The sequence below is a fragment of the bacterium genome (assembly GCA_030649055.1).
Lineage (GTDB): Bacteria > Patescibacteriota > Minisyncoccia > UBA6257 > JAUSGH01 > JAUSGH01.
The window spans coordinates 1-55906 of sequence record JAUSGH010000013.1 but is presented as its reverse complement, the minus strand read 5'-3'; the positions used below and the strand labels follow the sequence as shown (position 1 = coordinate 55906).

Annotated in this window: 60 protein-coding genes and 2 tRNA genes (1 of these 62 cut by a window edge); 44 read left to right on the top strand and 18 right to left on the bottom strand. The window is 53.4% G+C overall.

Annotation, left to right across the window (positions count from 1 at the left end; translation table 11 throughout):
* The 14 genes from Q7R85_03235 to Q7R85_03170 form a co-directional block, all read left to right on the top strand.
* Positions 1–319 carry the 3' portion of a site-2 protease family protein gene (locus tag Q7R85_03235; protein ID MDO8585107.1) on the top strand. Its footprint begins 308 nt before the window's first position, so 319 of the gene's 627 nt are visible here — the last part of the coding sequence; the start codon falls outside the window, past its left edge; it ends in the stop codon at positions 317–319.
* 74 nt (positions 320–393) lie between these two features.
* On the top strand, positions 394–816 hold the full coding sequence (rpsL, locus tag Q7R85_03230) for a 30S ribosomal protein S12 (GenBank protein ID MDO8585106.1): 423 nt from the start codon (positions 394–396) through the stop codon (positions 814–816).
* 44 nt (positions 817–860) lie between these two features.
* Positions 861–1328, top strand: a complete 468-nt coding sequence (rpsG, locus tag Q7R85_03225; protein MDO8585105.1) for a 30S ribosomal protein S7 — start codon at positions 861–863, stop codon at positions 1326–1328.
* Between the two features lie 89 nt (positions 1329–1417).
* Positions 1418–3526 carry an elongation factor G gene (fusA, locus tag Q7R85_03220; GenBank protein MDO8585104.1) on the top strand — a complete coding sequence of 703 codons (2109 nt, stop codon included), beginning with the start codon at positions 1418–1420 and terminating at the stop codon, positions 3524–3526.
* Positions 3527–4019: 493 nt separating this feature from the next.
* Entirely contained in the window at positions 4020–5309 is a 1290-nt protein-coding gene (locus Q7R85_03215) for an aminotransferase class III-fold pyridoxal phosphate-dependent enzyme (protein MDO8585103.1), read from the top strand.
* Between the two features lie 569 nt (positions 5310–5878).
* Positions 5879–6598, top strand: coding sequence for an FAD-dependent oxidoreductase (locus tag Q7R85_03210; GenBank protein ID MDO8585102.1), 720 nt, complete (start codon positions 5879–5881; stop codon positions 6596–6598).
* A 110-nt stretch (positions 6599–6708) separates the two neighbouring features.
* Positions 6709–7020: a hypothetical protein gene (locus Q7R85_03205; protein ID MDO8585101.1), complete on the top strand. Its 312-nt coding sequence runs from the start codon at positions 6709–6711 to the stop codon at positions 7018–7020.
* Positions 7021–7097: 77 nt separating this feature from the next.
* Entirely contained in the window at positions 7098–7376 is a 279-nt protein-coding gene (locus Q7R85_03200; protein MDO8585100.1) for a DUF5654 family protein, read from the top strand.
* Between the two features lie 159 nt (positions 7377–7535).
* Entirely contained in the window at positions 7536–8318 is a 783-nt protein-coding gene (locus tag Q7R85_03195) for a class I SAM-dependent methyltransferase (protein MDO8585099.1), read from the top strand.
* 239 nt (positions 8319–8557) lie between these two features.
* A complete protein-coding gene (locus Q7R85_03190; GenBank protein MDO8585098.1) occupies positions 8558–9163 on the top strand; it encodes a PD-(D/E)XK nuclease family protein in 606 nt (201 codons plus the stop codon).
* A 51-nt stretch (positions 9164–9214) separates the two neighbouring features.
* Positions 9215–9817, top strand: a complete 603-nt coding sequence (locus Q7R85_03185) for an HAD-IA family hydrolase (GenBank protein ID MDO8585097.1) — start codon at positions 9215–9217, stop codon at positions 9815–9817.
* A 73-nt stretch (positions 9818–9890) separates the two neighbouring features.
* Positions 9891–10997, top strand: a complete 1107-nt coding sequence (gene dinB / locus Q7R85_03180) for a DNA polymerase IV (protein ID MDO8585096.1) — start codon at positions 9891–9893, stop codon at positions 10995–10997.
* Between the two features lie 28 nt (positions 10998–11025).
* Positions 11026–11265, top strand: coding sequence for a hypothetical protein (locus Q7R85_03175; protein ID MDO8585095.1), 240 nt, complete (start codon positions 11026–11028; stop codon positions 11263–11265).
* 103 nt (positions 11266–11368) lie between these two features.
* A complete protein-coding gene (locus Q7R85_03170; protein MDO8585094.1) occupies positions 11369–12193 on the top strand; it encodes a hypothetical protein in 825 nt (274 codons plus the stop codon).
* Between the two features lie 78 nt (positions 12194–12271).
* On the opposite strand, the gene Q7R85_03165 is transcribed toward Q7R85_03170, so the two are convergent.
* Both Q7R85_03165 and Q7R85_03160 read right to left on the bottom strand, forming a co-directional pair.
* Complete coding sequence (locus Q7R85_03165; protein ID MDO8585093.1) at positions 12272–13087, bottom strand: DUF5701 family protein; 816 nt, start codon at positions 13085–13087, stop codon at positions 12272–12274.
* 4 nt (positions 13088–13091) lie between these two features.
* Complete coding sequence (locus Q7R85_03160; GenBank protein MDO8585092.1) at positions 13092–13814, bottom strand: DUF5701 family protein; 723 nt, start codon at positions 13812–13814, stop codon at positions 13092–13094.
* A gap of 140 nt (positions 13815–13954) precedes the next feature.
* On the opposite strand from Q7R85_03160, the gene Q7R85_03155 reads away from it, so the two are divergent.
* Positions 13955–14314, top strand: a complete 360-nt coding sequence (locus Q7R85_03155) for a DoxX family membrane protein (GenBank protein MDO8585091.1) — start codon at positions 13955–13957, stop codon at positions 14312–14314.
* A gap of 127 nt (positions 14315–14441) precedes the next feature.
* Here Q7R85_03155 and Q7R85_03150 read toward each other — a convergent pair whose 3' ends face one another.
* Positions 14442–15008, bottom strand: coding sequence for a hypothetical protein (locus Q7R85_03150; GenBank protein ID MDO8585090.1), 567 nt, complete (start codon positions 15006–15008; stop codon positions 14442–14444).
* 45 nt (positions 15009–15053) lie between these two features.
* On the opposite strand from Q7R85_03150, the gene Q7R85_03145 reads away from it, so the two are divergent.
* The 4 genes from Q7R85_03145 (at position 15054) to Q7R85_03130 (ending at position 17878) form a co-directional block, all read left to right on the top strand.
* Positions 15054–16100, top strand: coding sequence for a DNA recombination protein RmuC (locus Q7R85_03145; GenBank protein MDO8585089.1), 1047 nt, complete (start codon positions 15054–15056; stop codon positions 16098–16100).
* 2 nt (positions 16101–16102) lie between these two features.
* Positions 16103–16789 (top strand): hypothetical protein, encoded by a 687-nt coding sequence (locus Q7R85_03140; GenBank protein ID MDO8585088.1) that lies wholly within the window; start codon positions 16103–16105, stop codon positions 16787–16789.
* A 41-nt stretch (positions 16790–16830) separates the two neighbouring features.
* Positions 16831–17583, top strand: coding sequence for a hypothetical protein (locus Q7R85_03135; GenBank protein MDO8585087.1), 753 nt, complete (start codon positions 16831–16833; stop codon positions 17581–17583).
* Between the two features lie 88 nt (positions 17584–17671).
* On the top strand, positions 17672–17878 hold the full coding sequence (locus Q7R85_03130) for a hypothetical protein (protein MDO8585086.1): 207 nt from the start codon (positions 17672–17674) through the stop codon (positions 17876–17878).
* A 111-nt stretch (positions 17879–17989) separates the two neighbouring features.
* On the opposite strand, the gene thrS is transcribed toward Q7R85_03130, so the two are convergent.
* Positions 17990–19771, bottom strand: coding sequence for a threonine--tRNA ligase (gene thrS / locus Q7R85_03125; protein ID MDO8585085.1), 1782 nt, complete (start codon positions 19769–19771; stop codon positions 17990–17992).
* A 96-nt stretch (positions 19772–19867) separates the two neighbouring features.
* The gene (locus Q7R85_03120) at positions 19868–20260 is read right to left on the bottom strand and encodes a hypothetical protein (protein MDO8585084.1); all 393 of its coding nucleotides are present in this window, start codon (positions 20258–20260) and stop codon (positions 19868–19870) included.
* Between the two features lie 130 nt (positions 20261–20390).
* On the opposite strand from Q7R85_03120, the gene Q7R85_03115 reads away from it, so the two are divergent.
* Positions 20391–20630: a hypothetical protein gene (locus Q7R85_03115; GenBank protein MDO8585083.1), complete on the top strand. Its 240-nt coding sequence runs from the start codon at positions 20391–20393 to the stop codon at positions 20628–20630.
* A 206-nt stretch (positions 20631–20836) separates the two neighbouring features.
* On the opposite strand, the gene dnaE is transcribed toward Q7R85_03115, so the two are convergent.
* On the bottom strand, positions 20837–25300 hold the full coding sequence (gene dnaE, locus Q7R85_03110) for a DNA polymerase III subunit alpha (protein ID MDO8585082.1): 4464 nt from the start codon (positions 25298–25300) through the stop codon (positions 20837–20839).
* Between the two features lie 118 nt (positions 25301–25418).
* Between dnaE and Q7R85_03105 the strand changes: the two genes are divergently transcribed.
* Positions 25419–26216 carry a serine protease gene (locus Q7R85_03105; GenBank protein ID MDO8585081.1) on the top strand — a complete coding sequence of 266 codons (798 nt, stop codon included), beginning with the start codon at positions 25419–25421 and terminating at the stop codon, positions 26214–26216.
* Positions 26217–26344: 128 nt separating this feature from the next.
* Here the strand turns inward: Q7R85_03105 and Q7R85_03100 are convergent, their stop codons facing one another.
* Positions 26345–27862, bottom strand: coding sequence for a trypsin-like peptidase domain-containing protein (locus Q7R85_03100; protein MDO8585080.1), 1518 nt, complete (start codon positions 27860–27862; stop codon positions 26345–26347).
* Positions 27863–28042: 180 nt separating this feature from the next.
* On the opposite strand from Q7R85_03100, the gene Q7R85_03095 reads away from it, so the two are divergent.
* The 3 genes from Q7R85_03095 (at position 28043) to trmD (ending at position 30121) form a co-directional block, all read left to right on the top strand.
* The gene (locus tag Q7R85_03095) at positions 28043–28723 is read left to right on the top strand and encodes a ribonuclease HII (protein ID MDO8585079.1); all 681 of its coding nucleotides are present in this window, start codon (positions 28043–28045) and stop codon (positions 28721–28723) included.
* Positions 28724–28873: 150 nt separating this feature from the next.
* Complete coding sequence (locus Q7R85_03090; GenBank protein ID MDO8585078.1) at positions 28874–29371, top strand: hypothetical protein; 498 nt, start codon at positions 28874–28876, stop codon at positions 29369–29371.
* Between the two features lie 84 nt (positions 29372–29455).
* A complete protein-coding gene (gene trmD, locus Q7R85_03085; GenBank protein MDO8585077.1) occupies positions 29456–30121 on the top strand; it encodes a tRNA (guanosine(37)-N1)-methyltransferase TrmD in 666 nt (221 codons plus the stop codon).
* Between the two features lie 166 nt (positions 30122–30287).
* Here trmD and Q7R85_03080 read toward each other — a convergent pair whose 3' ends face one another.
* Positions 30288–30773 (bottom strand): hypothetical protein, encoded by a 486-nt coding sequence (locus Q7R85_03080; GenBank protein ID MDO8585076.1) that lies wholly within the window; start codon positions 30771–30773, stop codon positions 30288–30290.
* 285 nt (positions 30774–31058) lie between these two features.
* Here Q7R85_03080 and rplJ point away from each other — a divergent pair, with 285 nt between their 5' ends.
* Together rplJ and rplL are read left to right on the top strand one after the other, a co-directional pair.
* Positions 31059–31577 carry a 50S ribosomal protein L10 gene (gene rplJ / locus Q7R85_03075; GenBank protein MDO8585075.1) on the top strand — a complete coding sequence of 173 codons (519 nt, stop codon included), beginning with the start codon at positions 31059–31061 and terminating at the stop codon, positions 31575–31577.
* A 4-nt stretch (positions 31578–31581) separates the two neighbouring features.
* On the top strand, positions 31582–31950 hold the full coding sequence (gene rplL, locus Q7R85_03070) for a 50S ribosomal protein L7/L12 (protein MDO8585074.1): 369 nt from the start codon (positions 31582–31584) through the stop codon (positions 31948–31950).
* A 229-nt stretch (positions 31951–32179) separates the two neighbouring features.
* Here the strand turns inward: rplL and Q7R85_03065 are convergent.
* A tRNA-Val gene (locus Q7R85_03065) sits at positions 32180–32251 on the bottom strand.
* A 161-nt stretch (positions 32252–32412) separates the two neighbouring features.
* Between Q7R85_03065 and Q7R85_03060 the strand changes: the two genes are divergently transcribed.
* The 7 genes from Q7R85_03060 (at position 32413) to Q7R85_03030 (ending at position 38087) form a co-directional block, all read left to right on the top strand.
* Positions 32413–32916, top strand: coding sequence for a hypothetical protein (locus Q7R85_03060; protein ID MDO8585073.1), 504 nt, complete (start codon positions 32413–32415; stop codon positions 32914–32916).
* A 218-nt stretch (positions 32917–33134) separates the two neighbouring features.
* Positions 33135–33566, top strand: a complete 432-nt coding sequence (mraZ, locus tag Q7R85_03055) for a division/cell wall cluster transcriptional repressor MraZ (protein MDO8585072.1) — start codon at positions 33135–33137, stop codon at positions 33564–33566.
* Between the two features lie 14 nt (positions 33567–33580).
* Entirely contained in the window at positions 33581–34531 is a 951-nt protein-coding gene (gene rsmH / locus Q7R85_03050) for a 16S rRNA (cytosine(1402)-N(4))-methyltransferase RsmH (GenBank protein MDO8585071.1), read from the top strand.
* Positions 34532–34564: 33 nt separating this feature from the next.
* Entirely contained in the window at positions 34565–34879 is a 315-nt protein-coding gene (locus Q7R85_03045; GenBank protein MDO8585070.1) for a hypothetical protein, read from the top strand.
* Positions 34880–35004: 125 nt separating this feature from the next.
* Complete coding sequence (locus Q7R85_03040) at positions 35005–36663, top strand: penicillin-binding protein 2 (protein MDO8585069.1); 1659 nt, start codon at positions 35005–35007, stop codon at positions 36661–36663.
* A 63-nt stretch (positions 36664–36726) separates the two neighbouring features.
* Complete coding sequence (gene murF, locus Q7R85_03035) at positions 36727–37965, top strand: UDP-N-acetylmuramoyl-tripeptide--D-alanyl-D-alanine ligase (GenBank protein MDO8585068.1); 1239 nt, start codon at positions 36727–36729, stop codon at positions 37963–37965.
* A 47-nt stretch (positions 37966–38012) separates the two neighbouring features.
* A tRNA-Glu gene (locus tag Q7R85_03030) sits at positions 38013–38087 on the top strand.
* 117 nt (positions 38088–38204) lie between these two features.
* Here Q7R85_03030 and Q7R85_03025 read toward each other — a convergent pair.
* From Q7R85_03025 to Q7R85_03015, 3 genes are all read right to left on the bottom strand, one after another.
* The gene (locus tag Q7R85_03025; protein ID MDO8585067.1) at positions 38205–39173 is read right to left on the bottom strand and encodes a hypothetical protein; all 969 of its coding nucleotides are present in this window, start codon (positions 39171–39173) and stop codon (positions 38205–38207) included.
* A 127-nt stretch (positions 39174–39300) separates the two neighbouring features.
* On the bottom strand, positions 39301–39663 hold the full coding sequence (locus tag Q7R85_03020; protein ID MDO8585066.1) for a hypothetical protein: 363 nt from the start codon (positions 39661–39663) through the stop codon (positions 39301–39303).
* A 46-nt stretch (positions 39664–39709) separates the two neighbouring features.
* Positions 39710–39916: a hypothetical protein gene (locus Q7R85_03015; GenBank protein ID MDO8585065.1), complete on the bottom strand. Its 207-nt coding sequence runs from the start codon at positions 39914–39916 to the stop codon at positions 39710–39712.
* A 143-nt stretch (positions 39917–40059) separates the two neighbouring features.
* Here Q7R85_03015 and tgt point away from each other — a divergent pair, with 143 nt between their 5' ends.
* The 4 genes from tgt (at position 40060) to rplU (ending at position 43078) form a co-directional block, all read left to right on the top strand.
* A complete protein-coding gene (gene tgt, locus Q7R85_03010) occupies positions 40060–41196 on the top strand; it encodes a tRNA guanosine(34) transglycosylase Tgt (protein MDO8585064.1) in 1137 nt (378 codons plus the stop codon).
* A gap of 139 nt (positions 41197–41335) precedes the next feature.
* The gene (gene queA / locus Q7R85_03005; protein MDO8585063.1) at positions 41336–42391 is read left to right on the top strand and encodes a tRNA preQ1(34) S-adenosylmethionine ribosyltransferase-isomerase QueA; all 1056 of its coding nucleotides are present in this window, start codon (positions 41336–41338) and stop codon (positions 42389–42391) included.
* A 1-nt stretch (position 42392) separates the two neighbouring features.
* Positions 42393–42731: a hypothetical protein gene (locus Q7R85_03000; protein MDO8585062.1), complete on the top strand. Its 339-nt coding sequence runs from the start codon at positions 42393–42395 to the stop codon at positions 42729–42731.
* A 38-nt stretch (positions 42732–42769) separates the two neighbouring features.
* Positions 42770–43078: a 50S ribosomal protein L21 gene (gene rplU, locus Q7R85_02995; protein MDO8585061.1), complete on the top strand. Its 309-nt coding sequence runs from the start codon at positions 42770–42772 to the stop codon at positions 43076–43078.
* Between the two features lie 87 nt (positions 43079–43165).
* Here the strand turns inward: rplU and Q7R85_02990 are convergent, their stop codons facing one another.
* From Q7R85_02990 to cysS, 4 genes are all read right to left on the bottom strand, one after another.
* The gene (locus Q7R85_02990; protein ID MDO8585060.1) at positions 43166–43501 is read right to left on the bottom strand and encodes a hypothetical protein; all 336 of its coding nucleotides are present in this window, start codon (positions 43499–43501) and stop codon (positions 43166–43168) included.
* 130 nt (positions 43502–43631) lie between these two features.
* Positions 43632–44231, bottom strand: a complete 600-nt coding sequence (locus Q7R85_02985; protein MDO8585059.1) for a toprim domain-containing protein — start codon at positions 44229–44231, stop codon at positions 43632–43634.
* Between the two features lie 99 nt (positions 44232–44330).
* Positions 44331–45683, bottom strand: coding sequence for a replicative DNA helicase (gene dnaB, locus Q7R85_02980; GenBank protein ID MDO8585058.1), 1353 nt, complete (start codon positions 45681–45683; stop codon positions 44331–44333).
* A 119-nt stretch (positions 45684–45802) separates the two neighbouring features.
* Positions 45803–47287: a cysteine--tRNA ligase gene (gene cysS, locus Q7R85_02975; protein MDO8585057.1), complete on the bottom strand. Its 1485-nt coding sequence runs from the start codon at positions 47285–47287 to the stop codon at positions 45803–45805.
* Between the two features lie 225 nt (positions 47288–47512).
* On the opposite strand from cysS, the gene Q7R85_02970 reads away from it, so the two are divergent.
* From Q7R85_02970 to Q7R85_02955, 4 genes are all read left to right on the top strand, one after another.
* A complete protein-coding gene (locus Q7R85_02970; GenBank protein ID MDO8585056.1) occupies positions 47513–47968 on the top strand; it encodes a hypothetical protein in 456 nt (151 codons plus the stop codon).
* Positions 47969–48111: 143 nt separating this feature from the next.
* Complete coding sequence (locus Q7R85_02965) at positions 48112–48576, top strand: hypothetical protein (GenBank protein MDO8585055.1); 465 nt, start codon at positions 48112–48114, stop codon at positions 48574–48576.
* 185 nt (positions 48577–48761) lie between these two features.
* On the top strand, positions 48762–49343 hold the full coding sequence (locus tag Q7R85_02960; GenBank protein MDO8585054.1) for a hypothetical protein: 582 nt from the start codon (positions 48762–48764) through the stop codon (positions 49341–49343).
* A gap of 257 nt (positions 49344–49600) precedes the next feature.
* Positions 49601–50086: a hypothetical protein gene (locus Q7R85_02955; GenBank protein ID MDO8585053.1), complete on the top strand. Its 486-nt coding sequence runs from the start codon at positions 49601–49603 to the stop codon at positions 50084–50086.
* A gap of 141 nt (positions 50087–50227) precedes the next feature.
* Here the strand turns inward: Q7R85_02955 and Q7R85_02950 are convergent, their stop codons facing one another.
* Both Q7R85_02950 and Q7R85_02945 read right to left on the bottom strand, forming a co-directional pair.
* The gene (locus Q7R85_02950) at positions 50228–50665 is read right to left on the bottom strand and encodes a hypothetical protein (protein MDO8585052.1); all 438 of its coding nucleotides are present in this window, start codon (positions 50663–50665) and stop codon (positions 50228–50230) included.
* A gap of 217 nt (positions 50666–50882) precedes the next feature.
* Positions 50883–51794: a CorA family divalent cation transporter gene (locus Q7R85_02945; GenBank protein MDO8585051.1), complete on the bottom strand. Its 912-nt coding sequence runs from the start codon at positions 51792–51794 to the stop codon at positions 50883–50885.
* A gap of 38 nt (positions 51795–51832) precedes the next feature.
* Between Q7R85_02945 and Q7R85_02940 the strand changes: the two genes are divergently transcribed.
* The 3 genes from Q7R85_02940 to Q7R85_02930 form a co-directional block, all read left to right on the top strand.
* Positions 51833–52744, top strand: a complete 912-nt coding sequence (locus tag Q7R85_02940; protein ID MDO8585050.1) for a prepilin-type N-terminal cleavage/methylation domain-containing protein — start codon at positions 51833–51835, stop codon at positions 52742–52744.
* A gap of 169 nt (positions 52745–52913) precedes the next feature.
* Positions 52914–54752: a VCBS repeat-containing protein gene (locus Q7R85_02935; GenBank protein ID MDO8585049.1), complete on the top strand. Its 1839-nt coding sequence runs from the start codon at positions 52914–52916 to the stop codon at positions 54750–54752.
* 11 nt (positions 54753–54763) lie between these two features.
* The coding region (locus Q7R85_02930; protein ID MDO8585048.1) for a VCBS repeat-containing protein at positions 54764–55906 on the top strand (1143 nt) is incomplete at its 3' end.

The window sequence follows — 55906 nt, the reverse complement described above, 5'->3', positions numbered from 1 at the left end:
GGCGGTCATCTTCGGCGTTTTTATCCGGCTTGCGTCATTTTCTGGCGTGCTTGCCTCAACGCCGTTGCCGCTCTTTTTCCACACCATCGTATTGATTAATATCCTGCTTGCGATTTTTAATCTTGTGCCATTGCCGCCGCTCGACGGTTCAAAAGTGCTGTTTGCGTTCCTTCCGCCACGATATAACAACATTCGCGATTTTTTGGAGCGCTACGGTTTCACGATATTGCTGCTGCTTATTTTCTTCGGCTTCCAACTTATTGAGCCGCTGATCTACGGCTTGTATCAGCTGATTGTGGGCGGCCAGGCATTATTATAGAACCCACCGAATCAGCCCTTGACTTACTTCAAGGTTTTCCTATAAGCTATAAGCTATCAGCTAAAAGCTAACTCATGCCTACAATTTCTCAATTATTGAAGCGCGGTCGTGCACCGTTGTCTAAAAAATCAAAATCGCCGGCTTTGCAGAAATATTTTAACTACGTGAAAAACCGTCCGCTTTTTACGCCCTCGCCGTTTAAGCGTGGCGTGTGTTTAAAGGTGTTTACCACGACTCCAAAAAAGCCAAACTCCGCCTTGCGCAAAGTCGCGCGCGTGCGTTTGACGAACGGTATGGAGGTCACTGCCTATATTCCGGGCGAAGGGCATAACTTGCAGGAACACTCGGTGGTGGTCATTCGTGGAGGCCGCGTGAAAGACCTTCCGGGTGTGCGCTACCACATTGTGCGCGGAAAATTGGACACTGTTGGCGTTGAAGCGCGCAAACAGCAACGGAGTAAATATGGCGCAAAGCGGAAGAAGGCAGGGGAGAAGTAAAAAGCAAGACGTAAGAAATAAGAAGTAAGAGATAAGAAGAAATTATGAGACGCAAAAGAAATTATCAGCGCGAACATGAGCCGGATGTGAAATACCAGAGCGCCGTCGTCGGACGCTTCGTTAACTATTTAATGAAGAAGGGAAAAAAGACGACCGCGGAGAAGGTGATGTACGATGCATTTGCCGAAATTCAGAAAGTAACCAAGCTGGAGCCGTTGCCGGTGTTTGAAAAAGCGCTGGAGAACGTCACGCCACTCGTGGAGGTTTCAACTCGCCGCGTTGGCGGCGCGAACTACCAGGTGCCGCGCGAGGTCAGGCCCACGCGCAAATTTATGCTTGCGGCAAAGTGGCTGATTGAGGCGGCGAAATCAAAGAAAGGAAAACCGATGGCGGCGCGATTGGCGGAGGAATTCATCCTCGCGGCAAAGAACGAAGGCAGCGCAATGAAGAAGAAGCTTGATACGCATCGTATGGCGGAAGCGAACAGGGCCTTCGCCCACTTCTCCTGGTAGAACTGCTAGCTGCGTTAGCTTATTAGCTTCCTTAGAGCGACGCGCTAAAAAGCTAATGAAGCTGATAAGCTAAAGAAGCTTTTATCGTTATGTCCCGACAATATCCCATCGACAAAGTTAGAGATATCGGCATCATCGCGCATATCGACGCAGGAAAAACAACCGTCTCTGAGCGTATTCTTTTTTATACCGGCGTGTCGCACAAAATCGGCGAAGTGCACGAGGGCGACACGGTCATGGACTGGATGGATCAGGAGCGGGAGCGCGGCATCACCATCACCTCCGCCGCGACGACCTGTTTTTGGACTGCGACGTATCGTAACGGCGACAAGGCGTTTGAACACCGCATCAACCTCATTGACACTCCCGGTCACATTGACTTCACCGTGGAGGTGAAGCGCAGCTTGCGCGTCTTGGACGGCGCCGTCGTCGTGTTTGACGGCGTTTCCGGCGTTGAACCGCAATCCGAAACTAACTGGCGCTATGCGGACGAATATGCCGTGCCGCGCATTTGCTTTATCAACAAACTGGACCGCATGGGCGCCTCATTTGAAGGAAGCTTGGCGTCTATTCGTGAACGGTTGAATCCGCACGCGATGCCGATTCAGCTGCCGATCGGTCTTGAGGGCGCGTTTGAGGGGCTTATTGATCTGATGAAGATGAAGGCCTATCACTTTGAGGGTGAGCGCGGTGAGAATATTATTGAATCTGAAATTCCGGAGCATTCTCTAGCCGAGGCGAAGAAACGCCACGGCGAATTAGTGGAGAAAATCGTGGAGCAGGAAGACGCGATGATGGCGGCATATTTGGAAGGAAAAGTTCCGCCGCTGGAAGAATTGAAGCGCATGTTGCGCATCGCGACCATCAAAGGAACCATTATTCCGGTTGTGACCGGCTCTGCCTTAAAAAACAAGGGAGTCCAGCTGATGCTTGACGCAGTCATTGACTACCTTCCGGCGCCGAGCGATGTGCCGCCGACAAGAGCGACCGATTTGAAAACCAACCTGCCCATTGAGCGTCATCCGAAAGATGAAGAGCCGTTCACGGCGTTGGCGTTTAAAATCGCCGCGGATCCGTTTGTCGGCTCGCTGACATATTTCCGCGTGTATTCCGGCGTGCTCAAAAAAGGCAGCTACATTTTGAATTCAACGAAAGACGCCCAAGAGCGCGTCGGCCGTATGGTGCGCATGCACGCCAATCATCGCGAAGACATTGACGACATTCATGCCGGAGAATTGGGCGCGTTTGTGGGTTTGAAAAATACGACAACCGGTGATACGTTGTGCGACCCAGAGCATCCGGTACTTTTGGAAAAAATAATTTTCCCTGAGCCGGTCATCGGCATCCGCATTGAACCGAACACGAAAGCCGACCAGGAAAAAATGGGACTTGCCTTGCACCGCTTGGCGGAAGAAGACCCGACGTTCCGCGTGGCGGGCGATCCGGAAACCGGTGAGACGATTATCTCCGGTATGGGTGAACTGCATCTTGAGGTGCTCGTGGAGCGCATGAAGCGCGAATTTGGCGTGGGCGCCAACGTCGGCCGGCCGCAGGTGGCGTATAAAGAAACCATCAAAGCCGAAGCCGAAGCTGAAGGAAAATATATCAAGCAGTCCGGAGGCCGCGGTCAGTACGGCCACGTGCGCATCCGAATCAAGCCATTGGAGCGCGGCAAGGGATTTGAATTTGTAAACGCCATCAAGGGAGGTTCCATTCCGCAGGAGTTTATTCCGGCAGTGGAAAAAGGCATCTCGGAAGCCATTGATCGCGGTGTCATCGCCGGCTACAAGTTTGTGGATGTGGAAGTTGAGCTTTATGACGGTTCCTACCACGAAGTGGACTCAGGCGAGGCCGCGTTTAAAATTGCCGGTTCCATGGCGTTCCAGTCGGCTGTGAGGCGTGCGAGCCCGATTTTGCTTGAGCCGATCATGAAAGTGCAGGTGCTTGTCCCCGCGAATTACATGGGTGACGTCACCGGCGACATCAGCTCGAAGCGTGGCAAAATTGAAAACATGAGCGACCGCATCAACATCAAAGTGATTGACTCCATGGTGCCGCTCGCCGAAATGTTCGGTTACGCCACGAAACTTCGCTCCATGACGCAAGGCAGAGGCAACTTTACGATGGAGTTTGATCATTATGAGGAAGTCCCTGGGAATATAGCACTTGGCATTATTGAGGGCAGAGCAAAAAAGTAATTGTGGCCCTTCGATAGACTCAGGGACTATGATTTGAGTTCCTGAACTTGTTGAAGGACAACCTTATGTTAAAATGCTGCGACCCAGTCGCCTAAGGCGACTGGGTCGTTGCGGTCTACGGGAACTTGAGCAGCTTCTTGCAGCTCGGGTTGGGGCAGAAGAATGTACTGCCGTCGCCGTCGTAGTTGGGCTTGAAGCAGGCGTTGCAACATTTCTTCATGCACCCAGGGCAGCGCCAGTTTTCTACGTTCGTATGCGTGCTGCTGCTAAGATCAGCTGGAGTGCCGCAATTTCCGCACTGTTCCGGCGGACAAAGCAGTGTCGGCTCCTCGATTGCGTCGTTCATGAGTTATCCTCCAACAGGAAACCATTCTATCATAAACATATCTCTACCGCGCGAATTTGTATATACTGTTGCATTTTAGCCGTTATTTTTATATGATATAGGCAGTTCACGCCGCTAATTGTGGCGGCGCCATTAAGGAGACGCGCAATGCTGCGTCAGCTCAGTCCCGCCGAGATCTATCGCCTCGGCAAGAAGCACGTCGTGAACACGACGATCGACAGCGACCTCGTTCCGCTTTATGGGGAAGGGTCGCGCATCTGGGGCGTGCTCGCGGAAAGCGGGCAGCAGGTGGAGCTCATTGACTTCTGCTCCGGCATCGGTGTGACGCCGCTTGGGCACGACGGGAAGCTCCTCATGATTCCCGGCAACGAGTGGTTCAACAACGCCGAGGTGCAGCTGGCAGAGAAGCTCTGCGCTATCACGCCCGGCAAGCACCCGAAAAAGGTGTTCTTCGGCAACTCGGGCGCCGAGAGCGTGGAAGCGGCGGTGAAGATGTGCCTGGCACGCCGCTACCATGAGTACATGGCGGTGTACGGCGACGAAGCGGAAGAGCGTCTCCGGGGGAAGCGGGTGTTCTGCGCGTTCGGAGGAGCGTTCCACGGACGCACGGGCTTCGCGCTGTCGCTCAACTGCAGCAAGAAGAAGCACACCGAGGCGTTCTTCCTGGACCGCGGCGACCTCTCGGTGGGTATGAAGGTGAAAGAGGATCGGGCAATTCCTGTTCGGCACCTCCCGTTCCCCGAGCGTAACAATCCGGAGAGCATCGCCGCATTCAAGGAGATGCTGAAATTGCAGCCCTTCGCGGATGCGACGGCGATGTTTGTGGAGCTCATTCAGGGCGAGGGCGGCATCCGCGTTATGGACGAGGACTGCCTGCAACTGCTCGTCGCGGAGTGCCGGAAGCACGATGTTTACCTCGTGGTGGACGAAGTGCAGACCGGCATGATGAGGACCGGCAGGATGTTCGCCTGCGAGTACTTCAGGGTCGGAGACGGCTTCCTGGAACCGGACATCATCTGCCTCAGCAAGGCGTTGGGGGGAGGGCGTGCTCCCATCGGCGCAACGATTGCGCGGGCGGAGTTTGACTTCCCGATTCCCGGGGAGCACTCCAATACCTTTGGTGGGAATGCCTTTGCCACGGAAGCGGCATTCAACATCATTGAGCAGTTGGAAGCGCTCAACAGGGAAGACCTCACGAGGCGCATCGTACTGCTTGCGGAGTTCGCTCCGGAAGGACTCGGGCTCATGCGGCGCATCGTGTTCCGGACGGTAGAAGAGCGCAATGCTGTGGCGGAACGGGCGCGGAAGCACCCGGAGCTCGGAGTGTCCATCATTTCCGCGGGGGAACTAGCGCTTCGGTGTATGGTGCCGGTGAACATCAGTACGAAGGACCTTGCGAAAGGCATCAAGATTCTTCGTCGCTGCATGGCGAAGTAGCATACACGTTCGTATCAAAGGCCGTACCACAAGTGTGGTACGGCCTTTCCTCGTTGACTTCAGGGGGGTATTGACAACCTCGCCCGCCTCTGCTATACTGGCTGTTAGTAAGAGTGAAAGGGAAAAACGAGTGCTTATGGGAGGCAGGCGATTGTGGCGGGTATTGCCAGGCACATTTGGTGGTGTAGCCACCGGCGAAAGCATGGTGGTTCAATATCGCTGATGTGCTGAGAGCAGCCAACGCGCACGTCTGCCTCCCCAAGCTTCGGGCGCACACGCTGTTGTTTAAGCGGAACGGCAAACTTCTTGCGGGATTCATCAGATCTCGTGAGAGGAATGTCAGACTTCTTAGACGATAGAGTGCCAGCCCAAGGGTAGGCCGGGAAGAGCATTGATCGCGCCGCGCTTTACCGCAGAGCGCAGATCTGCCACCCGACCTACCCTCGCTTTCAACTCATTCTTTGGTTCTCAATTAGGAGGCGGCAGAGATGCCACCCTAGCATGAAAGCGGCCCGTTGTCCTTGTGATGACGGGCCCTTTTCTTTTTGTAAAGAGGATATAATCAATGTATGGAAGCCGGAGATACAAAAATCGTTTTACGGGAACGCAAAGAAGTTGCCGACGGCACGACGGTGTTTTGGTTTGAGGTGCCGGCAGAGTTTTCATTTCACGCCGGACAATGGGTAGACATCACGTTGATGAACCCCAAATATCGGGACGATGGAGGAGTGACGCGCACGCTTTCTATTGCCAGCTCGCCACATGATAAAGAGAAATTTATGATCGTGATACGCAATGGCAAGAGTGCCTTTAAGCGCAACTTGCGCGATCTTGCCATTGGCGCGGAAGTGCGGCTCACCGGCATCGGCGGTTCATTTGTGCTTCCGGAAAAATCAGACCGTCCTATTATCATGATTGCGGGCGGCATCGGCATCGCGCCAATGCGGGGCATGATTGAATGGGCGACGCATGAAAAGTTGTCCCATCGCATCGCGCTTTTTTATTCCAACCGCACCGCCGGCGAGTCCGCGTTTTTAAATGAACTGCGCGCATGGGAAAATGAAAATTTCAAACTCATTGCGACGTTGACGGAGGGATTTGATCCGACATGGAAGGGGGAGCGCGGCCGCATTGATGAAAAAATGGTTGCAAAGTATGCGCCGGATTTTTCAACCGCGCGTTTTTACATCGCCGGTCCGCCGGCAATGGTCGCTGCAACGTGGCAGATGCTGGTAGCGATGGGCGTTGATGATGGCGCGATAAAAACCGAAGAGTTTTCGGGTTATTAACACCCCCACTATCCTCGGACTGTAGGTCTGTTATATTAAAGAAAGTTCGCAAAGCGCAGGTGGTCTGATGTTTTGCAAGTCGTAACCGCTATTCAGAAGGAGGTACTTCAATGAATAGCACCATGGTTTTCCTCGCCGCCGTAACGCTGGGTACGGGCGAGTGGGCCGTCGCAGTCGTTCTGGTCCTCGTGGCGGTGCTTCTCGGCTTCCTCATCGCGAAGGGCGTGAAGGTCTTCAAGGCGTCGGTGGGCACGTGGGACACGATGCTCACGAGTGCCATGCTTGTGCTCGCGCTCGTCGGGACCTTGAGTGCGGGTGCGTGGCTGCTCTGCCGCACGAAGCCCGAACTCACGAAGCTCCTGGAGGCGGTTTCCTCCGCAACGGCTCCGGCGCCGGCCGAGTCCGTTCCCGCGGGCAAGTAACTATGTGCCCGCACATCTTCATCGCCCCCTCATGACTTCGGTCGTGTGTGGGGCGATGCTATTGAAAGGAGTTTATTGTGAATGAAAAGAAGGACGATCTCGTGGATGGCGTGAAGCGTCTGGGCGGAGAAGTGCGTAAGGTAAGTAATAGCACGGCGCTTGCTATTGCGGCGGCGATTGGCGTTGTGGCGGCGCTGGGGTGGAACGAGGCGATGAAAGCCATCTTTGCCCTGTTCCTCAGTGCTGAGGCGACGCCTGCAGTGCTTGTCGGGTACGCGATCTTTGCGACGGTTGTCGCTATGCTTGTCGGAAAGTGGGCAAAGAAGGAGGATGCGCAGGCGGCAAGCGCCAGCTGAGGATGAAGCTGAAAGATGAAGTAATCCGCGCGTCGCGCGGGTAAAAAGAAGAACGTCGCGGTTGCCTTCGGGCATCCGCGACGTTTTGCCTTTAAAACCAAAACGGTCGCCTCCGGAGACTGTTTTGCGTTTTGGGGTGTATTTCGGTATTGTAGAAGTATGTTTCGTAAACAGATAGGAAAACCCGCCGCAAAAACCTCCTGGGAACGCCACGGCAAGTGGTACTCTAAAGTGGTTGAAGAGTCTGGTAGTTACCAAAAGGAAGTCATTCTTCCCGGTGTGTTGACGCTGTTAGATTTGCATAAAGGTGAAGACATTTTGGATATCGGCTGTGGCGAAGGATTTTTTGCGCGCGAATTTCATAGATTAGGCGCGAACGTGCTGGGTGTTGATGCCTCGCCCGAGCTTATTGCCATCGCGAAAAAGAAATCTCCTCCGGAAGCGCTCTATAAAGTTGCCGACGCGGCAAATTTGAGTTTCTTAAACGTCGGCGCGTTTGACGCGGCGGTGATGATTCTTGCGTTGCAGAACATGGAGCGCATGGACGCAGTGCTGAAAGAAGCCCGCCGCGTGTTGGCGCCTAAGGGTCGGCTTGTTATCGTGCTCAATCATCCCACGTTTCGCATCCCGAAGCTTTCCGCTTGGGGATGGGATGAGGCGCAAAAATTGCAGTACCGCCGAATGAACGCGTACATGACAGAGTTGAAAGTGCCGATTGAAATGCACCCGGGCGAGCGTACAAAAGAAGTCACATGGTCATTCCACCGTCCGCTGCAGTCATACGTGAAGGCATTGCGTAACGCCGGCTTCGCGGTGACCGATTGCCAGGAATGGATTTCGCATAAAGTGAGTGAACGTGGGCCTCGCGCAAAAGCCGAAGACCGCGCCCGGAAAGAAATCCCACTTTTCCTCGCGCTTAAGGCAGAACCGCGAAATGTCTAATTTCCAATTTCTAATTAAGGTATCGCTTCGACGAGCTCAGCGAGTAAAAAATATTTTATTTCCTGAGCGAAGCGAAGCGGAGTCGAAGGAATACAATAATTAGATATTAGATATTAGATATTTGAAATTAGAAATTGGAGGCAGCTATTCCTCGCAAAATATCACATAACTTCATGACTAAATTATCTAGATCAAAGATAGAATTATCCCTAGAGTGTCCGCGCTGTTTTTGGCTGGATATGACAAAAGGCGTGAAACGCCCGCCGGGATTTCCGTTTACGTTAAATCTCGCCGTTGACACGATGCTGAAGCGCGAGTTTGATGAACACCGCGAGGCGGGCACCGCGCACCGCATCATCAAAGAAAATAACATTGACGCGATTCCGTACAATTGTCCGGAGATTAACACATGGCGACACAATTTTACCGGCGTGCAGGTGGAGCACAAAGCCACGGATTTTTTGGTCTACGGCGCGGTGGACGACATCTGGATTAATTCCAAGAAAGAGTTGATGGTGGTGGACTACAAGGCCACTGGTGCAAAAGAGCATTCTATTTATGACAGTTATCGCCGCCAAATGGAGATTTATCAGTGGCTTTTGCGGACGCGCGGCGAGAAAGTTTCTGACACCGGCTATTTTCTTTTTTGCAAAGTGAATAAAGAAAAAGGTTTTGCCGATACAAAAATGTCGTTTGATGTATACCTGGAACCGATGAAAGGGGATAGCTCGTGGGTGGAGGGCGCGATTTTAAACGCGCGGAAGTTGTATGATGGAGGTATGCCCCCAGCCGGAGCGGAATGCGACTATTGCCCGTACGTGGAAGCGCGAGAGAAGGTGACTTAGCCCATTCGCGTTATTTCTATTTGCGATTCGCGATATTCGTGAATACTATACATGATTAAAGCAGTCATCCTTGACTTAAACGGGGTCTTCGTCACGAGTCAGAAACTTTCAGAGCGGTTTCGGGATTATTTGGGCGTACCGGAGGCACAATTTTTGCCGGTGCTTGAGGAGTCGCTTGGGAAGATGCGGTTGCCGGGCGCGGGCGACGGGTACGCGTATTTTGAGCCGCACCTCAAGGCATGGGGCACGGTACTTCCGCCGAAATTGTTTTGGAATTTTTGGTTTGACCCCGAGGAGGCGGTGCCGGAAATTGTGGGGCTTGTCGAGGCGGTGCGCGAACACGGCGCGAAAGTTGTCATACTTTCCAATAACTTTAAGGAACGCACGGATTACTACGATCATCAATTCCCGTTTTTACGGTCATTGACTGATGCCGTCTATTACTCATGGCAAACGGGGTTCGTGAAGTCCGATGCGCGCGCGTATCAAAAGGTTCTTGCGGATTTCAACCTGCAACCTTCAGAAGTTCTCTTTTTTGATGACGGTAAAGAAAACATCGCGGTCGCGAAGAGTTTGGGCATCAACGCGTTCTTTTTCGAGGGTATTGCCGCCACGCGGGAGGTGCTGAAGAAGTTTTTAGGATTGTCATTCTGAGACCGCAGCGGCTGGCGAAGAATCTCTTGTTGCCTGATGAGAGATGCTTCGCTATGCTCAGCATGACATGAGCATGAGAATTATTTTACACCTTGATATGGACGCGTTTTTCGCGTCGGTGGAAGAACGCGATAAGCCGTGGCTCAAAGGGAAACCCATCGTCGTTGGCGCGGATCCGAAAGATGGAGGCGGACGCGGTGTTGTTTCAACCGCAAACTACGCGGCGCGCAAATACGGCATTCATTCCGCGTTGCCGATTTCCACGGCGTGGCGACTTTCCGAACAGGCAAGGAGCGAAGGTAAGTCGCCGGCGGTTTTTTTGGCGGGTACATATCATAAATACAGCGAAACATCCGCGCGGATTATGGATATCATGCGCCGCTACGTAGATAAGCTGGAGCCCGCGAGCATAGATGAAGCGTATGCCGACGTTTCAAGCGCCGGAAGTTACGCGAAGGCAAAAACTATCGCGGGAAAAATAAAAAAAGAAATTGCCGCGAAAGAAAAGCTGACGTGTTCCGTCGGTATCGCGCCGAATAAACTTATCTCAAAAATCGCGGCGGGAAGCCATAAGCCCAACGGCCTTACGGTCATAACAGAAGTAGAGGCGCAAAAGTTTTTAGACCCATTGCCCGCAAAAGAAATCCCGGGTATCGGGCCGAAGAGCGCGGCAATGTTGGAGCAACGTGGCATCCGAACCATCGCTGAACTCCGCGGTGTCGGCGCGGAGAAACTGACGGACTGGTTCGGTAAGTGGGGGAGTGAGATGAATGAAAAAGCAAACGGCCGCGATGATAGTCCGGTGGTAGAGGGATATGAAACAAAATCCATCGGCGAACAGGAAACATTTGAGGTTGATACGCGCGACGCGACGTTATTGCTCGGCCGGTTGAGGGCGATGTGTCTTGCGGTCGCGACGCGCGCGACGCGCGAGGGATTTCAATGGAAAACGGTTTCAATCACGGTGCGATTCGGGGATTTTAAGACTGTCAGCCGTGCATATACTATGAAGCGGTATGCATCTAACGCAAAGACGCTGGAACTTGAAGCGGTGCGATTATTTTTGCCGTTTTTGGACGCGCGTGAGAACCCGAAGAAAAAACTAATTCGGCTTTTAGGCGTGCGCGTGGAGCATCTGGTTGTTTCACCGCAAGACCTTTTCCACAGAAATAGTTTGTGAAAAAAAATATTGGCGCTATGATGAAGACATGGAACGGCGTCAGCGCATCACATTTATGACCGCGTTGCTTCTTCTGGGGGCGAGTTTTTTATACACATACGTGCCGGCGCATTATCTTGCCGAAGACGTTCAACCGTACGCGGAACTTGACGAGATTGACTTGGGCTCCGGATTACAGGATGAAGCGGCGTTGCTCGGCTCTGATGAGAAAAGTAACTCCGCGGATTACACGGCGTCGGCGCTTGACGTGTTGACCGGAGAAGAATAGCGCGACGGCATTCTGCCGCTGTTGGCGCGTTGATTTTTTGTTGTTTCTGTGCGATAGTTGAGGCAGTTTAGCGTGGCATCAAAATTGCAAAGGAGTGCGAGTTATGGTGGATGTCGATAAGACGTATCTCATCCTCGGCGCGATTAGCATATTTCTCATCGCGTCGTTTTGGGGAAGGGTAGCGCTCTGGAACATCTACCTCTACGCGCGTTATTCGTGGTGGAGGGTGAAGGGCGGCGTGCAACAGTTGCTCGACATGACAGGGAAGAAGTCGTTGCATGAGCTCTTTAACATCGCCGAGAATGTCCTCCGTACCTATAGCGATGAATGCCATTACTGGACGCACTTTCCGGACTTGGCGTATGATGATGCGCCAAAGAGGTGCGTCGCGGTTGGTGACGTCATCCCGGTCGGTGACTTACGGCATCGCGATCTCTTTGCTTCTGCGCTGGATTTGCAGAGCGAAAAGGACGCGACGCTGCTCGCGGTGTGTTTCCGTTATGCGGCAACCGCCAGGGGAGCTGACGCGCGGTTCTTCTGTCACCGGCGTATGTCGCTCGCATTCACCGCGTTCCTGGTGTGGGAGCTTGGATTCAACCAGTGTCCTATCTGTCGGACGCCGCATAACAACATGTCACAGCGTTGGTCGCGGTCCATGGACGCTGCGGCAGTGCGGGAAGTTGCGCGGATGGAGCGCCGTTTCACCAAGAAAGCCGGTGAAGTTGGCGCAGAGCTCTTCGCGCCGGAAAGTCGTGGCGATTCGGGGTCGGGGGTGTTTTGTCCCGTGAAGAGAAACGTCGCGCACCTTGATGTGTACTTCGGAGAGCCGCATGCGTTGCAGTTGTGCTCCGAAGCAGACGAACAGAGTCTTCACCCCGTGCATTTTGAGGTCATCGTGCTGGCGCTTGGTGACGAAAAGAAGAAATAGCTACCGCGCCGGAAAGCAAAATTCCCCGGGTCGCCTCAGGCGACTCGGGGAATTTTCGTTTTACGCGCGACTCTAGTTTCATTCCGCTTCGCACGAGGGGAACAAGAATCGCGAGTAGTTTGGTGTCATGTCCCGTCGGATGACGGGGGTGAAGTAGCCGCGGGCGAATCCGTCTCCCTGGTGCTTGCGCACCTTGAACGTGATAAATTCCTCCGCGGTGTTGTCACAGGGACACGCACCGCCGTAGCTCGCCCCGAGGAAGACGACGCGACCGAAAGCGAAACGTTCGCGGTAGTCCTCGTTTATGCCACGATTGCATTTCATGACATCGGGGTACTGGGCGAGAAGCGCGATACCTTCGGCGAAGGTGAGTCCGCGCCGATGCATGTTTTTCAAGTCATTTTCCGCGCCATGCACCGATGTGGTGTATGTATCCGCTCCCGGATTCACGTTGAAGAGGATGTACGGACGTTGCAGCGCTGGGCTATCGGCGATGTCTTGGACGCGGGAGAGTTCAAATTGCGGCGCATCCGATTTCACGCCGTCAATCATCACGCGTGTCGCTTGCCAGCGGAGCGGCGCGCAGTTCCGCGGAACGACGATGAGCATCGGAATGTTCCCGTCGTCTACCCACACCGGCGTTGTTTTGAAGAGTTCCTCGTAGACGGATTTGTAGGGACTCCATGGTTGCCGATCCGCCTTGAACCGCTCTTCGAAGAGGGAGTCGCCGCCGAACATTGCGGGGTATCCCAACGCGCGCAGTCGCGCAACTTGCGCGATATAGCGCGTTTTAAGATCCTCGGCCTCCCACATACGGCCACTGGGTCTTTCGTCGGCGTTTACGCCTATCATCGCGATGAAGAGCATAAACGCGCATCGCATGTTGTAATGCATGGTTCTACTCCCGGCATGTAGGGAACTGGATGTGCCTGTACCAATCGCCGCTTCTGGGATTGTTGAGTAGTGTCCAATCCGTCATGCTCACATACGGGTGGTACGGACGAGCATTTTCCAAGTTCCAATACGCGCACATAGTGCCGCGCTTGGGGTCGTCGATCATGGTGCCGAACGCGGCAACCTTCGTTTTTGAGAGGAGTTCGGGATGCTGGACAAGGAACGACACGCACTCGAGGAGTGTGAGTCCTCTGCGATGCGCCGTAGCGAGTCCGACGGCAACGTCGCAAATCCATTGGTTCGCGGTGGCATCGCCCGCATCAATGTCATAGCAGAGATACGGCTCACGTGGCGTCGTGAATGTTCCGTTGTTTTTCATTTCTACATTCTCGCGGAATGCGAACTCCAGCGGAATGTTGCACGCCTCGCCCGATGGCGTGATAATTTGGCGTACTTGCCATGCAAGCGGAGCGTCGTTCTCGGGGATGACGATGAGGAATGTGTATTCCGGTTTTGCCGGCACATACTGCACCGCCTCCGCCCGGAGTTTTGCCATCGTCTCGTCAAAGATCTTTGACTCCCCGAACATCTTCGGATAGCCGCGTTCCGTGAGCCGCGCCACCTGCGCGTCGAATGCCTTGCCGAGCGCCTCCGGCGTCGGTCCGCCTTCCGCGAACACATATGTCGTAGAAAGCCCCAATAGCACAAGAGCAAATCGGTGCAACATGATGCAATCTCCTTCGTGTTGAGGTTAGGAACAAGGGGCGGCATGATCCGCCTATTACTGCGCTCAGTATAAAACTTTTACACGGATCCTGTCCAGACCGGTAATTGACTCACGCGGAAGGCGGGGATATGTTGAATATAATGTCAAAGATCACTCAAGCGAGATGGTTGTTGCGTGTCGCGCTGGCATTTGTATTTTTTTACGCGGCGATACAGAGTATCCGCGTGCCGGAGGCGTGGGTAGATTGGATTCCGCGATTTGTGGTGGCGTTGAGCCCCGTCTCTCCGACGCTGCTTTTGGATGGCGCATCAATCGCGCAGATCGGATTGGGATTGTGGCTGCTCTCCGGCCGTAACCTGCGTTGGGCCGCGGGGTTTGCGGCGCTGTTCCTCTTTTCGGTGACGGTGTTTAATCTGCGGTTTATGGACGTGGTGTTCCGCGATTTTTCGCTTGGCCTTGCCGCGCTTGCGCTTGTAGTCCTTGCACCGGACGAATCGTAGATACGCTTATGGGACCTACGCAATTAGCGTCATTCCCGTGAAAACGGGAATCCAGAGCATTAAAAACGGCTTATTACTGGATTCCCGCCTCCGCGGGAATGACAAAAAAGCGCGAAATGCGTAAGTTCTAGCTTAGTAGTTTTTTTCGGAAGCGGAGCAATAACGCTCCGACAATAAAGCCGCCGAGGACATCCAGTGCCAAGTCTGCCATGGAGTCATTTAAACTTGGTTGCGCTTTTTGGGCCGTGTACCAAACGCCCACGGTGTTATCCAGCGCCCATTCAAAAAGTTCCCAGCCAATGCCCAGCAATGCCGCGGCGCCGATAATAAAAAGGAGCGCTCGCGCGGGGTCAAGCGCGAGGGTGCGGTTGTTGGTGAGCGCGAGGAGTGCCCACCATCCGACGGCCGCGCCTCCGGCAAAATGCATCAACGTATCAAAGAAAGCAAGCGAGGGCTGATAAAAAAGTTCGAGCGCGACAAATATAATGTTAGTGGTAAAAAGAAGCGTAAGCGCGAACTCCCACCGGTCCGCTTCGCGCGACTCTTCAATTAAAATATGGCGGCGCAGCTTAAAGCCAAGCGTGCCAAGGGTAATCGCGAGGACGATAAGCGCGTCTCCGGTGTGGCCGATATAAAACGTATAGAGGGCGGTAATCGCCGCTGCAAGACGCATGATGTCAGCGAGAAGTCTCATGAATCTTAGTTTACACCAAATCGGAAAATCTCGTATACTGGAGATATGAACATCACGACGCTCGCCATTGTTCTTGCGGTTGTTATTGCTGGTTTCGCGGCGCTGTATTTTGCTTTGCGGAAAACGCTTGAGGCACTTAAGCCAAAAGACGATACGCAGTCCATGCTGATGCTGCAGCAGCAGATTAGCCAGATCGCGCAGACGCTGGATGTGAAGCTCGGCGAATCCGCGCGCGCGATGCAGCATCAGTTTAGTCAGAGCGCCGGCATCATCCGTGACGTAACGGAAAAACTGACGCGTCTGGACGAAACAAACAAGCAGGTCGTGAGTTTTGCCGATCAGTTGAAAAACCTGCAGGATATTTTGAAAAACCCGAAACAGCGTGGCATTTTGGGCGAATATTATTTGGAGACGGTATTGAAGAATGTGTTGCCGCCGGGTTCGTATCAGATGCAGTACGCGTTTACGGACGGCGTCATTGTGGACGCCGCCGTGTTTGTGGATAAGCGCGTCATCCCCATTGACTCAAAGTTTAGCCTGGAAAACTACAACCGCATCTTGGAAGCGCGCGATCCGGTAGAAAAAAAGCGCTACGAAGCAGCGCTGGTCGCGGACTTGAAGGTCCGCATTGATGAAACGTCAAAATATGTGAAGCCGCAGGAGAACACAATGGATTTTGCGTTTATGTTTATTCCGTCAGAGGCGATTTATTACGACTTGCTCATTAACAAAATCGGCGCCGTTGCCGAAGAAACACGGAATCTGATTAACTACGCGGGAACAAAGCACGTCATTATTGTTTCGCCGACGTCATTCCTCGCGTATCTCCAGACCGTGCTGCAGGGTTTGCGCAATCAAAAAATATCGGAACAGGCAAAAGAAATTACCAAGCAAGTGGAAAACTTGGGACGTCATCTCCTGACGTTTGATGAATATATGCAGAAGGTGGGGAAAAATCTCGGAACGACGGTTTCCATGTATAACCACGCGTATAAAGAATTCGGAAAGATTGATAAAGATGTGTTGAAGATTACCGGAGAAGCGGTAGGGGTTAAGCCGGAACTTATCGAGGGACCGGATAGCGAGGAATAGTTATGGAAGCCGCCCTCGGAGCAAAACGTCAGCAGCAAGTGCTTTACGATATAAAGTGGAAGAAGTTTTTGCGCCGCGCGTGGCTCGTGCGCTATATTCCGTTTGTGGAGTTTGCGCTTGCCTCCGGTTCCATGGCGACGGGGAATGTTAACCAAACGTCGGATTTTGATGTGCTGATAGGAAGCCGTGAAGGACGGATCTTCACCGCGCGGTTTTTTGCCGCATTGGTGTTCGGGATTTTTGGCTGGCGCAGATCGCGCCTTGACCGCCACGAAACGGCGGCGGATAAAGTGTGTCTGAATCATTTTGTCACCCGAAGCGCGTATTGTTTAAAGCCGCCATACAGCGATGCGTGGCGGGCAATGTACTCCTCGCTTGTGCCTGTGTTTGGGAGACCCGAAGCGGTCAATGCGTTTTGGGCGGCGAACGCGGGTTGGATGGGGGATGAAACACAATACGCGGAAGACGCGCGGCATATCGGGGATCGGGCAAACATTGTCGGTCGCATGCTTTCCGCGATGCTTTCGGGCAAGATGGGCAACGCAATGGAACGAATGTTGCGTTTTTTGCAGATGAAAAAAATTGAGCGTAGCATGCGCGCGATTCCGAAGGAATTCAGGCCACGAATTATTGTTTCCGATGTTGAACTTGAGTTTCATCCCGACCAGCGGAAGTTTGAGATGGTATAATAAAAGAAGCAAATGGTTGCTCTTGATTTGGAGGGCAAAGCGTGTCGGAAGAGAATAATCTTGGTCATTGGGTGGAGGAGGTGACAAATGACGCGGTGGAGCTCCTTAAGGCGCGAGGAAAGATTCCCGGCTTTATTCGCGGGGCAGATGGGCAGGGAGTCGATTTCTTAACGGGAATTGATTTCATCATCGGGCTGCGCAACGGTCTTTCCATGAAGGTGCAAGTGAAATACTCCGAGCGCAAGAAGCCGTTCCGGACGCTCTCCAAGCATCTGCGGCGGTACGGTTCAGTGCGTTACATTCTGCTCTTCAGTAACGCGTTGGAAGACGACCTTGTGAAGTGGAAGCTGGAGCAGAAGGAGCCGGACATCAAAGATCGGTTCGGGCGCTGCATTCCCGACGGTATCCATATCGCGCTCGTGCGTACGGACGCGGAGATCCACGCGATGGCGGCCACGGAGCGCAGGCGGCTCATGGCTAATCGGTACTACCGTGAGCTTGCCGCGGAACTCCGGAGCTATCAGTGGTGTCGTGGGCATGTCAGCCGGCGACTTCCGAAAGAGCTTTGGAAGATACTCGCGGACAAGGAGGAGGAAGCCCGGCGCATCGTGAAGACGGAGCGGGAGCCGCTCAAGGCAAACCCACGCTATCAGCGCTTTGTGGAAAAGGTCGCGGCGAAAATCATGGAATTCGTTGATGTCGCCTGCGTCACCGCTTTGCGCTACGAGCAACAGGAGGAAGAAATCCGGCGCAAGAAGGCGCAGGATGATGCGTCAAAAAACGTAGGGGAATAGCCCTCCGACGTGCATCCGAGGGCTATTGACTTTTTGGCGCGGATGCGCTATACTGTATTAAGTCACGAATCAAGGAAAGAGGTGAGTGATGGTAGCGAACTTTCGGCGGCTTCCGAACTTTCTTCGTTTCCCGAAGCCATCCTCCTCTCCTTCGGACAAGGTGAGGGTGATGGAGGAGGATGAGCCGGATGTGGGGCTTACGGGCGCGATGATCGCGCTCGCCCTCACGTGCGTGGGGCTGAAACTCCTCGTGTTTCTCTGTGCCGAGTCTCTCCCGCACGTCTTCGGTTCGTAGTCGGGGTGTACCCGATTACTGTTGCGAAGCAGGTCTACCCCCGGCTTCGCAACTCGCGCAAGGGTCCCGGTGCATCGCATCGGGACCCTTTCATTTTTATGCAACAGGAAACTATGCCCGTGTCTGAATCTCACCTTTCAATTTCACAACAAGTTCAGCAAGCGGCAACGCTCCCAAGTCGCCTTTGACGCTGTGCCGTACGCTCACGCTGCGCGCCTCAACTTCTTTTCCTCCGATAACCAGAATGTAGGGGATATGTTCCACTTCCGCTTCGCGGATGCGTTTGCCGAGCCGCTCGGTGCAGTCAACAAGTTCTACGCGGATGCCGGCAGCAGCAAGGGCTTCCCGAACCTCTTTCCCATACTCCTGGAACTTATCCGATACCGCGATGACCCGTGCTTGGACGGGTGACAGCCATAGCGGGAAGTTGCCGGCATAGTGTTCAATCAAAAATCCGATGAATCGCTCATGCGTGCCGAGGGGTGCCCGGTGGATGACGAGTGGCGTTTGTGGTTTGCCATCGGTATCGGTGTAGGTAAGGCCAAAGCGCCCCGGAACCGCGAAGTCCACTTGGTTGGTGGCGATGGTAAACTCCCGGCCGATGGAACTCCATACCTGCACGTCAATTTTCGGTCCGTAAAACGCGGCTTCGTCCGCCACCTCAACGTAATTGATGCCGCTCTTATCCAACACCTCGCGCACCATGTCCTCCGTCTTCTTCCACAGCTCCGGCTCGTTCACGTATTTTTTGCCGAGCCCGCTTGCCGCGTGCGTTGAAAATCGCATCACATATTTTGTGAGACCGAAGAGTTTGAAGTAATTGAGGTAGAGGTCGTTCACCGCGCGGAATTCGCTTTCAAATTGGTCTTCTGTACAGTAAATGTGCGCGTCGTTCATGGAGAGCATTCGCACGCGCATCAATCCGAAAAGTTCGCCGGATTTTTCGTAGCGATACACGGTGCCGTATTCGGCGAGGCGTAACGGAAGGTCGCGGTAGCTCCGCGGTTCCGCGGCATAAATCTGGTGATGATGCGGGCAGTTCATCGCCTTGAGGTAATACGTCGTCGTCTCGTCGTTTTCCTCTTTGAGTTGCATCGGCGGGAACATGGTCTCCGCATAATAGGGGAGGTGCCCCGATGTTTTATACATTGTCTCTTTCGCGATGTGCGGTGTGCGCACTTGTTTGTAGCCGGCCGCGCGCTCGGTGTCCTTCGCAAGCCGCTCTAATTCTTCAACGATGATGGTGCCGTTCGGAAGCCACAGCGGAAGTCCGGGGCCGACGTAATCCGAGAAGGCAAACAGTTTTAGTGCCGCGCCGAGCTTGCGATGGTCGCGCTTTTTTGCTTCTTCTAACATTGCGAGGTGCGTATCCAATTGCGCCTTATCCGGAAACGCAACGCCATAAATGCGCGTGAGCTGCGGATTTTTTTCGCTACCACGCCAATAGGCACCCGCGATGTGCGAGAGGGTAAATCCGGACGGATCAATTTCCGAGGTGTTTGTGACATGCGGACCGGCACAAAGATCCGTAAACACATCTCCGGTCGTGTAAAACGAAATCGGTTCGTTGGTTTTTTTGAGCTCCTCCACGAGCTCCAACTTAAACGGCTGGTCTTTGAGAAGTTCAATCGCTTCGGTCGGTGTTCTTGTAAAACTTGTGAACGGCAGTTTTTGCGCGATGAGTTTGCGCATGTCTTCCTCTAGTCCTTTCAGGTCATCCGGCGTAATTGCGGATGGAAGCTTGAAGTCATAATAGAATCCGTCCTCAATCGTGGGGCCGATGCCGAGTGCTGTGCCCGGAAACTTTTTCATCACCGCCGCCGCCATGAGGTGGGCGAGTGAATGACGAACCTTATGGAGCTGCTCGTCCTTCGGGTCGGAAGTTTTTTCCATATTTCCTTATTGTATGAGAAAAAGAGGTGAAATGCAAAACCCGCGGGCAGTAGCCTTTGGCTACCGCCCGCGGGTCCTGTTGCGTGCAGGGATGCGCTAGTCGTGCGCCCGCATGCCCGATTCGTGTATGCCGGCCTTCGGGTCCTGGTGGTAGACGCACTTTCCGTGTCTGAAGATATAGACGGGGCAGTAGGGATTGAGCTTCTTGATGAAGTCCTTGGCGGCACGTTCACCGCAGAGTTTCACGACTGCGATGTCTCCGGCGTGGTTGCAGTAGCGGCGATTGCGTTCGCCGAAGGAGACGCCGATGTGGTCCCGATCGTGGAGTCGCCCACGGAGTTCCAAGTCCAAATCCGTCGTGACGCCGGCGTAGTCAATCACGACGACGGTCTGTTTGGGCCAACCGAGGCGCACGAAGGCCTGGATGAGTCCGAATTTGCCGATGAGGTAGCACCTCGGCACATTCGCCGGCTTCTTGGCTGTGCTCATGTTCTATCTCCAAAACGAACCACTGCTGAAAATACTAGAGTATAATGGTCCTTGCGTCAATTTTAAAAACTGGACAAATCATTTCTGATGGTGTATAATGTAGTACAGTGTTCCGTTGGAGGAAAGAACAATGCAAGTGCTTTGGCTTTACGTGCCGCTCTTCATCTACGTTGCGCTGGGGTTTCTGCGCACCGTGGATCAGTATTGCGAGGCGAAGGCGGTCGGAAACGCGTGGATGACGGAGTATCATGCCGCGGGCTTGCGACTGGGCGTGTGGGTGCTGCTCTGTATGAGCGGCATCATCTCCGTGATTGCGTACGTCATGCGCCGCGAACTGTTTGACCACCTGCAGTTCCTGTACTGGCTATGAGAGGGTCTAACGTGGCGCAAACATCGCATCGAGCTCCTTCACGGATTCCGTGGAGGAGCTTTTCGAATTTAAGCTCCGGCGCTGTAAGCGCTACCTTGTCATCACCCTCCACCTTCAGCGAGCAGGCACCGTGAAGCAAGACATGGAGTGTGCCACAATCGGGCTAGAGATCCTTCGGCTGCTGCCTCAGGATGACAACCGAATAGCTACAACTCCTGTGCCTGCTCGCACACAAACTTCGCTTCACCATTCTTCCAATTCATCCTCCCCATCAAAAGCACCGCGTTGTTTTCTTTCCAGATGTTCATGGTGCGGCCGAAGGCCTCGGGAAACACAATCACTTCAATCGCGTCGGTCAAATCTTCAATCGTCGCGAAGAGCATCGGCGCGCCTTTCTTCGTCACGATTTTTTGTATGCGTGTCACCACACCCCCCATCGGGAAATATAATTGTTCGGATTGCTCCTTGAGCGCTGCGCCGACTGGCTTTGCCTTAAAACCGGCAAGTTTTTCCTTATGGATGTTCATCGGATGTTCAGACACATACAGTCCGAGCAGTTCCTTTTCCCAAAGCAGTTTGTCTTTCATCTCTGCCGGAGGAAACGCCTTGATGCGAAGTGCAGAAGAGGAGACGGTTTGTGTAAAGAGCCCGTTGCCGCTTTCCTTGCCGTAGCGTTTGATGGCGCCGGCGAATTTCACAATCTCTTCAATGTTGCCGAGGATAGTGTTCCGCTCAATTCCGAACGCGTCTACCGCTCCGCACTTCACCAAACTTTCCAGCGATTTTTTGTTGAGGTCTTTGTGCTGGACGCGTTGCAAGAGGTCGGCGAGCGTTTTGAAGTCGCCCTTCATGTTGCGTTCTTCAATGATGGCGTCCACGATATGCGTCCCCACGTTTTTAATTGCCGCGAGTCCGAAGCGGATGTGCTGACCATCGGGGGTAAATGTCGCCGAGCTTTTGTTGATGTCGGGCGGAAGAATCTCATGCCCGGCATGTTTGGACTCCGCGATCAAAAATGCCATCCGTTCAATATCGCCGGAGTCGGAGTTCAGCAAGCTCGTGAAGAACTCAACAGGGTAGTGCGCGCGGAGATACGCAGTTTGGTATCCCACCATGGCGTAGCACACGGCGTGCGAATTGTGCACAAACATATCGTTGGCAATAAAGTTGTGAGTCTTTGGGACGGTAAGGTCAAAAGTGTCTTCAACTCCTGCATAGACGATATCCGCTATTTCGTCCCAGTATATATCGGAGCCCGCGTGCGCGATGAGGCGCCCATCTTCCAAAAGCGATCCGAGCGATGCAACGGTTTCTCTTAAATATCCGATTTTCCTCGCGTCGTCATAAAAAAGCCGCTCGGCGAAGCCGTTGGTTTTTGCGAAACCGACGATTGTGAAGTCGCGCGCGCGAATCGCGGACTTGATTACTTGGTCAACGAGTGAAACGGGAATGGTGTCGTAGCTTCCCCGCGCCGCCATTGGCGTAAGTGAGCCGTTGATAATTGGGTGCGTCGCTGAGATAGAACGAAGCGTATGCTGTTTTTCGCCGACTAAATGGTTTCCGAACGCAGAGATGAATTTTTGGATGTTGTCATAGCGCGAGAGGGTTACGGTGTAGCCGGGTTTAATCCCGCCGCGATACTTGAATCGTTTCGCGTGGATCGTTGATAATATCCCGAATCGGAGAAGAAGGTGCTGCAGGTCGCGGGCAATAAACGGCGATGAGGTTGCGTAAAAGATTTGCGGGTCGCGCTTGGTGTTGATGCAGCCGTCCCCTTGAAACATTTTAGCGATGAGCACCGCGAGGTCGTCGTTTGAAAGGTGAAATACAAATTCGGGGAAAAACTTTTGCGTCGCCTTTTTATATTTCAGTCCAAGCGATTCAATCCACGATACGGCCTCGGAAGGCGCCTTGAGATTTTTTCGTTTTGAATAGACGGAGATTGCGGACTTGCTACGGTTTAATACGCCGACGGTATTATGAAAGGCGTGAAGATGGCGAAGATAGTCGTTGATTTCCTCTTCTCGCGTTGAATAAAAGTACACGCCGTGCGGATGGCAGAGATTGCCTTCAGCGAGGAGATAGCCTAAAACGGCGAGTTTGTGGCGTTCAAACGGCAAAGGTTTGGTCGGTTCCGGTATGCGGCGGGGCACGGCTATTTTTTCGCCCTTTGAGATTTGCTCAAGCATGGTCCATCCCGAAGGCGTGAGTAACGGATGATTCATCGTGGCCTTGATGCGCCGCCCGCTTCTCGTCATGACCTCCCACACTTTTTTCTTGCCGTTGTGGAAGACGATGGGCGCGACGCGCTCTTCTATGTTCAGGTGTTTGTTGAGTGTGAAAACATTTGGACGGCAACGTGAGTGATAAATCTCCGCGAGCGTCGTGCGCGCTCCGCTTTGAGGATCGGTGATGCGCGTATCGCCCGTTAAGCAACGATTAAAACCGTATCTAGCGAACGGCGGGAACAATTCCCAGATGGCGTTCGCGGTTGCCTCGGGTATGCCGCGTTTGATCATGCCGCCGATGAGCTTGGTCTGCTGCTCATCCAAAAGTTTCTTGATTTTTTTACCGATGGCTTTACGCAGGGTGTCCGCTTCCGCGAGCGAATATCCGGCAAGGTCGCGTGCGATGCGCATCATTTGTTCCTGATAAATGCCGACGCCGTACGTGTTTTTCAAAATCGGCTCCAGCTGGGGATGGAGGTAGGTGATGACTTCTTTGCCATGTTTCCTCAAAATGTACGACGGGATAAGTTCCATCGGACCCGGGCGGTACAAGGCAACCATGGCGGTGATGTCTTCAATGCTCGTGGGTTTCAGTTCTTTCAAGTATCGCCGCATGCCGGATGACTCTAGCTGGAAAATGCCGGTGGTTTCGCCGGACTTCAGCACTGCAAATGTTGCGGCATCGGTGAGCGGTATGTCGTGGATGTCAAACAGCGGCGCCCCTTCGGGCCGCGCTGCATTCATGAGTCGCACCGCGTCCTCGATAATGGTGAGGTTTTTCAAACCCAGTAAATCCATTTTGAGGAGTCCCAGGTCTTCAACGCTGTGCATTTCGAATTGCGTCAAAATAACGCTGTCATCCTGTGGCGCTCGCTGGAGCGGAAGATAATCAGTGAGTGGCGCCTCCGAAATTACGGTGCCGCACGCGTGCACCGATGCGTGCCGCGCCACGCCCTCCATTTGTTTTGCCGCGTCAATGATGCGTTTTGCGTCCGGGTTCTTGTCGTAAAATTCTTTCAGCTCCGTAACGTTTTTCATGGAGTCCGTCAGATTCTCACTCATCGGGATAAGCTTTGCGAGTTGGTCGCAGAAGGTATAGCTGATGCCCAAGGCGCGGCCCACGTCCCGCACCGCGGCGCGCGCCGCCATCGTCCCGAAGGTGATGATGTGCGCCACGTGATCCATGCCGTATTTTTCCTGCAAATAGCCAAACACTTCGTCGCGGCGGCGGTCCGTGATGTCCACGTCAATGTCCGGCATCTGGATACGTTCGGGGTTTAAAAAGCGTTCAAAAAGCAAGTCGTAGGTGATGGGGTCAACGTCGGTGATTCCGAGAATGTAGGAAACAATACTTCCGGCTGCCGAGCCGCGGCCCGGGCCAACAACAATGCCGCGTTCTTTTGCCCAGTTGATGAAGTCCTGAACGATCAAAAAGTAATCAGGAAAGCCCATCTTCTCAATGACCGAAAGTTCAAACTGCATGCGGTCGGCGACCGCGGGCGTGACAGGGGAATAGCGCGAGGCGATACGTTCATCTAACAGTTTGCGGAGATACGCTTTTGCGTCTCCTCCCTCGGGAACCGGAAATTTTGGAAGACGGATGGTGTTGAGTTGGAGTTTGATGTTGCAGCGATCGGCGATCGCGGCGGTATTTGTGATTGCCTCCGGAACATCGGCAAAAAGCGCTGCCATGTCGTCGGGGCTACGCATGGAAAAGTCGTCGTCTTTAAGGGACAAGCGGTCGCTGTCATCCAACTTGTTTCCTGTTTGTACCGCGAGCAGAATGTCGTGTGTTTCTGCATCCTCTTTTTTGAGGTAGTGGATGTCTTGCGTCGCCACAAGCGGGATGCCGGTTTCTTTGGAGAGCCGACGCAGTTCCGTCATAGGCTTGATGGTTTCCTTGATTCCGGGGTGATGGCCGATTTCCAAAAAGAAATTTCCGGCGCCAAAAATGTCTTGATATTCTAACGCCACGCGTTTCGCTTCTTCATAACGGTCGGCCATTAAGTTGCGCGCGACTTCTCCTGCGAGGCATGCCGAGAGTGCGATGAGCCCCTCGTGATGCGCGCGAAGCAGGGCCTTGTCCATCCGCGGCTTATAATAGAAGCCGTCCAGGTGGGCGATTGTTGTGAGTTTCAACAGATTTTTCCAGCCAGTTTCGTTCTCAACAAGGAGGATGAGGTGGTGGTAGCGTTCGCTCGCCTGCGGGTCTTTATCTTTATGGTCCTTTGGGGCGATGTATGCCTCAACTCCTAAAATCGGCTTCACGCCCGCGGCGGTTGCTTTTTTATAAAACTCCACCGCGCCATAGAGGTTGCCGTGGTCGGTCAAGGCGATTGCATCCATGCCAAGTTCCTTCGCGCGCGCGACAAGCGCGTCAATTTTCGCCAAGCCGTCCAGCAGGGAATAGTGCGAGTGAGTGTGGAGGTGGGTGAAGCGCATACGACTTCAGCATACAAAAACTTGCCATGATACACCATACCGCGTGGGGCTATTGCGTATTTTATTGTCGGGTGTATGGTGAAATAAGATTGAAAGGGCTCTATGTAAGGAGTGAGCCATGCGTAGGTTTGCCGGATACCTCTGTGCGGCGCTGATGTTTGCCGTGATGATCGTGAGCTCTTCCCGCGTGGAAGGCCGCGACGATCCGAAGGAAAAGAAAACGTACGACTGCAGCGTCTGCGACAACGAGGCGTACGAGTCGACGGCGAATAAGGCGCTCATGTACATGCACGTGGCCGGTGTGGATGAAGGGATGAAGGAGCACCGCGCGCGAAGGTTCATGGTGCAGGGCGGCACCGCGTTCGCGTTCCGTGAGCATCGGAAGGCACCCGTGCGCATCTGCACCGCGTGGCATGTCGTCGCGGAACTCCGGGAGTGGAACGGAACGCTGTTCGCGGTCTACCTCTGGAACATGCACGAGATCGTGCCGCTCGTCGCGTCGTGCTACAACGCGAATGCGGATATCGTGGTGCTGGACTTTGAGGATCCGGACTACGAATACCAGGGAAGCGTCTTGAACCTTGGCGACGAGAAAGAGCTTGAAAAGGGAGACGATGTTGTCGCGATGGGCGCGCCGCATTCCCATTTGTTCATGCGTACGGAGGGAGAGTTTAGCTTCCGCGGCAAAGAGGAGGGCGGAGCAAACCGCTTTTTGCATAGCGCTTTGACGGCGCCAGGCATGTCCGGAGGTCCGGTACTCGACAAGACCGGATTGGTTATCGGGGTGAACATCTCTTGTTATCCCGACGATCACAAACACCATTCCGGCATGAGTGTCGCTGCGCCCGTCAGTGACCTCAAGGCTATGCTCGAGGATGAGCGGCGCAAGCGGAAGGAAAAGGAAAAGAAGAAGTAACATGACTGCGACACCCCCTTTGTTTCGGCAAAGGGGGTGTTCGAATTTTGGCACAGGTAACGAAACACGCCGCAAGCACTGAGTGCCTGCGGCGCGTCGCGTAAGTCTGGCGTAGCCAGATACGTTCACTACTTCTTTTCCGGTACCTCTTCCAGCTTGTACCGTTCGTGGGTGAAGACGCTGCCCTTGAAGATGCCGAGCGCGATCTTCAGTTCCTTCATTTCGTCCCCACGCTTCACCATCATGGTACCCACGGCGGAGGGTACGACGTTCGTGATCATCCGCCAGAGATGGGCGTCGTCTTTCGGTACGACGCCGTTCCACGAGAGAACGATGTCGCCTGCCACGAGACCCGCCTTGTCTGCCACCGAGTCCTTCATGACCTCGGTCGTGACAACGCAGCGTTCCACGACGGTCTTCATGCCGATACCTGCCCAGTCGGGAGGGTTGAAGCGCCAACTGTTCACGAACGCCGCGTGTTCCAGCTGCGAGTGCAGCACCTCGAAACCGCGCGCATTCTTGAGTCGCGGGTACATGTCCTTCATGTCGCTGACCGAGGTAGACATGAAGTACCCACCGGGCTTGTTCATCAGCGCGACGTTCACGCCGACGACTTCGCCCGTACGCTTCAGGATGAGCGGACCGCCGGAGTTCCCGAAGGTGATCTGCGCCGAGTGCACGAGGATGCGCGGCTGGGTGAGCCCCTGCTCAATGCCGAGATAGTCCACGTCCATCACCTCACCTTCGGTGATGGCGAACTGCGCGTCCAGCGGGCTTCCCATTGCCACCACCTTGTCACCCGGTTGCACGTCGGCCATGTTGCCCAGCCGGAACGCCTTTCCGGGGAACTTGAATCCCTTGCGGAATCGGAGCAGCGAGAGATCGTAGCGCCAGTCGTAGCCGACGATCTCCACCTTCTCCGGTTGCAGATTCAGGTCATCGCGGAACGCGCACCAGAGCTCCTTGATGGGCTGGCTGTTGTCGCGGTCCTTGATGTGGCTCGCCGACCAGAGGTATTGGTACTCCTCGTCCGAGCCGTCCACGTTCTTCTTCTGCTCTTCCACGAACCCGGAGAGGTGGCCGATGACTCCTTCGAACCTGAACTTCTTCGTGTTGAACTTGAGATTGCCGTTCTCGTCAACGGAGATGCCCGTGAGGCGGTCAAACTCAAAGCTGGAGTACACGTAGATCTTCACGACGGCGTTGTTTTCCTTCCAGATCGTCGCGAGATCGGAGCCATCCGGCGCTCCGCTTCCGGCAGCCATCAGCGCCCGTTCCATCGCGGCGATGCGCGCGACATCCGCGGCGTGCTGGGCGTCGGATGCGGCCTTCAGATCGTCGAGTCGCTGCTCCCACACGCCCGTGACCTCACGGAGCCGCATCTCGGCAGCCTGACCGAGCGCATTGAGTGCTTCGTCAGTCATCCGCGCGAGCATCTTGATGTGCTGGAGCTGCGCGTTGTAGAGCGCTCGGATCTCATCGTCGTACTTCGCCTGAAGCCCTTCCAACTTCTTGGTCGCGGCATTTTGCGCCGCCATCTGGTTCTGGAGTTCCTCGTACTTGCGATTCTGACGATAGTCCTTGACGCCAAGCGTCATAAGAACAACCGCCAGTCCCGCAAGCACAAGACTGGTGCGGGTACTCATCGGAGTATCCTTTCCTCTGAACGGAAATTGGAAAAAACGGGTTACCGCGCAAAACATTTGCGTGGCAGTTATCGCGGCAGTGCGATTGATTCACCTCCTTTAACGCTAAAAACGCCACGATAGCGAAACCTATTTAGCACTAATTTGAGTATAACATACGGGAAGTATAGAGTATGAAGTATGCGATGGATTATCGGAATAGACGAAGTCGGCCGGGGTTCCCTTGCCGGTCCTGTGATGGTTTGCGCGCTGGCGATGCCGCACGGTTTTCGGATATTCCCTGAGCTTGTCGAAGGGTTACCGAAACTCCGCGACTCCAAGCAGCTTTCCGCATCTCAACGCGAGTGCTGGGCGGCGTGGGTGAAAACGCAGCCGGACATCCATTTTATGGTTGCCCGCGTATATCCGCGGGGGATTGAGCGCATGAACATTTCCCAAGCCGCGAATCTTGCGGCAACTCGCGCTTGCTATAGATTATTGCCTGAGCTTGCCTGCCCGCCAAAGCCTTGGCGTCGGAGGGTCGAAGGCGTACATAATGGTAGTCCTTCGATAAACTCAGGGCGTAACATCAAAGTTCTCCTTGACGGCGGTCTGTATCTCCGTGTAAATCCGCGTAGCTATCCGCGTCTTTCCGCTTCTACCATCGTCAAAGGCGACGAAAAATTCACCGCCATCAAACTCGCCTCTATTGTCGCGAAAGTCGCGCGCGACAAGTTTATGCATACGTTAGACGTCCGTTACCCGCAATATGGGCTCGCAATACACAAAGGATATGGCACCAAGCGCCACATCGCCGCGATAAAAAAGTACGGCCCATCCGAAATCCATCGCGCGACATTTGTGAAGAATTTCGTCGTATAAAATCACCAATAATCATTCCAACATTCTCAAGAATGTTGGAATAACTGAACATGATTATCGCTCAAGCACAAGCTTGCACTGCTTTTTGAGGCGTGCTATTATAGTCCCAGCGTTAGAGAAGCAATCAGTTGTCTTTTCGGAGGGTTGCGCATGAGCGGCAAGGCCTACATTTACCTGGAAGACAAGCTGGCGGAGCTCCTTGCGGCGAATGAACACAAGTTTCGTTCCGGTGAGGTGGTGGTGAGTGGTGGCGTGGTGCCGTTTGATGCCGCGTGGATATGTAGCCAGATTGGCTGGACCACCGTCGCTGTGGCTGATTCGTTGAAGCGGATGGCAGAGGATCCGACAAACCACATCGTGCTGCGCTTCAAGACGGCGGACAATCCCGACGTCATTCACATCGACTCCGTGGTGCTGGAATTCATGCGGAAGCACGAGTTCGACGTCATCATGGAAACCGGTGGGTTCGACGCGCAGTTCATTTCCGACCAGTTGGGACTCGGCCGGAACTACGTTGCCTGCGCGCTTCGCCGGATTGCCGATGCGAAGAACTTCATTGGCCTCGTGAATCGCGACTCCGACAACCCCGCGCCGAGGCGCGACTACGGCGTCTCAAGGGACACGAAGTATGCCGCGGTGGCGGGCTAGCGAAGACATGTGGTCCGATGTCCGCCGGACATCGGACCACACTCAATTTCCCATACGTACTTCTTGATACTCTATACTTAATACATGACAAGATTTGACATCATCACAATTTTCCCGCATATCCTTGACTCCTATTTCAGCGAGTCAATTTTGAAGCGTGCCCAAGAGAAGCGTTTGATTAAAATTGTCAGCCACAACCTTCGCGATTTCACGAGCGAGCGCCATAACAAAGTTGATGATAGTCCATACGGTGGGGGACCGGGGATGGTATTGCAGGTTGCGCCGATTTATAAGGCGGTTGAATTTGCGAAACGTAAAGGTAGCCCTTCGACAAGCTCAGGGACTAAGAAAAAAACAAGAGTGATTTTATTTTCAACGCGCGGAAAAACGTTTGACGCGACTGCCGCGCGGCGGCTGGCGAAGTACGATCAGTTGATTTTCATTTGCGGCCGCTATGAGGGCGTGGATGAGCGCGTGGCGCAACATGTTGCCGACGAAGAAATTTCCATCGGTGATTTTGTGCTTTCCGGCGGCGAGCTTCCGGCGGCAGTGGTTATTGAAGCGGTTGCCAGGCAAATCCCCGGTGTACTCGGGAAGTATGCATCATTGGAAGAAGTGAAGGGGAGTTATCCGGTCTATACACGTCCGGAAATGTTTGTCCCGAAGCGTGGCGCAAAACCGTGGAAGGTCCCGAAAGTCCTCGTAGAAGGCGATCATAAAAAAATAGAGGAGTGGAGGAAGCAATTTTAGTGTCATTCCCGCGTCCTCCGGAGGAGGATCCGCTTCAGGCGGAAAGGCGGGAATCCAGAGTGAACAAACTGGATTCCGGGTCAAGCCCGGAATGACAGGATAGAGAATAAAATGCGAAAGGCCCTCAGTCGTGAGACGAAGGGCCCGTGCGTCGTTGTGTGGGGATTTACCAGCGGGAATCGCGACTCATGTAGGCCCCATCATTCTTGGGCTTCATGTCCCGGAAGCTCTTGACTTGCCTCAAGCGGCACGATACGCGTTCGTAGCCGAGCGCCTCAATGAACACAGTGATTGCCAGAAGCTCATTGTCGGACGCGTGTTGCTGCACGCGCAGCGCGAGGTAGCGCTTGGCATCGCGCGCGATTTTTTTGTACGATTCTGACTTCGGCCGCGGAACGTTCGTGACAAACCGCTTCGCCACGGTGATGAGATGCGCTGCGATGTTGCTGAGCAACGGCGTCTCGCGCAGAATTCTTCCCGCCCCGTCGCGTGTTTCCTTGGTGACGCGCCGGCGCATCCACCGCGCGGGATGTTGCGCGATCGCGATTGCGTCCCGACTGCACGATTCTCGGATGAGCGTGTTCGCGAGCGCGGGAAGCAGGATGAGCTCCGGAGAACGGAGCAACTCTCGCGTGGTATAACTGCGTTTCATGACGATTCTCCTTGTGTCAAAACTGACTTCAATATAGCGATTCGCGCATCATTTGACAACCGCTGTGCAACTTTGCTACATTATTTATACAGTCCGCAGACAATAGGCGGTCGCGATAAAGCGGCGCAAGACCTATCGAGGATGGCATTTGTTCGTAGGCCAAAGTGTAGCCGATGGACGAATCCCTGCGCGACTCAAAAGGTCGCTATTTTTTTTAGTGCTTTAGCTTATCGCTTCTTTGTCTAATGAAGCTAACGAAGCTAATGCAGCTAACGAAGCTAAATCATGCTTACAAAAATACAAAAGAAAGAGCAGGTTGAACGTGGCGCGAAAGAGCTCAAAAACGCGAAGAGTTTGATTTTCGCGGATTTCACCGGTGTTAAAACCGCCGACGTGAAGAATCTGAAAACCGCGTTGCGGGCATTTGGCGCGACGTACAAAGTGTTTAAGAAGCGGCTCTTGAATATCGCGATGAAAGACGTGGGCGTTGCGGTTGATCTGAAACAGTTTCCGGGTCAGCTTGGCACCGTGTTCGCGCCAAAAGCGGTATACGATGTCGCGGGCACCGTGTATAAGTTCGCGAAAGATCTTTTGAAGAAGGCGAAAGTTGACTTCAAAGTGATGGGCGCGTATGATGCGGGCGAGAAAAAGTTCTACGATGCCCCACAGTTCGCTACGATTGCGAAGTTGCCGTCGCGCGAAGTGCTTCTGGCGCAGATCGCGATGATGCTCACGATGCCGGTCAAAAAAGTAATGGTTGGGCTCAACGGTCGAAAAGAACAATTAGAAAAAACAACTGCATAAATATATGGCAAATTACGACGAAATCTTATCAAAGATTGAAGTGTTGAACGCGATGGAGCTCTCGGAGCTCGTGAAAGCGATGGAGGTGAAGTTCGGTATTTCGGCGGCGATGCCGGTCGCGGCGGCGGGCGCAGGCGCGGCAGTGGCCGAAGCCGAAGAGAAGACCTCCTGGAAGGTGATGCTCAAAACAGGCGGCGAGCAGAAGATTCAGGTCATCAAGGTGTTGCGCGAAGTAACCGGTCTTGGCTTAAAAGAAGCGAAGGACATGGTGGACGCCTCGCCGAAGGTGGTCAAAGAGGGATTGAAGAAAGAGGACGCGGAAGAGTTGAAGAAGAAGCTGGAAGCCGCTGGTGCAACGGTGGAATTGCAGTAAAGTCCCCGTTCCCGTCCGATTCCAAGATGCGCAAAATAATAAAACCCCCCTAGGGGGTTTTATTATTTGTGGGCGCACTGGAATCGAACGTCGGTCGCCTTCGGCTGACCTCCTTGAAACCCAGCGGTTTCAATACTTCCGCCACGGGGAAACTCCCGTTTCCCCGACCCCTTTCCCGTCCGATTCGCCCACATATAAAAACAAGCGGGCATCCGCTTGTTTTTATATGTGGGCGCACTTGGAATCGGACCAAGAGTCTTTGCAATGTGAATGCAACGTTTTACCATTAAACTATGCGCCCAGTGTCTATAATGTAAATCAAAATGACGCGGCTTGCAATATTTGACATTTCAAACAGAAACTGCTATGCTTTTTCCAGCGTAAAGTGATCAAGGAAGCAGCTAGGCGCCGCTCGCGGTGAGTGGCGTCGCGTTGCCTCCGCAACATCGTAGGAGGTTCATCGTGTTGGACAAGAAGTGTGATCGCGAGCAGCTTCGCGAATTCATCGTCAAGGCGCTGATTGTTTTGTCGATCTGCATGGTCGGCGCGACATGGGCGACGTGGCAGGCGTGCACGGACGACCGCGCGATGAAGGCGGCGCGTGACGTGACCACCGGTCACGAGAGCGGTATGGAGGAAGACGAGGCGCGATTCTATGGAGCGACCTCGGTCGTCGCAGTCGCCGCAGTGACCTTTCCGGTCGCCTTCTTTGTGACCGGGTTTGCTCTGATGATGGCGTGGGCGTTCGGGTTCAGAGCGATTCCGGTGTTTGTCGGCGTCGCATGGCTCACGCTCGACAAGCGGATTGAACCGATGCCGGCGGTGATGATCATCGCACTCGGTACCGGCGTCGCGTTCGGACTCGCAATGTGGATCACAAAAAGAGATGCTAGGCTGCGGCGGAGGCGATGGTGGGGGAAGGTAAATGCGGCGCGACGGGCGTCGCAAAAAGGGAGCTGTGGATAACACGGCTCGGTAGTCAAAAAAATGTAGGAAATCAGCGGTCGGGACCATGCTTGCATGGTCCCGATTACTATTTGGCACAAGTGAGAAAAGTGGGGTAGTATAAAAGGGTAGTGGGGAATTGTGGATAACTGTGGGGAGAACTCACGAAACGGTGCATAACTCGAGGGTGTGCGATTCGCATTATTTTGAAATCAATTTGCATTATTAGCGATTACTCCATGTTCATCGGCGAATATCAACACAATATTGACGCGAAGGGTCGCATGGCGGTGCCGGCAAAGTTTCGAGGCAAGCTGGGAAACGGCGCCATTATCACGCGCGGGCTTGATAAATGTCTTTTCATATTTAATGCCGCGGAGTGGGAAACGCTTGCGGCAAAAGTGACCGCGCTTCCGATTTCGCAATCCGGCGCGCGCGCGTTTTCGCGATTCATGATGTCGGGTGCGACTGATGTGGAATTTGACGCGCAGGGGAGAGTCTTGATTCCCGAACATCTCCGTGCATACGCGGGACTTTCAAAAGTCGCGGTAGTGGCGGGCGTGTACAATCGCATTGAAGTATGGGATGAAACAGCGTGGAAAGAATATCGCACCAAAACCGAATTGGCGTCCGATGAGATTGCGGAAAAGCTGGGGGAATTAGGAATTTAGCTTCGTGAGAACCAATGATTCACAAACCTGTTCTTAAAAATGAAGTACTCGCGGCGCTTGATCCAAAACCGGGCGAGTTTTTTATTGACGGAACATTGGGCGCCGGCGGACACGCCGAATTGATTTGTGAACGAATTGGGAAGACGGGACGGTTGCTCGCCGTTGATGCTGATCAAAAAGCGATTGAAAATTTTGCGTCAAATGTCAAATGTCAAATGTCAAATGTTGTTTCTGTCAACTCCAACTTTGTACGACTGCCCGACATCTTGAAAGAAAAAAATCTTGGGCTCGCTGACGGCCTACTGCTGGACCTTGGCCTTTCTTCGGACGAGCTGGCGGCCTCCGGCAGGGGATTTTCGTTTCAGGTGAATGAGCCGTTGCTGATGACGCTTGATGCCGCGGCAACGCCGGTGATGGCAATACTCCGCACGCATTCCGAGGAACAACTTGCCGGCATCATTAAAAAATACGGCGAAGAACGTTATGCAGGTCGCATCGCCGGAGAAATCAAAAACACCTTGCGCCGGCAGCCGATTGAGACAACATTTGACCTCCGTGACGCGGTACTCCGCGCGGTGCCGGTGCAGTACACCCATGGGCGCATTCACGCCGCGACGCGTACGTTTATGGCGTTCCGCATCTACGCGAACCACGAATACGAGAATCTGGAATCGATATTGCGGAATCTGCCGGATATCGTGCGTGACGGCGGGAGAGTCGCCGTCATCACATTCCATTCTGGAGAAGATCGCATCGCGAAGAACGTGCTGCGTGACCTCGCAAAATCCGGAACACTCACGCTCATCAATAAAAAAGTGATTGTGCCCGCCCGCGAGGAAATCCTTGCGAATCCGCGTTCCCGTTCCGCCAAACTCCGCGCCGCCGTTATTGGCGTGAAACAGAGTGGTGCATCGGGCGATGCGCTCGCCATCCGCCCCGCCTCTATCCTCTATTCGCGTTATTAAGTCGGAAGATTCGCATTATTCGCGATTACTCCAATGACCATCATCCAGCCCAACCGAACAAACCGCTTGACGAACATCGTATTCGCGATGAGTCTTTTGGCGTTACTTGGCGTGGCGACGTGGAGCATCATGCTTTACAACAAAACGGTCAATATTACGCACGACATCAGCGAAAAAGATCAAGAGTACCAAGCTTTGCTTGCAAAAAACGCGGAACTTAAAAATACGTTGTACACCATAACGGACGTGAAAAATCTTCGGCGCGCGGCGGAAGCTTTGGGGTTCGCGCCCATCACGCGTCCGGAGTACGTCGAGGAGGATAAGGCGCCCGTGCTCGCGGCGCGGTAAGTTCGCTCTGCGGGTCGTTGTGATGGTAAAATAAACTTGGGCGTCGCAAGGACTCCATTTTTCGGTTAACAAATTTTAGTTTTCGATTGTCGTTTTTAATTTTTTGATTTCAGTTTTTAGTTTGTATGACCATTTCCCGCTCATCAATTTCGTCCGCGCGATTAGTATGCGTCATCGTTTTTTTGTTTGGTATGTACGGCGCGCTCATCACGAATCTGTATAATCTCCAAATCGCCAAAGGGAAATATTATGCCGCGCGAGCCGAAGCGCAGCACCGGCTGGCGGGATATCTCGCGCCGCCGCGGGGCGGCATCTATCTCACGGACAAGTACAGCAACAGCATCCCGGCGGCAATTAATAAGGCATACCCAACGATATATGTCGCGCCGAAAGAAATTGAAGACGTTGAAGAGGGAAGCGCGTTGTTAAGCAACGCGTTGGGTGTGGATATTGAAAAAATAAAAACGATGCTTTCCAAAAGCAATGACCCGTATGAGCTTTTGGTCAAGCGCGCGACTGCCGAGGAGGTGCAGCGCGTGCGGGACGCGAACGTGAAAGGCGTCTACGTTGATAGCGAGGATTATCGTTATTATCCGTTCGGAAGTTTGGCGGCGCAGGTGCTTGGCTATGTCGGTTCAGGAAGCGATAACCGGGAAGTCGGGCGCTATGGCATTGAGGCGCAGTATAATGCATTGCTCGCCGGTTCGCCCGGGGCGGTGGAGGGTGACAAAATTGAGAAGCCGCTGGCGGGACACGATTTGCATTTGACGCTTGACCGCAACATTGAGGCGCGGGTTGAAGAAGTGCTTGAACGGCTGGTAAGTGAACACGAAGCGACCGGAGGAACAATCATTGTCCAGGAGCCGAAAACAGGAAATATCCGCGCGTTGGCAAACTATCCCACGTTTGATCCGAACACATACGCGAAGTTTCCGCTGGGAAACTTTTTGAATCCCGCGGCGCAGGCGCTCTACGAGCCGGGTTCCATTACAAAAATTCTTACGATGGCGGGTGCGTTGGACGCAGGGAAGGTCACGCCGGACACCGCGTTTTATGATGTCGGATTTTTGACGCTGAACGGGAAAACCATCCGGAATTGGGACTTGAAGGCGTATGGCAAAACAACGATGACCGATGTCATCACGCACTCCATCAACACCGGCGCCGCGTTCGCGGAGCGGAAGCTCGGCGATGACCGCTTTTATAATTATTTGGTCAATTTTGGTTTTAATGATCCGACCGGCATCGGACTACCCGGAGAACTTGCGGGAAATCTGCGGAACCTTGTGCGTAACGCGAGGGAAATCAATTTCGCGACGGCATCGTTCGGGCAGGGAATTTCCGTAACGCCACTGGAGATGATCGGAGCTGTTTCGGCGCTCGCGAACGGCGGCACGCTGATGAAGCCGAGAATATTGGGCGATGAACCACCGCAGATGGTGCGCCGCGTGGTGTCGGAATCCGCGGCGGAGGCGACGACGCGCATGATGGTTGCGGCCGTAAAGGAGGGGAAAATCGCTGATATCCCCGGATATGAAGTCGCGGGAAAAACCGGAACAGCGCAAGTCGCGGATCTGAAAAAGGGCGGCTATGGGAACGACGTCATTAATTCGTATGCCGGGTATGCCCCGGCATTTGACCCACGCTTCGTTATTCTGATAAAACTAGATAAGCCGAAAGGCGCGCCGCTCGCGGGCGCGACGGTTGTTCCGGCGTTTCGGGAGCTCGCGGAGTTTTTGTTGCAATACTATGATGTACCGCCGGACGCACAAACAACGAATTAAGGTAATGCTTCGACAAGCTCAGCAAATAATATTTCCTGAGCGGAGTCGAAGGAATACAATATTGTGAAAGATTTTTTAATCAGACAATTGCAGAGTATTCTGAAGTGGCTCGCGCAGGCGATAATTGCGAAATATCATCCGCGGGTTATTGCTATTACCGGAAGCGTGGGGAAAACATCGGCCAAGGAAGCGGTATACGCGGCGCTGAAAGACACGGCTAATGTTCGCCGCTCGCGTGGGAATTTTAATAATGAACTGGGCGCGCCGCTCGCGATTTTGGGCGATTGGAAAAAAATTGAAGGCGTGTTTTTTTGGCTGAAGGTTGTTGTTCGTGGCTTTTGGAATATTGTCCAGAAAACGGCGTACCCCGAAATTCTTGTGCTGGAGTACGGCGTGCAAAAGCCCGGTGACATGAGATATCTTTTGGAGATTGCAAAACCGGTGGTCAGTATTGTGACCGCCATGGGCGAGGTGCCGGCGCATCTGGAGTTTTTTAAAAGCGCGGAAGACCTGATACGTGAAAAAGCGCGACTAGTGGAAGCTGTGCTTGCAAACGGCGTTGTGATACTGAACGCCGATGATAAAAACGTTCTTGCGATGAAGGAGCGTACGCGCGCCCATGTGATGACGGTCGGAACAAAGGCAAATGCCGACGTGCGCGTCACAAGCGTAGTTAATCAGGAGCTTGAAGATGGGCGTCCCGTCGGAGTAACATTTAAACTTGAATATCGGAGAAACAGTGTGTCGGTGCGCCTTATGGGCGTGCTTGGAAAATCACACGCGTATGCGGCCGCTTTCGGCGTTGCGGCGGGGCTTTCGTTAGGCGGCAATTTGGCGCAATTGGCGTCGTCGGTTGAAAAAAATTATGTACCCGCGAAGCACCGCATGGCGATTGTTCGCGGCGCGAATGGCGCGAACCTTATTGACGATACGTATAACGCGTCGCCACTTTCCATGAGGGCGGCGCTGGATGTGGTGAAGTCGTTAAAACCAAAACGCGCGGTCGGTGTCCTCGGTGATATGCTGGAGTTAGGAGGCGCATCCGACGAAGCGCACGCGAGTATTGGGGAATACGCCGGCAAGGTGCTTGATGTGCTGGTGACCGTCGGTGAAAAAGCACGCATCATCGCGGAGCATTCCGGATTAGCAAAGAAAAATATTGTCAGCGTTTCAGTCGCGAAAGACGCCGTTCCTGTTATTAAAAACTTGCTAAAATCCGGAGATTTGGTTTTAATAAAGGCGTCACGCGGTATTGGGCTTGATACCGTTGTTGATGCTTTGCGCGAGTCCGCAAAGAGCTAATTCGCATTATTAAGCCGAATGATTCGCGTTATTTGCGATTACTCTACGGTCCTATCGTCTAGCCTGGTCTAGGACGTTCCCCTCTCACGGGAAAAACTCGGGTTCGAATCCCGATGGGACCACAAAAATAAAAACCAGCCTCCGTAGCGCGGGGCTGAGTAGTTCAACTTCCCGATGGGATCACAAAATGATGCGGCCCCGAGTAGCCTATGGCTACCCGGGACCGTCCGTCGTTCGTGTTAGGGATTCGTTTTCGTCTCGTCCGTCGCTGTCTTCAGGAAGAACTCGGCGAGCCGGATGATTGCCTTGTCTTCGTCGAGCGCGCGGTTTTCGGCAATCACGCTATAGACTTCCCACACTTCTTCCAGCGTCGTTGAGCGCGCAAGGAGTGCGACATACACCTCGGATCGCGCCGGGGAGTCGTCCGGAAGCGTTCCTGCCAGTGCAATGAGCTCATCGCGGCTGGAGAGCGGAATGTATTGGCGCGCGGCCTGCAGTCCGAGGATGCTCCGCCATTGAATCGCCCCGGAGAGATTGAGTAGAGCATCGCGCGTATCGCATAGCGCCATGAGGTTCGCGATACGCTGCTCATCCTCGAGTGTCGGCAGCTTGAGCGCGGAACGGATGAATGACTCGGCGATATTGGTTTCCTCGGCCATTCCGGAAACGTCAACCTTGCTGGGATCATTCTCGTCCTGGAAGAACTTTGCCATCTTCACGAGGAGGAGTTCTTCGGCGACGGAGAACATGGGCACGATGGTGCTGACCTCCACGAGCTCGCGAAGGCAGCGTTTGTTGTCGGCGGCGGCGGGATCGGAGTTGCGGTCGGGGTCGGCGTTATTTTCGTTGTCGTCCTCGCCGTCGGGGTTTTCGTTGCCGGAGAGTTCTACGAGCTTCTCATAGGCGCGGTGCATTTCCGAGTGGTAGTTCGGAACCGTCCTGAAGATCCGGACAACATCTTTGCGGGCGCGCGACTTGTGGATGAGCTTTCTCACCGCGCTCCGCCCAACCGTGGTTTCCGGTTCAACGATGAGAATGATTCTCGTGATCGCGGCGGGCGTCTTGGCGTTCTTCAGCATCTCCGTGAAGTGCTGCTCAACGGGGGAGAGCGGAAGGTCCAGCGCTCGGCGGATTTTGTACTCGGGGATGCCGGTTTCCTTTTCCATCTTGGCGATGTCCAGTTCATCTTCGGTAATCGGTCTGGTCATCGGTCACCTCCTGTAGCGTGAATGGTTGTTTGTGCGTTGCTATCCAGAGCGTAACAAAGGGAATGGCGGGCGTCAATAAAATGAATTGACCCCGCCATGCGTCATGCACAGCGGGGTCGGTTGCGGGCTACTCGATTCCTTCCTCCGTGAGTTCCTGCTTGGTCTTCGGCCGGAGCTCGATCAGCACCTGGTAGACGAGCCCTTCGAAGATCTGGTTGGTTTGCGGATGCAGGTACTTCCGCCACTTGAAGCTGCTGCCGGAGGAGAGGACTGTGATCCTCCGGTTGTCTTCGTGCTTGAAGTACGTCCCCAGCGCCTCTGCGCAGCGCCTCATGGCGGTGGGAAGATCGTCGCAGTCGAAGAAGAAGATGAGGTCCCCGTCCACCTTCGTCAGCCGACCGTTCATTTCCGTCGTTTCGGCCGGCAGTGGCGATGCTTCCTGCTGTGCGGGTTCCTCAGGCTCGACGGTTCCCGTTTCGGGAGTTGGCATGCGTCAGTTCCTCCAAAAGGCGTTGCCGTGGCGGGTGGGTTGGTCCCTAGCGCTGGATGGAGATGGTGAGCTTACCATCCGTGGCCTTGCAGTGGATCGCTACCTCCGAGATCATGCAAAACTCGTCAGCTCCGAGCTCGGTCAGCCATTCGCTCACGATCTTCGCGAGAAGGTCGATTGGAATCCGCGTTCCGGAAATCGGAACGGTCACGATCTTCACGCCGTTGCTTGACTGCACGATGGCGTTGTCCATCGGTTGCCCTCCAATAGAAGTTTACGGACTTCGCCAAACGCACCGTTGCTTTGGCGATTTGTGCTGCAAACAGCATACATGATTCTGTAAACAGTGTCAACATTGTGATTTTGCAGGTAAAGTTGTATTATAGTGTTACTTCAATGATTTCTTTCCATATCCTCAAAAAATCCCCCAAAAGCAATGCCCGTTTGGGCATCTTAAAAACGCCGCATGGCGAGGTGGAAACGCCGGCCTTGGTGCCGGTTGCGACGCAGGCGGTCGTGAAAACTTTGACTTCTGCCGAAGTCGTGCGCACAAACTCACAGCTACTTATTTCAAACACGTTTCACTTACACCTCAAGCCCGGAGAAGCAGTAGTGAAGAAATCCGGCGGGTTGCATGAGTTTATGCAATGGCCGAAGCCGATCATGACCGACTCTGCGGGTTATCAGGTGTTCAGTTTGGGATTCGGCCGGGATTACGGAACGGGGAAAATTTTGAAAGAAAAGCGCGGGGAAAAAATTGTGCGGGGCGACCAGCCGAAGGCGATAAGAATCACCGAGGACGGTGTGCGCTTCCGTTCGCCGGTTGATGGACGGGAGATTTTCATCGGTCCGAAAGAGTCAATTAAGATTCAGGAAGCGTTAGGCGCCGATATTATTTTCGCCTTTGACGAGTGCACGAGTCCAATAGCAGACGAGGCATATACAAGGAGCGCGATGGAACGCACGCATCGGTGGGCAAAAGTGTGTTTGGAGGCCAAGCGTTCACGGCAAGCGCTCTACGGCATCGTGCAGGGCGGAAAGTTTAAGAAGTTGCGGCAAGCGTCCGCCGCCTACATCGGGGCACTCCCGTTTGACGGCGTCGGAATCGGCGGGGAATTCGGTGACAATAAAAAGACCATGAGTGCCATGCTCCGGACTGTGATGAAAGAATTGCCCGAGGGAAAACCGAGGCATCTTTTGGGCATCGGGCATTTGGAAGATATTGAAAAAATTGTTCGCGAAGGAGTTGATACGTTTGATTGCACGGTGCCCACGCATTATGCGCGGCATGGCGTGGCGTTCACTTCCCGCGGCCGGTTGGACATGCGAAAGATGAAATTTATGACCGACAGAAAACCACTTGATCCGGCGTGCGACTGTGAGACGTGCGGCACGTATTCGCGCAGCTATATCACGCACCTTTTGCGCGCCGGCGAAATCACCGCGTTGCGCCTCCTCACGTTCCATAATCTTTATTATTTTAATGGCGTTGTTGCAGAGGTGCGGCGCATGATAAAGAACGGAAAGCTGTGATGTAGCCCCCCGTCATTCCGGGCTTGATCCGGAATCCAGTATCGTGGAGTTCTGGATTCCCGCTTTTCCGCCTGAGGCGGATCCTCCTCCGGAGGGCGCGGGAATGACAAGGAGAACAATTTGTTAAACGTTTTCATCTATGACATTTCAACGCGAAATAAAAAAATACGACTATGACTTGCCCGAAGAGCTCATCGCGCAGGATCCTGTAAGTCCCCGCGACAGCGCGCGATTGCTGGTCTATGACCGGAAAACCGGAGAAGTGTCATATAGTCACTTTCGTGACCTTGTAAGCTTTTTGCCTAAAAATGCGGTGCTGGTGTTTAACGAAACAAAAGTGTTGCCCGCGCGGCTCTCGGTCAAAAAAGAAAGCGGGGGAATGGTCAAAATATTGTACCTTGCGATTGTGGGAAAATGCATCCGCGTATTTTCTAATCGTCCATTGCACAGCGGTGCGGAGCTTACGATTGTAAAAAATCTCGGCTTTATTGTGGAAAAAAAAGACGATAAATACTATCTCCTCCGGCCCACGTTTCCGCTCGCAAAACTGTACGATGTGCTGGAGCGTTATGGCACGGCGCCTATCCCACCGTATATTAAACATTCAAAGCTCAAAGGCAAGGCGCTGCGCGCGCAGTATGAAACCGTGTTTGCGAAGCATCGTGGTTCGGTTGCGGCGCCAACCGCGTCGTTGCATTTCACGCGCGAGTTGCTTGTAAAAATTCGTCGCGCCGGCATTGCGGTGAAGTTTGTGACGCTCCATGTGAACCTCGGTACATTCGCGCCGCTTACGGAGGCACAGTGGCGGAAGGGATTATTGCATGAGGAGGAATATATGATTGATGCGCGGACGGCGACATTCTTGAATAAAAGCAAAAAGGAGGGGAGGCCGATTATTGCCGTGGGTACAACCGTCGCGCGTACGCTGGAATCCGCCGCCGCTTCTGTCATTCCGGGCTTGACCCGGAATCCAGAACTAAAAGTCCTTTCCGGAAGTACGCGTCTCTTCATTCGCGAAGGCGACAAGTTCAAATTTGTGCAAGGACTCATCACCAATTTCCACGTGCCACAATCAAGCTTATTGATGCTCGTCGCCGCACTTACCGGAAGAAAAAAACTAATGGAGCTTTATCAAAACGCCATTCATTTGCGCTTCCGATTTTTTTCATTTGGCGACGGGATGTTAGTGCGGTAATATGGAACATATGTTGCATCGGCGCTTATTGCTTGGTACGTTCGGGGCAAGTTTCGCAATTATCGCAATCGCGGGCGCATTTGCCTATTACGCGTTTTCCGACGTCAAACATTTGCTTATTGTGCATTTTGACGCGTTCCGCGGCATTGATTTTTTGGGCACGCCGAGAGATGTGTTCGGCATTGCGGCGACGGCGCTTGCCGTAAATGGGGTGAACGCGTTTCTCGCCGGAGCATTTTGGAAGCGCTATCCGTTTCTTGCCGCCGTGATCGCCGTAACTACGTTGGTGTTTTCGCTTTTTGTCGCCCTGACGCTTGGACTTATCGTGGCGAATAACTGACTTGCTTTATTACGTAGGGTGCGATAGTATAGTTCAATATGGCATTTGCAATCATTGAAACGGGCAGCAAACAATATAAAGTGGAAAAGGGGACTAAGCTCCGCGTGGAGAAGCTTTTGGGCGAGCCGGGTGCCTTGGTGGTGTTTGATAAGGTGTTGTTGACCGCCGATGGCGACAACATTGTCGTTGGCGCTCCGTATATTTCCGGAGCGAAAGTGGAGGGAAAAGTGAAAGCGCAGGCACGGTCAAAAAAGGTAATCGTGTTCAAATATCATTCCAAAACCCGCCAGCGTAAAAAGAAAGGACATCGGCAGGAGTATACGGAAGTGGAGATTGTCGGGCTCTAGTGAATAGTGAATAGTGAATAACGAATAATGAAAACAGGAAGAGGCAGTCACCATAGGCGACCGCCTCTTTTGTTTTTTTCGCGGGTGTCACGCGCGACCTTCGTCGTGCTCGGTCGCCGTGATGGCGCCGACGACCATCGCGACGATGCCCCCGATGGGCCATCCCCAGCTGAAGTTGCCGTCGGTGAAGTAAGTCACGATCCCGGCAAGTAGCATCACTGCGCCTATCACGATGGTCGCGACGGAGGCGGGTAGCGATACAGTCTTGGCGCAGAAATTTCGCGCGTGTACGACGGCGACGAGCGCGCAGCCGGAAACCGTCCACCAGCAAGCACCGTCATAATCCACGGTGTAGGCGCCAACGCCGACGAAGGCAAGAATGACGGCGGTGAAAACCAGCACCACCTCGTAGGGACGCTCCATTGGTCTTCCTCCAACATGAAGCCGACGACTGAATAAACCGCGACGTACTATTTAATAGTGTACCAAAATCTAACGCAGCCTGCGTTACTAATGAAGCTAACTCGCTAACGAAGCTAAAAAGCTAGTGAAGCTAATCCCTATGCTCCAGCGATTGCCGCAGTGTCTCTTCGTCCGCAAATTCAATTTCTCCTCCTGTCGGAATGCCGCGACCCAAGCGGGTCATTTTTTTCGCCGCGCCTTTCAGTTCCTGCGCGATGATAGCGGCACTTAAGTCGCCGTAGGTCGTGGGGTTGGTTGCGAGAATGATTTCTTCAGCAACGCCGCCGGGAAGTTTTTGCGCAGTTGATTTCAGGTGTTGCAGTTTCAGTTTTTGGTCGGGTTGGAGCAGGGCGCCTTTGGTGAGTTCGCCGATGACCAGATACCGGCCCATAAAATTGCCGGCTTTTTCAAGCGACATCAAATCGGTTTCTTTTTCAACGACCGCGATAACATCCGCGCGGCGTTTCGGATTAGAACAAATGCCGCAGAGGTTACCGGCGTTCTGGTGGATAAGAAAACATTGCGCGCAGGGTTTGACTGAGGCGAGTCCGGCGAAGGCATCGGCAAACTCGGTGGCTTTCGCCTTGCCGAGGTTCGTAATATAAAACGCAAGACGCGTCGCCTGTCGCGGTCCGATGGAGGGAAGTTCCGTCAGGAGGTCAATTAAAGTTTTTATCGGAGCGGGAAGCATGGATGACGAGATGTATGAAATAAGAAGTAGGAATTAAGGTTTAAGTGCACGTTTGGGATCGTTACTTACTTCATACTTCTTATATCTTATTTCTTCCGATCAGGCATACGGCTGATCCGAGTGCTGCGTGTCAATGGACTCAAAGCTCACCGCATCCGGATTGAAGCGGAGTTTCACCGATCCGATCGGGCCGTTGCGGTGTTTGGCAACCATAATTTCGGCCATGTTCAAGTCCTGCGGCTCCGGATTTTGCCGTTGCTTGTCTTTGCGGAAAATAAGTAGCACAACGTCGCTATCCTGTTCAATGGAGCCGGAATCTCGGAGGTCAGCCAACCGCGGCGTCTTGTCTTCCCGCGAGTCAACGGAGCGTGAAAGCTGTGAGAGTGCCAGCACCGGCACGTTCAGTTCGCGGGCGAGCGTCTTTAGTCCGCGGGAGATTTCCGTCACTTGCGCGACCATGTTGTCGCTTTTTGTGCGCGGCGTGATGAGCTGTAAATAATCAACGATGACAAGGTCAAGCCCGTGTTCCGCTTGGAGCCGCCGCGCTACGGAACGCATCTGTAATATATTCGCGCTCGCGGTGTCGTCAATAAAGATGCGGGAGTCCGAAAGGGTGTTGAGCGATGCCTGAATCAGCTGGAAGTCCACGTCATTGGAAAGCTTTCCGGTACGAAGTTGCCACAGCGGCACTCGTGCTTCCGCCGCGATGAAGCGGTCAATAACCTGGTCAATGGACATTTCAAGCGAAAATATTGCCACGGATTTCTTTTCTTTCACGCCCACGTGGCGGGCAATGTCTAAGGCGAGCGATGTTTTACCAAGCGACGGCCGCGCGCCGATGACGATGAGGTCGGACTTCTGCAGTCCCGAAAGATAACCGTCCAGCGCGGGAAATCCGGTCGGGACTCCGCGCATGGCGCCCTTTCCCGCGTGAATTTTTTCAATGCGTTCATACGCAGCAGAAAGCTGGTCTTTTAAAAGCACGAACTTTTGCGCGGTTGAGCGTTGGGCGATGGAGAATATCCGCTGTTCAATGCCGTCAATCACCGCGTCAACATCTTCGCCCGGGTCAAAGGCGCTTTCGGCGATTTCCGCCGAGGCAATAACGAGCTCGCGCAGCACGTGCTTATCTTTTACGAGCTTCGCGTAATGGGCGACGTGCGACGCCGAAGGAACGCCGTTGATGAGCTCGGTGAGATATGAAGTGCCGCCGGCGTCCTTAAATGCACCCGATTCCTTGAGGCGCGTCGTGACGCTCAAAATATCAATGGGCTCATGGCGCTCGTACAATCCCATGATGGCGCCGTAAATGCTTGCGTGCGCCGGCTTATAGAAATCATCCGGAAGCAACATGTCGGCAACGCGGATGATGGCGTCCTTATCAATCATCAAAGCACCCAGCACGGATTGCTCGGCTTCAATGTGTTGTGGGGGAAGTTTGAGGGAAGGCATGGGGATAAATTTCTAATATCAAATTTCTAATTTCCAATTACGGTAGCGCTTCGACAAGCTTAGCGTATAATATATTTCCTGAGCGAAGTCGAAGGAATACAATAATTAGACATTTGGAATTAGTTATTCCTTAGGACCAAAGGTCCTAATGGGGTATCTTCCACCTTATATCCTAGTCCTTCAATGGTTTTCCGCAAGACGTCGGCACCCGCAAAATCTTTCTTTGCGCGGAGCGTTTCGCGTTTATCGGCAAGCGTCGCAATTTCTGCGGGAATTTTTTCTGGTTTGAATTCCATACCGAACATAGCGAAGAGTTTTTTGAATGTGGTGGCGAGCGCTTTCGCGTCGGCTTTGGTAAGTTGCCACATCATTGGTTCATAGCGGCGAATGAGCGTGAATGTCGCCCCCAGTGACTCCGGCGTATTAAAGTCATCATCAAGCGCCGCGAAAAAGTTTTTTTCGGCAGCCGCAAGGTCATCCGATAGATGACGGTTCGCCTCGTTTGTCATTCCGGACTTGATCCGGAATCCAGCCGCAGTAACCAGCGCGAGCTTGGCAAAAAATTCTTGTATACCGCGGATGGCGGCTTCAGCTTGTCCTACTAGTTCATTGGTATAGTTCAGCGGTGAGCGGTAGTGATGGCTTGCCGCCATATAGCGGAAGGCGAGCGGGGAGTGCGTGCGCAAGAAATCTTCCACGGTGACGAAATTCCCCTTGCTCTTGGACATTTTTTCTCCGTTCACCAGCAAAAATCCGGCATGCATCCAAAACCGGACCATCGGCTTTTTTCCGGAAGCGGATTCCTGTTGGGCGATCTCCGCCTCATGGTGAGGGAATTTCAGATCCACGCCGCCGCCATGCACATCGTATTGCGGACCAAAAAATGCTTCCGTAATCGCGGTGTCTTCAATGTGCCATCCCGGCCGCCCCCACCCGAGCGGCGTGTTCCAGAGCGGTTCGCCGTCAATAATTTTTATCGGATACTTTTTGCCGATAGGTTTTCCGCGTTGGTCTGCGTTCAAGTCCGCGTTGGTCTGCGTTTGTGGAAGCTTCCACAATACGAAGTCGCCCTTGTTCCTTTTCTTGATACTCTCATCAATCCGCGAAACGCCGTCCTCGGCTTGTTCAATGGTGCGTTTCGCAAGTTTTCCGTAGTCGGGGAACGTTGCAATGTCAAAGTAATAACCGTCGCCTTCTATCTTATATGCGTGTCCTTTGGCGATAAGCGCCTCCACTTGCTTTACGATTTCTGGAATATATGCGGTTGCGCGGGCATATTTCGTGACGCTCGCAATGCCCAACGCTTTTTCGTTTGCGTGATAAATCTTCTCAAACTTTTTTGCGATTGCCTCCGGCTTTACGTCTTCCTCCTTCGCCCGCGCGATGATCTTATCGTCAACGTCCGTGATGTTTTGGAGGTAGAACACGTCAAAGCCGCGGCTGCGGAGATAGTGCGCGAACATGTCGTAGGTCACATATGTCCGGCCGTTCCCGATGTGCGGATAGTCATACACCGACGGTCCGCAGACAAACATCTTCAATGCGCCCGCCGCGGGTTTCTGGAGTTCCTCCTTTTTTTCGGTGAGGGTGTTGTACAAAAACATTGAAGTTAGCCACTAGCGACTAGTCCTGCCTGCCGGCAGGCAGGGATTAGCCACTAGACAGCAAAAATGAAAATCCGAATTGTGACTCACCGCTAGATACTAGATTCTCGTCTGTACTTCCATTGTAATGACCCAAAAATAAATGCGCAACGCACGCAGATTGTGTACAAAACCTTCGCCGTGTTACACTGTGCGTAGTCTCGGTTTCGTAAAAGGAGGAGGCCGATGAACGCGGAGAAGCATAAGGAAATCACCGCGGAAGAGTTTCAGAAGGTCGTTGCCGAGTTTGTGCAACGCGTCGTGGGACACTGCGATGCTCTCGCGCACGAGTTTGGTGTCCACCATCTCATGGTGGACAAGTGGTCCACCGGAGCACATATTCCGGATCAGCCGATGCGCCCGATGGTCATCGTGTTCATCAACCGGCATCGGTGCGTAAAGTGGTGCAATGTGCCTGAAGGCCGCATGGCGTGCTCCGAGCGGTTCCAAGACATGCTTACGGGGTTTCTCGAGCAATCACCGAAGCACTCGGAACTCGTCGCGCGCCTCTTTAGCACGATTCCGATCGTGATAAGAGATTGGGCGGTTGGCGATGCTAGAGTTCCGCTTCCCATGGTGGAGAGCAAGCTGAAAAACCTCATCGAGCTCATCCATGATCATCGGTGCGTGTGTGGCGAGTAGCTACAATCTAGTGCGCGCAACCAGCGACAAAGGCCTCGATGGGTAACACCATCGAGGCCCCGCATTTTACAGGACTTGACAGCAGCAAGGATTTCAATTATAATGTCGTTAGTCTTAGTGGTTCAATGTGAAGGAGGAAGATCATGGCGGTTGCACTGGAACGGTTTCCGGAGGCCGTGAGCAAGGCGGACCGGAAGTTCATCTGGGATCTGGTAGACTGCGCAACGGCGAAGATTCTCCCCGCGATCGAGAGCGGGGAAAAGCAGATCCGTGTGGCCTGCGTGGAGATGAGCGAGGTCGCTCGTCCGACAGGAAATCGGCAGTGGTTGCGCTGCAAGGCCGGGTGGCTGCGCGGACAGGCCTCCCTCATGTGGGAGGAGGTAAAGTCCATGTGCGATGGCATGGAGCAATTCCTGAAGTCGCGCGGTGCAAGGGGCGAGGGCGGAGCGATCGTCAAGATCGGGAAAGGCGTGTTTCGGAGAGCGGACCTCACGGGGCTCGTGCTGTACCCGGCATTGGAACCCGTCATCCCTCCCGGAGCGAAGGATACATGGTGTCCGGACTTCCGTCCGGATGGCTACCGGATCGTGATCAAGATCAGTCTGTAGAAGTTCGCGCAAAGGCCTCGATGGGTTCCATCCCATCGAGGCCTTTGACATTATTTTATTGTTTTTCGAAATGTCCACCATCTCGAGGCCTTTGACATTATTTTATTGTTTTTCGAAATGTCCACCATCACACCCGATCGGGTATGGCAGTGGACATCCTCTGCGCCGGGTTATATATTTAAGTTATGAAAGGGGATGTTACGCTTGCGATCCTGAAAATTATTCAAGCTTCGGCGATGACGGCGGTTGGCGTCGCCGACATACTCACGTATTATGGCCGTGATGCGCACTATGCGCGTTTGCGAGGAGCGTCGACGCCACTTCCGGATCGCCAACCGATTTTGGAACACGCAATCGCAACGCGCGAAGAACGGCGACGAGTGCTTAAGCTCGTTTCAAAGCTGCGCTCCGAAGGTCTGGTTGCTCAACAGAAGAGCGGGCGCGCGTTGGAGCTCACCGCAAAGGGCAATAAAAAAATATTTGCGATGGAGTGCCGATGTGAAGCGTCAACGGTGCGTGAAAAGATAACTCCGTCACGCAATGTGAATATCGTCGCGTTTGATATACCGGAAAGCAAAGCCGGGCATCGTCAGTGGCTCCGCACATTCCTCAAAGAGTCCGGCTTTGCCATGCTTCAAAAAAGTTTCTGGATAGGAAAGCTCGCCTTACCCGAGGATTTTTTTGACATACTACATCGCCGGGGGATTGTGGATAATGTTGAAGTGCTTGCGGTCACAAAGCAAGGGACGCTCCGCCAGCTGCGTTGAGCGTGAAACGCGGGAAAACAATAATGTCCACTATCACACCCGATCGAGTATGATAGTGGACATTGTGCTTTTTGTTCGAATTGTGCATAATATATCCACCGTTCAATTTTGGACGGCGCTCATTGAAGGAGTCTGTCATGTCGCAGTTGTCCGGACAGTTCCTGGTGCTGACGTTGGCGGGCAAGGTGCTCCCAGTACGGTACGAATCCTCCCGGAAGAACAATGGCGAGACGTACGGCATTGGAGACAAGTATGTCATGCCTGACGGTAGGAAGGCGGAGGTTTTGTGCGTCCTGCATGACCATGTCGGGAATGGCAATGGTCTCCTTGCGTCGCTCTTGGGTCAGCGGACGAACGCGACACTTGACCCAAAGAACGAGTGCGACGCCATGAGAGCGTTGAGCGCGATTCTCTGCGAAGTCTACAACGACTGCGTGAGCGAGGTCGCAGCTCGCGCTGGCGAGAGGTTTGACGCCATAAAGGCCAAGCACGAGAAGGAGATGGCGAAGGGATGGGCGGTTGTTGACAAGTTGAAGGCCGAACACGAGAAGGCGATGTTGAGGCAGTTGCTTCACACGGCAGGGATCGTGGAAGCTGGTCAGAAACTGAGAATACAGCTCACGTTTATGGAGGCTCGGGCGATGAAGGCGGAAGAGGAGCTCGCGAAGTTCCGCGCCGAGGCCGTGGCTGTGCCGGAGGCCGTCACCGAACCGAAGGCACCGGCTGCGCCGCCGGAGGCTTAGTCAACAGGAAGAAGACGCGCAAAGGCCCCTTTGGGTAACACCATCGGGGCCTTCCTTTTATAAAAAAATAAACAATGACGCCCGCCGAGTATGAAGTCGGCGGGCGCTGGTGATGGGTTGCGGTAACGGCACGATGAGCGATTACGTCTTCGTGTCCTCGTCCTTGGCATCTTCGGTTTTGGGTTGCGGCACGAGCTTCGTGCCGTCGTTGTTCGCCACGATGACCGCGGTATCGTCTTTCACGCCCTCCGGCCACAAGGCGAACAGCCGCCATGCCCCACGGTCAAAGAGCATGGTGTAGCCCTTGCCTGCGTGTGTGATGACGAGAGCGGAGGTCTCCGGTTCGAGGTCAATGCGTTCGGGGTTTGGGTAGCGGGCATTGGCGGTAAGACTATTGCTGTCCGTCGGCCAGCCATACGAGGAACACGCGATGACAACGACACCGACGGCGGTTACGAAGGCGCAGGCGAGCACGATGAGGAAAAGGCCCTCGTCCTTGTAAATGAAGCCGGCAGAGACGACCACTCCGATGAATCCGAAAATCGTGAGCAGCAATCCGGTGAGCCTGGGCGCACTCATGGCATCCTCCGTGTGAAACGAGGACAAGAAAAACTTCACAGAACGATTCCGTGAAGAACTATGTGTAGCATAGCAGGCAATAAACCAAAAAACAAATCCATGTACAAGACCTTGGTGGCGTTATTCCCATCGAGGCATTTGACATTTCTCAAGCTAACGAAGCTAAGAAGCTATAAGCCAATGAAGCTGTGCCGAATAACCCTAATGAAGCTATCTCCTAATCCCTTAACAGTCCTCTTCTCTTGAAGATATAAATAACAACAGACGTAATGAGCAGCACCGCGCCGAAGCCGAACCAAAATATCCGCGGATTGGTGATTTCGCGCGATACAAATTCAATGCTGAAGAGCGAGGTGAAGAGCATCAAGGGGAACGTGAGGAAGGCGAGGATGGTGAATCGTTGCATGACGGCGTTCGTTTTCGCGTTCAGCAGTTGAGCGTTTGTTTCTTCGCACGACTCAATGGTGTCGCGGTAGTTTTCCAGCTGCTCGGTGATTTTGAGGTGATCGCTTGCGAGGTCGGAAAGATAAATGCGCGCTTCTTCGCCCCAAAATTTTCCGCCGACATCGCGCAGCGAATGGAGAATCAGCGCTTGGGGCTTTGTGATGACGCCGTAATCCAAGATGTCACGCTTGATATATGAAATGCGCTGAAGCATCTGATACTCTTGGTGCGAGAAAAGGTCTTTGGTGATGGCAGTCACTTTTTGGTCAACGTGTCGGAGTTCGCGCAAACAGAATTCATGCACCGCCTGAAGGAAGCTGTACATAAACATCGCCCCGCTTGAAAGATATTTTTTCTTCAACACCGGGGTTTCCGCGATGGCGTGCCGCATGTACTCAATCGGTTCCAGTGGCTCGTAGCGAATGGTGATAACGGTGTCTTTGGTAATCAAAAAATCAACTTCGGCGCGGCGCGAGGTGCGCGTTTTTACGTCGTAGATGGGAAAGTGATACACAAGATAAAGATAGCTATCGTACTGTTCCACCCGCGACCGCGTGGAGAAATGGAGCAGCTCATCCAAAATAATCGGATGGAAGTCGTGAATTTTTTTAATGGCGTCAATGTCCGCTTTGGACGGTCGCTCAAAATCGAGCCAGGTGACTGCGGATTTATTTTCTTTTTCCATACTGCTCATTATAGCAGGCGATGATGTATAATAAAATAATGAATAAGAAATCCCCCTCCGGCTTCACTCTTCTTGAGATTCTCATTTACATCGCTATCTTCGCGGTGGTGGGAACGCTTCTTACGGGCATAGTGACGACGGTGACAAGGGTTGAGGTGCGCGGCGGAGCGTCCGCCGAGGTATCAACGCAACTGAATTTTACGATGCAAACGTTACAGCGCTTAACCCGCGACGCAAGCGTGGTGATAGTGAACAATTCGTTGAGCGATAACAATAGTGACGCGCCGCTCGGCGTTTCAGCGCCCTACCTCCATTTGCGCATGCGCGACAGCGCCGGGGGCGCGACCGACCGCGACCCGATGGTTATTTGGTTTGACCCGGTGACAAAAGTGGTAAAGCTGCAGCAGGGTTCGGGCGGCAATATGACCACCACCGATCTCACGACGGATAGAGTCGCTAGTGCCGCGAGCAATCTCCAATTTAAAAAGTTTGCTAATCCGCCGGGCCACGATGTGGTGCAGGTGGATTTGACGTTGGTCTACAATTCGCCTACTCCGGAAGGCATGGTGGCGCGCACTATCCAAAGCGCCATTGGCCGCGTGAGCGCCGCGACATTTGACTCCGACCTTTTGCCCGGCGCGGACAACATCCGGAGCGTGGGCACCGCCGCTAATCGCTGGGTGAACGGATATTTTTCCGGCAACTTAATCGTGAACGGGGCAAGCTCGCAGGTGGGTGTCGGCGTTGCCTCTCCCGCACCGAATACGTTATTGGAAGTGGGCAGCGGGGGATATTTTCAGTTTGATAGAACCTCCGCCGGCGCCCCGTCTGCCACCGACTGCAACGATAACGCCGAACGCGGCCGCATGGTCATTGATACGACCGGCAATAACTTGTATATCTGCAACGGCGCCGCAAGGGGCTGGGACAGAGTGGTGTTGACGGATTAAATACATGCGGCGAAGGAATTTCGGGAAAATTATTTCTACGCTATGCGTGGTTATCGTATTGGCTTCGTCGTTTACTTATTCATTGCGCGGCGTCTTGCGCGGTAGATTGAAATAATATGCCAAAAAAAGTTACACAAAAATAACTTCCGCGCTCGGCGCGATTGTGTTATTGCTCGCGCAAGTTTTTATTTTGCCAAGGGTTGCGTACGCATATCCATATGGGGCGGCAGTAAATTATAGCGTAGGCGATAGCCCGCAGCTTCTTTTCGCCGCCGACCTCAGCGGCGATGGCGTGTCGGATCTAGCAGTGCCGAGTATAGGCACCGATAGCATCTCCGTCCTCATTAATAGTGGCAGTGGCACTTTTGCCGCTGCGGTGAATTATGCTGTCGCAGGCGATCCGTACGCTGTTTTCGCTGCTGACTTTGATGGTGATGGCGACAGGGATCTTGCAGCGCCGAATTATTTTAATAGCAACGTCTCCATACTGCTCAACAACGGCGCCGGTACTTTTGCCTCGGCGGTGAACTATGCCGCCGGCACGGGTCCGCAGGCCATTTTCGCCGCTAACCTCAACAGTGGTAGTGTGCTAGATCTGGCAGTGGCGAATGCAGACAGCAACAATGTTTCTATTCTTTTGGGTAATGGCAGCGGTACTTTTGCCTCCGCGGTGAATTACAATGTTGGCACTCTTCCGATGGGTATTGTTGCCGCTGACCTCGATGGTGATAGCGACCAGGACTTGGCGGTGACGAACTATACTTCTGGAAATGTCTCCATATTGCTCAATAATGGCAGCGGCGTGTTTGCCTCCGCGGTGAATTATACCGTTGGAAGTGAACCGCAAACCATTTCCGCTGCTGACTTTGATGGTGATAGCGACCAGGATTTAGCCGTGGTTAACACGGCTAGCAGTAATATTTCCATACTGCTTAACAACGGCAGTGGTGTGTTTGCCTCGGCAGTGAACTATACCGCCGGCACACTTGCGTATGGCGGTTACGCCGCAGACCTCAACGCCGATGGCAGAGTGGATTTAGCCGTGGCTAATTTTACCAGCGACAATGTCTCTATTCTTTTGGGTAATGGCGATGGCACATTTGCATCTGCGGTGAATTATAGTGCCGGTGATGGCGCGGCCTATGTTTTCGGCGCCGACTTTGACGGTGATAGCGACCAGGATTTGGCGGTGACGAACAATACTGACGACAATGTTTCTATATTATTAAGCCAGAGTTTCGTCGCTTCCGTTTCTTCCTCCGGCGGCGCCGGTCTTTCTGATTTCGTGCGCCGCCTGCAGGGTGGATTCGCAGAGCGGTATGCCGCCCGCGCGTATATTCCGCGCGATCTTTCTCTGCGCGCCGAGCAGTGCACGTCCGCTTCTTGCAATGCGATTGTTCAGTTCAACTCGCCAAAGGACGCCGAGCTTGAACGGTTTGCTTTGCGTCATAGCGAGAATCATCGCCGTATTCCCTTTGCGGCCGAACGAAACGAAGAACAAGTCACCCTCCGTTTTCCCTGGGCCTCAAACGCGGAACTTCCCGTACAGCTTTGCTATACGCACCAAAACAACGCGGAGTTCTGTGTGGAATCGCGTATCTGGACTCCGGCAGCGTTCGCGGCAAGCGAGGTCACGATTGAACAACTGGGGCGCGTGAAAGATCAATTTCTTGTTTCGCTGCGCATCCCATCATTTCATAATTTTTCATATTTCACCTCCGGGAAAAGTATTGTACTGGTGGAAGTATATGACACGGATAGTCGCCTTATTTTTAGGCAAAGCGTAAACCGTCCGGAAATCATCAAATTATTGCTTGATCCCCGTCGCCACACCATCCGCATGACTCCCGTGAACGCCGCGGGAGAGGCTGGGGAGATGATCACGATACCGCTTGACGTACATTTACTCGCCGATCCGATGTTGCGGGTATATACGCAACAGCTTGATGCGTTATGGAAGAATCTTTTAAACATGCTTAATGACATTTCGCGGCGTCTTGCGCGGTAGATTGAAATAATATGCCACAAAAGTTTAAGAAAATTGTTTTTGCGTTAGGCGTGATTATTCTATCAATCGCATCTTTTTCTTATCAACTACAACTTGCGTACGCCTTTCCATTTCCCGCAGCGGTGGATTACGCCGCGGGCGATCAGCCGATCTCCGTTGCTACCGCTGACTTTGACGAAGATGGCAATGCAGATCTGGCGACGGCGAACGCCAACAGCGACAACGTCTCTATTCTCATCGGCAACGGCAATGGCACCTTTGACGCAAAGGTTGATTACGCCGCGGGCGATGGCCCAAATTTTATCGTCACCGCCGACTTCGACGAAGATAACAATGTAGACCTGGCGGTTGTAAACTACAATGCCGGTAACGTCTCCATTCTTCTTGGCAACGGCAATGGAACCTTCGACGCAGCGGTGAATTACGCTGCGAGCTTCAACGCGTACGCTATCGTCACCGGCGACTTTGATGAGGACAATAATATAGACCTGGCCGTGACAAATAGCGGCGCCGACAACGTTTCCATTCTCATCGGCAACGGCAACGGAACCTTCGACGCAGCGGTAAATTATACCACAGGATTAATTCCATACTTCATCGTGACCGCCGACTTTGACGAGGATGGCAATGCGGATTTGGCGACGGCGAATAATGGGGGAAACAATTTTTCCATCCTTACCGGCAACGGCAATGGCACTTTTGATGCAGCGGCGAATTCTTCCGCGGGATCATCCCCATACGCCATGGTAACAGCCGACTTTGATGGTGATTCCAATGCGGATTTAGCGGTGACAAACGACGGTAATAACAATGTCTCTATTTTTACCGGCAACGGCAATGGCACCTTTGACGCAGCGGTGAATTATACCACGGGCGGCGGCCCATACTCCGCGCTCGCTGCCGACTTTAATGGTGACAGCACTATTGATTTGGCGGTGGGGAATGGGGCCGACGATGACGTCTCCATATTTGTCGCTCAAGCGAACGTGTCGGTATCCGCATCCTCAAATCCACGCGCCCCGCTTTCATTTATCGAACAACAGCGTCGTCTTGCCCTTCACCTCACCCCAAACACCCCTTCTGCCGCGCGCGTGCTTCCGCTCACATGCTCCAACGGCGATTGCCCGCTTGATATTGAATTCACATATGATCCG

Bases quoted from the DNA above. Each gene is read 5' to 3' on its own strand.
- Q7R85_03155 (MDO8585091.1), top strand. From the start codon at position 13,955: ATGTCAAAGATCACTCAAGCGAGATGGTTGTTGCGTGTCGCGCTGGCA.
- Q7R85_03150 (MDO8585090.1), bottom strand. From the start codon at position 15,008: ATGAGACTTCTCGCTGACATCATGCGTCTTGCAGCGGCGATTACCGCC.
- Q7R85_03100 (MDO8585080.1), bottom strand. From the start codon at position 27,862: ATGAGTACCCGCACCAGTCTTGTGCTTGCGGGACTGGCGGTTGTTCTT.
- Q7R85_03090 (MDO8585078.1), top strand. From the start codon at position 28,874: ATGAGCGGCAAGGCCTACATTTACCTGGAAGACAAGCTGGCGGAGCTC.
- Q7R85_03080 (MDO8585076.1), bottom strand. From the start codon at position 30,773: ATGAAACGCAGTTATACCACGCGAGAGTTGCTCCGTTCTCCGGAGCTC.
- Q7R85_03020 (MDO8585066.1), bottom strand. From the start codon at position 39,663: ATGCCAACTCCCGAAACGGGAACCGTCGAGCCTGAGGAACCCGCACAG.
- Q7R85_03015 (MDO8585065.1), bottom strand. From the start codon at position 39,916: ATGGACAACGCCATCGTGCAGTCAAGCAACGGCGTGAAGATCGTGACC.
- queA (MDO8585063.1), top strand. From the start codon at position 41,336: ATGACATTTCAACGCGAAATAAAAAAATACGACTATGACTTGCCCGAA.
- dnaE (MDO8585082.1), bottom strand. From the start codon at position 25,300: ATGCGCTTCACCCACCTCCACACTCACTCGCACTATTCCCTGCTGGAC.
- cysS (MDO8585057.1), bottom strand. From the start codon at position 47,287: ATGTTTTTGTACAACACCCTCACCGAAAAAAAGGAGGAACTCCAGAAA.
- Q7R85_03140 (MDO8585088.1), top strand. From the start codon at position 16,103: ATGGAAGCCGCCCTCGGAGCAAAACGTCAGCAGCAAGTGCTTTACGAT.
- Q7R85_02965 (MDO8585055.1), top strand. From the start codon at position 48,112: ATGGCGGTTGCACTGGAACGGTTTCCGGAGGCCGTGAGCAAGGCGGAC.
- Q7R85_03105 (MDO8585081.1), top strand. From the start codon at position 25,419: ATGCGTAGGTTTGCCGGATACCTCTGTGCGGCGCTGATGTTTGCCGTG.
- Q7R85_03120 (MDO8585084.1), bottom strand. From the start codon at position 20,260: ATGAGCACAGCCAAGAAGCCGGCGAATGTGCCGAGGTGCTACCTCATC.
- Q7R85_03210 (MDO8585102.1), top strand. From the start codon at position 5,879: ATGGAAGCCGGAGATACAAAAATCGTTTTACGGGAACGCAAAGAAGTT.
- Q7R85_03205 (MDO8585101.1), top strand. From the start codon at position 6,709: ATGAATAGCACCATGGTTTTCCTCGCCGCCGTAACGCTGGGTACGGGC.
- tgt (MDO8585064.1), top strand. From the start codon at position 40,060: ATGATTTCTTTCCATATCCTCAAAAAATCCCCCAAAAGCAATGCCCGT.
- Q7R85_03145 (MDO8585089.1), top strand. From the start codon at position 15,054: ATGAACATCACGACGCTCGCCATTGTTCTTGCGGTTGTTATTGCTGGT.
- Q7R85_03195 (MDO8585099.1), top strand. From the start codon at position 7,536: ATGTTTCGTAAACAGATAGGAAAACCCGCCGCAAAAACCTCCTGGGAA.
- rpsG (MDO8585105.1), top strand. From the start codon at position 861: ATGAGACGCAAAAGAAATTATCAGCGCGAACATGAGCCGGATGTGAAA.
- Q7R85_03185 (MDO8585097.1), top strand. From the start codon at position 9,215: ATGATTAAAGCAGTCATCCTTGACTTAAACGGGGTCTTCGTCACGAGT.
- rplL (MDO8585074.1), top strand. From the start codon at position 31,582: ATGGCAAATTACGACGAAATCTTATCAAAGATTGAAGTGTTGAACGCG.
- Q7R85_03160 (MDO8585092.1), bottom strand. From the start codon at position 13,814: ATGTTGCACCGATTTGCTCTTGTGCTATTGGGGCTTTCTACGACATAT.
- rplU (MDO8585061.1), top strand. From the start codon at position 42,770: ATGGCATTTGCAATCATTGAAACGGGCAGCAAACAATATAAAGTGGAA.
- Q7R85_03190 (MDO8585098.1), top strand. From the start codon at position 8,558: ATGACAAAAGGCGTGAAACGCCCGCCGGGATTTCCGTTTACGTTAAAT.
- mraZ (MDO8585072.1), top strand. From the start codon at position 33,135: ATGTTCATCGGCGAATATCAACACAATATTGACGCGAAGGGTCGCATG.
- trmD (MDO8585077.1), top strand. From the start codon at position 29,456: ATGACAAGATTTGACATCATCACAATTTTCCCGCATATCCTTGACTCC.
- Q7R85_02970 (MDO8585056.1), top strand. From the start codon at position 47,513: ATGAACGCGGAGAAGCATAAGGAAATCACCGCGGAAGAGTTTCAGAAG.
- Q7R85_03175 (MDO8585095.1), top strand. From the start codon at position 11,026: ATGGAACGGCGTCAGCGCATCACATTTATGACCGCGTTGCTTCTTCTG.
- Q7R85_02945 (MDO8585051.1), bottom strand. From the start codon at position 51,794: ATGGAAAAAGAAAATAAATCCGCAGTCACCTGGCTCGATTTTGAGCGA.
- Q7R85_03170 (MDO8585094.1), top strand. From the start codon at position 11,369: ATGGTGGATGTCGATAAGACGTATCTCATCCTCGGCGCGATTAGCATA.
- Q7R85_02960 (MDO8585054.1), top strand. From the start codon at position 48,762: ATGAAAGGGGATGTTACGCTTGCGATCCTGAAAATTATTCAAGCTTCG.
- Q7R85_03025 (MDO8585067.1), bottom strand. From the start codon at position 39,173: ATGACCAGACCGATTACCGAAGATGAACTGGACATCGCCAAGATGGAA.
- Q7R85_02955 (MDO8585053.1), top strand. From the start codon at position 49,601: ATGCCTGACGGTAGGAAGGCGGAGGTTTTGTGCGTCCTGCATGACCAT.
- rplJ (MDO8585075.1), top strand. From the start codon at position 31,059: ATGCTTACAAAAATACAAAAGAAAGAGCAGGTTGAACGTGGCGCGAAA.
- rpsL (MDO8585106.1), top strand. From the start codon at position 394: ATGCCTACAATTTCTCAATTATTGAAGCGCGGTCGTGCACCGTTGTCT.
- Q7R85_03130 (MDO8585086.1), top strand. From the start codon at position 17,672: ATGGTAGCGAACTTTCGGCGGCTTCCGAACTTTCTTCGTTTCCCGAAG.
- dinB (MDO8585096.1), top strand. From the start codon at position 9,891: ATGAGAATTATTTTACACCTTGATATGGACGCGTTTTTCGCGTCGGTG.
- Q7R85_03165 (MDO8585093.1), bottom strand. From the start codon at position 13,087: ATGCATTACAACATGCGATGCGCGTTTATGCTCTTCATCGCGATGATA.
- Q7R85_02950 (MDO8585052.1), bottom strand. From the start codon at position 50,665: ATGAGTGCGCCCAGGCTCACCGGATTGCTGCTCACGATTTTCGGATTC.
- Q7R85_03215 (MDO8585103.1), top strand. From the start codon at position 4,020: ATGCTGCGTCAGCTCAGTCCCGCCGAGATCTATCGCCTCGGCAAGAAG.
- Q7R85_03040 (MDO8585069.1), top strand. From the start codon at position 35,005: ATGACCATTTCCCGCTCATCAATTTCGTCCGCGCGATTAGTATGCGTC.
- Q7R85_02940 (MDO8585050.1), top strand. From the start codon at position 51,833: ATGAATAAGAAATCCCCCTCCGGCTTCACTCTTCTTGAGATTCTCATT.
- Q7R85_03095 (MDO8585079.1), top strand. From the start codon at position 28,043: ATGCGATGGATTATCGGAATAGACGAAGTCGGCCGGGGTTCCCTTGCC.
- dnaB (MDO8585058.1), bottom strand. From the start codon at position 45,683: ATGCCTTCCCTCAAACTTCCCCCACAACACATTGAAGCCGAGCAATCC.
- Q7R85_02990 (MDO8585060.1), bottom strand. From the start codon at position 43,501: ATGGAGCGTCCCTACGAGGTGGTGCTGGTTTTCACCGCCGTCATTCTT.
- thrS (MDO8585085.1), bottom strand. From the start codon at position 19,771: ATGGAAAAAACTTCCGACCCGAAGGACGAGCAGCTCCATAAGGTTCGT.
- Q7R85_03115 (MDO8585083.1), top strand. From the start codon at position 20,391: ATGCAAGTGCTTTGGCTTTACGTGCCGCTCTTCATCTACGTTGCGCTG.
- fusA (MDO8585104.1), top strand. From the start codon at position 1,418: ATGTCCCGACAATATCCCATCGACAAAGTTAGAGATATCGGCATCATC.
- Q7R85_03000 (MDO8585062.1), top strand. From the start codon at position 42,393: ATGGAACATATGTTGCATCGGCGCTTATTGCTTGGTACGTTCGGGGCA.
- Q7R85_02985 (MDO8585059.1), bottom strand. From the start codon at position 44,231: ATGCTTCCCGCTCCGATAAAAACTTTAATTGACCTCCTGACGGAACTT.
- Q7R85_03045 (MDO8585070.1), top strand. From the start codon at position 34,565: ATGACCATCATCCAGCCCAACCGAACAAACCGCTTGACGAACATCGTA.
- rsmH (MDO8585071.1), top strand. From the start codon at position 33,581: ATGATTCACAAACCTGTTCTTAAAAATGAAGTACTCGCGGCGCTTGAT.